The following is a 55,597-nucleotide window of genomic DNA, read 5'->3' as shown; positions in this document are numbered from 1 at the left end:
GTGGACAGCGCCGGGTCGGCCCAGGCGTTCACCAGGCCCAGCAGCGTCATGCCCAGGACCACCGGCAACCCGGCCACCGCGATCTTGGTCGCCCACCAGCGCGTGCGCCCGATCGACTGGGTCAGGCTGAACACGTGCGCGCCCTGCTCGATCTCCCGCGCGAACAGCGGTCCGCCTGCGAACGCGCCGAGCAGCACCGGCAGGGCGAGCAGCAGCAGTTGGAGGTAGCCCAGGTACATCCCGTACTTGTCCTCCACCGCCGTCTCGTCCAGCGACCTCGCGTCGAAGCCCGTGTAGACCATCACCGCCGCCAGCGCGGTGATGATCGCCAGGCTGATCAGGACCTGCAGCCGCTGCTGCCGCCACGCCACCCAGGTCATGCCGCCACCGCCCGCGCGGACCGCAGGTACGCCATCGCCAGCTCCTCCAGCGACGGCTCGTCGGCTTCCCAGCCGGGCACCGGACCGGTGCGGGCGATCACCGTCGCCTGCCGCTCGGTGGTGCGCGCCTCCACGACGCCGTCGGGCATCACCAGCTCGCGCGAGCCGATCAGCACGCGGTGCTGCGCCAGCAGGTCCTCCACGTCGCCCTGCAGGCGCACCCGTCCGCCCGCGAGCAGCAGCAGGTGGTCGCACACGCCGTCCAGGTCGGCGATCACGTGCGAGGACAGCACCACGGTCATGCCGCTGTCGGCGACCTCGGCCATCAGGGTCCGCATGACGTCCTCACGCGCCAGCGGGTCCAGGTCGGCCAGCGGTTCGTCGAGCAGGACGACCTCGGGTCGCCTGCCCAGCGCGATGGCCAGCGCCACGCGGGTGCGCTGGCCGCCGGAGAGCGTGCCCACCTTGGCCTGCGGCGGCACGTCCGCCTCGCGGACCAGCCGCCAGGCGTACTCGTCGTCCCACGACGGGTTGAGCACCGCGCCCGCGCGCAGCATCTCCGCCACGGTGAACCCGCGGTAGAGCGGCTTGTCCTGGGCCAGGAAGGCGAGCTTGCGGTGCGTCCCGTGGCGACCCGGCTCCTCCCCGAGCACCCGGATCGAGCCGGTGGTGGGCCGCAGCAGGCCGGTGGCCAGCCGCATGAGCGTGCTCTTGCCCGCCCCGTTGGGCCCGATCAGCGCCGAGATGCGACCGGTGGGCAGCTGGAACTCGCAGTCGCGCAGCCCCCAGCCGCGCCGGTAGCGCATCCCCAGCGCCGTCGCGTCGAGCGCGTAGGTGGTCATCCTTGTCCGTTCCCCTCAGTAGTGGGCGTCGAGCTCGGCTTTGAACAGGGCCTCGACGTACTCGCGGTCCAGCCCGTCCGCGCGTGCCCGGCGCACCCAGTCGGTCAGCTGCTCGCGCAGCTCCCCCGCGTCCGGTTGGGCCAGCGAGGCCGACACGAACGTGCCCATGCCCCGCTTGCCCTCCACCAGCCCCTCGCGCTCCAGCTCCCGATAGGCCTTGAGCACGGTGTTGGGGTTGATGGCGGTGGCGGCCACGACCTGCTTCGCGGTCGGCAACTGGTCGCCGGGCCGCAGCAGACCCAGCCGCAGCGCGTGCTTGGTCTGGTCGACCAGCTGCTGGTAGGTGGCCACACCGGAGCGCCGGTCGATCCGGAACTCGATCACCCATGACCCTTTCACTAGTTAACTAGTGAAAGCAGGATGCAGTACGGCCGCCGCGGTGTCAACCGCCGCCCCTCGGCGAGCGAAGCGCCGCACAGGGGCCACCCCTGCCGCACGACCGCCGAATTCCCGCCCGGAAACGCCCGTTGGCGATTTCACGACAAGGCGGCGAAACCGCGCCACCCCGCCCCTGCGGTTCCCGAGGTCCGCCAATACCGCCATCGACAGCCGTTCGCAATTCCTTGATCACGCGGACTCCCTACGCCGAACGGTCCAGCGCAATAAGCCACTCGTGGGGACCGCTCTTCGCTTTCTGCACTTTTACGGACCAGGTCGACACAATTCGTCACCACGAACAGAACCGTCGAGCGATATCCGATGCCCGCTGACCGCGCTACGGTCAGACGGCTTTCATTTCTCGCGATCGAGGGGATGAACTCCGTGAGACCACGCCGTGGTTCCGCACGCCTTTTTTCGCCGCTCATCGTCCTTTTCCTGGTCCTCGCCACCATCGTCGCGCCGGTCGGCACCGCGCAGGCGGCACCCGGCCTCGGTGCTCCGCACATCACCGAGGCGTACTCCCGCGACGAGGCCGCCGACGTGGTCTTCGTGGCCGCCAACCAGCACCGCGACCCGGCTGCGGAGTGGTCGATCACCATCACCGCGGCACCGGGCGGCCAGAGCGCCGTGGTGAAGAACCGGGAGAAGACCTCCGCCCGCGTCAAAGGACTGACCAACGGCACGAAGTACCGGTTCACCGCGGTGGAAACCCTCGGTCAGGCGTCCTCCCCCACGTCCCGCAGATCCGAGCCGGTGGTGCCCCGCACCGCCCGCAGACCCCTGCCGCCGACCATCGACTCGGTGTTCGGCCGGGAGGGAAGCCTGGTGGTGCACTGGAATCCCGGCGCCGACCGGGGTGCCCCCATCACCGGGTACACAGTGAGCGCCTCGCCGTCGGGCCGGAAGGTCACCGTCGACGGCGACACCCGCACCGCCACCCTGACCGGACTGCCCAACGGCAGGGCGCAGACCGTGTCGGTGGCCGCGACCAACAAGATTGGCACCGGCAAGGCCGCCACCTCCCCCGACGCGGTGCCCAAGCCGCCCTACGCGCCGAGCAGGCCCCGATCGGTGTCGGCGACCCCCTCGGCCGACGGAGTCCAGGGTTCGCTCGACGTCGCCTGGCAGCCGCCGAAGGACGATGGTGGCGCGGCGATCACCTCCTACACCGTCACCGCTTCGCCGGGCGACAAGTCGGTCTCCGTTCAGGGATCGGTGCACCAGACGAGGCTGACCGGGTTGAACCCCGAGGTGGTGCACACGGTGTCGGTGACCGCGGTCAACGGCACGGGCGACCGGCTCGCCGCAGCGGCCACCGCCAAGGCCAAGCCCGGTTACAAGATCAACGGCAAGACCGTCAAGCTGACCGCGAACAGCATGGACGCCATCAGCCGCGTCGCCCGCGACCGCGTGGTGTTCGAGCAGGCCACCCCGCAGGTGAAGAAGCTCGACCAGGGACAGATCATCGTTGCCGAGGCCAGACTGCCCAGACCCCGCAAGGGCTTGCTGCGCAAGATCACGGAGGTGCGCACTTCGGGCGAGAAGGTAGTGCTGATGACCACCGACGCCAGGCTCCAAGAGGCGATCGACACCTCGTCGCTACGGGTCGCCCCCAGGGCCGACTGGATGCGCGGCGGGCAGGTCCGCTCGCTGGTGCCGGAAGCTCGCGTCGAGGCCGAGCAGTCGCTCGGCGGGTTCGGCACGGACTTCACCTTCAAACCGCAGTCGCACTCCAGCGAGACCAAGGAGCAGTCCGAGGCCCACGTGGGCTTCGAGGCCTCGGTGACCGGTCACGTGGCGATCACGCCGGACTGGTCGATGGACCTGGACATGTCCTGGCTCAAGCTCAAGAGCGCCTCGCTCACCGCGCGCGCCACCGTCCAGGCGTCGATCACCGGCCAGCTCACCCCGCAGTTCTCCGGTTCGTACCAACCCGAGAAACCCCTGCTGGAGTACAAGTTTCCATGCTTCACGACCTGGATCGGCTGGTTCCCGCTGGTGACGTGCCCCGAGTTCACGCTCAACGGCACGCTCGGCGCCGAAGGATCACTGCAGTTCACCTTCAACGCCTCCTACGAACAGGTCGTCGGCGGCAGCCTCTCCTACAGCGGCGAGACCGGTGAGTGGACCCCGAAGACGCTCACCACGGCTCCGGCCACCACCTTCGACCCACACCTGGGGGCAAAGGCGCAGGTCAAGCTCGCACTACCGGTCGACCTGCAGATCCGGCTGTACAACGTCGCCGGTCCCGGCCTGCAGGTCACCCCGTCGCTGGCCTTCGACGCCGACTCCGACCGGACGCCCTGGGGCAAGGTCCTGCTCGGCGTCAACGTCGCGCTGACCTTCCGCGTGCCGCCGCTGGGGTTGGACCGCAGCACCAGCGTCTACACCGACGAGTGGCCGCTCTGGGAGTCCAGCGGCAAGATCACCACCCTGAGGGTCTCACCGACCACTCGCCGGGTGAGACCGGGCGAGAGCACGCAGTTCACCGCCGAGTCGGTCGGGTGCGACAACGCCCAGCCGATCACCTGGTCCCTCGCGGAGCCCGCGCTCGGCTCGATCACCCCCGACGGGCGCTACACCGCGCCTGCCTCCGGGTCCAGCCAGGACCGGGTGATCGCCACCCAGACCGCGTCGGCGACCTGCGACAGGAGCACCGGGGAGGCGTTCGTGCAGAGCGGCGTGGTGGCGCCCAGCGCGCCGCAGGGCCTGGCCGCCCGCTGGGAGGGGGAGAACCTCGTGCTGACCTGGTCGCCACCCGCCGACGACGGGCACGAGGCCGTCCTCTACGGCGTGGTCGCCTGCCGCTGGACCGACTTCGGCGACTCGTGCGCGTTCTACGGGGAGACCCCCCACACTTCCGCCACCATCGGACCCGATCCCAACACCGCGGGCCAACTGGTCCGGGCCACCGTGCTGGCGCGCAACAGCGCGGGCAACGGCCCGCCTGCGGCGTACGTCGACTTGCACTGACCAGGTGCACCGAGCAGCCCCGGTCGACGTGGACGCGGCATCGACCGGGGCAGGCGGGTGACCGGATCAGGTCGCGAACGCGGTCCCGATCCGGTCACCCGGCCGCGACCTGCGCCAGACCACCACGAGGAACAGCACTCCCATGATCATCGGGATGACGCTCATGGACCAGCTCAGCGCCATCGGCGGGCCGGGTTGCTCCAGCACGCTGAGCCGGGGCAGGACCCCCTCGCCCCGACCGAGCGGTCCGTCCACCGAGAACCGGAGCGTCCACGGGCCGGGGTCGTCGAGCGCGTAGACGTCCAGACCCCACACCTCCCGCTTGCGCGGGTGCCGCGAGAGCGGTTCGGTCTCCCCCGAGCTCGGGTCGGCGTCGGGCATCAGCTCGACCGTCCCGCTCCGGTCGGCGATGCCGCCCTCCGGCATGAACGTGAAGTCCAGCGAGTGCAACCCGCGCAGCGGCCACTCGCTGAACCCGACCGTCACCGGGTAAGGGCCGACCTGCACCTGCTCGGTGTGGACGATCTCGACCGGTTCGTAGGCGAGCGCGGGCGTCGCGGTGGCCAGCGGCAGGGCGAGTGCCGCCGCGGCGGCGAGGGCCGCGGCGCGCAGCCATGAGGTGCGCATGATCAGTGTCCTCCGGTGGTGGCGGGGCTGGGGGCGGTCGCGGCGGGAGCGGCCTCAAGGGTGCGGAGCATGACCGCGAAGCGGACGCCGAGGTGCCCGGCCAGCGCCCCGAGACCCACGCCCAACAGCGCGGTCAACGCGGTCTTGCCCAGCTCCTGCAGCGGTTCCTGGCCCACGACGGCGAGCTGGACCGGCATCGTCACGGCGACGACCAGCCCCACGGCCGCGCCCGCCAGCGGGGCGACGCGAGCGGGTGACCAGCCGCGGGAACGGCCCGCGGCGAGCAGGGCGGTCAGTCCCGCCGTCATCGGCAGCAGTGCCATGGGCAGCATCGCGGGCACGTCCGGCGAGGGCTCCCGGAACTCCCGCAGCGGCAGGCCCACCGAGTTCGCGTACTCCGCCGTCGCCCACGGGGAGAACCACCACAGCAGCGCCTGGACACCCACCGCGATCAGGCCGATCGCCACGACGTCGCGCCCGGTCCGCAGGAAGTAGGCCGCGGTGACCAGCGCCAGCGCCGTGCAGAACGCGATACCCGCGTGGAAGGCGTTCACCGCTCCTTCGAACTGCTTCAGCGCCAGGAGCGGGACGAGCACGAAGAAGACGAACATCAGGACGGCGAGCTGGAAGCCGCGCCGCCCCCACGCGGTCCGCCCGGCCGCCGCGCAGGTGATCACCGCGCCCATCATGGTGAAGGTGATCGACAGCAGCAGGGCCACGTGCGGCGGGGAGGCGATGGTCACGTCGAACCCGTAGGTCGTGTGCCAGATCTGGTCCCACAGCCCGGCGGTCAGGAACACCGCCACCGCGACGCCGGTCACCAGGTAACCGAGGGGGGCGGAGAAGGTCTTGCCGAGGACGTCGACGGCCTGCCCGCCCGCCGTGAGGGCCACGGAGCGGCCCGCCTTGGCGGCCGCCGTGGTGCGCAGGACCATCACCAGGCTGGTGATGCCCGCGATCGCGCTGCCCGCGTAGATGAACAGGTGGGGCAGCGTGAAGAAGGTGTCGGGCCCGACGTCCCCGTGCCACTGGATGTCCCAGCTCATCCCGACCAGCGACAGCATCGTGCCGATCAGGATCGTGGTGCTCGCCGCGATACCGGCGCGATCCGCGCGGGTAGCGGCTTGCGCCGTCGTGTTCCGCCCTGGTGAGAGCCGATCCATGTCTTCTCGTTCTCCTGCTTCTCGGTGTGGTGCGCCGGTCATCCGCTGACCAGCAGGGGGAACACGACCCGGTCATCGCCGTCCGGGCCGCTCAAGCGCACGGTGAACTCGTACTGGCCGCCCATGGGCAGCGACACCGCTTCGGCGCGGTAGGCGCCGGGTGAGGTCGCGGAGGGCCGCACCGTCGACAGCACGTGCCCCATCTGGGGCATCAGCACCTCCAGCTCGATCTCGTCCGGTGTGGACGGTCGGCCGTCGGCGCCGGTCACGGTCAGGTCGACGGCGGTGGTGCCTGCCCGCGCGGCGGCCACGGTCAGGTTCACCGCGTGGCGCGCGCCGCCCGCCCGCAGCGTCGCGGGGCCGCCGCCCGCCGCCCCGGCGAGCACGACGGCGAGCGCACAGGCCGCCACCAGGCACAGCAGTCCGACCAAGCCGAGCACGAATCTCCGGTCGTGCTTGCGGTTGGTGACGAATGGGGCCCTCATCGGCCTTCCTCTCGCTCGGCGTCCTCGCGGCCGGTGATGGTCAGCTCCACCGGGACGGTCAGCACCGAGTAGTGCCGCTCGGCCTGGAGCCACACCAGGTACCGGCCCGGTAGGGAGAAGTGGTGGGTGAAAGTGGTGTCGGGGCCGTAGGCGGCGACCGTCTCGTCCGGCTGGCCGCCGGGCCCGGTCGGGACCATGTGGTGCACGTGCCCCCAGACCGGCGCGTCCTGCGCGGCCCGCCCGACGTCCTGCCCGCCGCGCAGCGGGCCCACCACGATCATGTGGCCGACCATGCCCAGCCACGGCTGCAGGTCGTTCCCGGTGCCGAAGCGCGCGTGCACGGTGGTGGCCCCAGCGGTGTCCAGGCCCTCGGTCCGCACCACCACGTCGGTGCCACCGATCCGCCGCGGCCCGTCGCCCGCCACCGGGGCAGGCGCGGTGGTGCCCGTGCCCAGGTCGAACCCGGTGGCGGAGCGGAGCAGTTGCACGCCGCCGCCGCGCCGGGCGATCTCCGCGGACACCGCGTAGTGGCCCTGTTCGGTGGAGTCCACCAGCACGCGGTAGGTGCCGGGGCCGGTGCGAGCCGGGTGCAGGTGCCGCAGGCCGCCCGAGGGCGTGACGACGACCAGGTGGACCAGTGCGCTGTCGTGCACGAGCAGGTCGTCGGCGGGTGCCCCGCTGGAGCCGTCGGTGACGGTGAGGGCCAGGTCGGCGCCGGTGGGCACCGGTCGCGCGGCCACCACCAGGGTGGCGGGCGGGCGGGAGAAGTCCTGCGGGGCCAGCGCTCCGCCCGCGTAGGGGTCGCGGACGTTGTCGACCGTCGCGTCCAGTTCCACGCCCGGCCTCGGCGGCGGGGGCGCCAGGCCGGTGAGCAGCGCGCCGACCACGCCCACGGCGATGGCCGCGACGACGCCTGCGGCCGGGATCAGCGGCACCCAGGCGCGGCGGGAGAGCACGGCCGTCGCGATGGCCAGCACCAGCAGCACGCCCGCGGCGAGGAACCCGTTCTGGGACAGCGACTGGACCGGCGAGACGACGGGGGCGGGCACCACGAACGGGATGCGCCCGGTGTGCTCGCCGTCGTCCAGGACCAGTTCCCACGGTCCCACGACGTCGACGGCCAGGTCCGCGTCGTAGGAGCCGGGCTCGGCGCCGAGGTCCAGTCGGGTTTCGCTGGGGCTGCCCGCGGCGTCGTCGCCGGAGCGCACCCCGGTGGGCGCCGCGGACAGCCGGATGCCGCCCGCGGGGGTGCCCGCGTGGGTGATCACGTTGACCCGCAGCGGACCGGGCACCACCTCGACCGCGCGGACCACCACGGTCAGCTCCCGCGTGCCGAGGGTCTGCGCGACGTGGACGTCCTGACCCGCCGGACCGCCGTCGGCCCAGGCGGGCGCGGCTCCCGACAGCAGCGCGACGACGACGCACAGCACCGCGCTGAAGCGGGCGAGTGGGGTGTGTCGTTGGTTTCTCATCACCGACGAAACTAGGGATCGCCCACCCCTCGGGGCGTCACGTGCGCGGGGGTTTGCGGTCCCCCTGGCGGGTGATCGACAACCCCGACCCGCGCCGGTGCGCGGTCAGGGTCGCGCGGGTCGGCGGCCCTCCCCCACCGCCCGCACGACCCCGTTGGTGTGGGCGAACACCGCCGCGTGCGCGCGGTCGCGCAAGCCCAGCTTGGCCAGCACCCGCGACACGTGGGTGCGCACGGTCTCCTCGCCGAGGTGCAGGTGGGCGGCGATCTCGGCGTTGGTGCGGGCGTCGGCGAGCAGCAGCAGCACCTGGTGCTCCCGCACGGTCAGCCGGTCCAGCTCCGGCGGCGGCTCCGGCGCGCGGACGCTGGTGGCGATGCGGGGCGCCAGGCGGCGGGCCACGGAGGGGTCGATGGCGGTGTCGCCGCGACCCGCGACCCGGATCGCCGAGACCATCTCCTCGGGCGGGATGCTCTTGAGCAGGAAGCCGTTGACCCCGGCGCGCAGCGCCCGGTGCAGGCTCTCGTCGCTGTCGTAGGTGGTCAGCACGAGCACCGCCGTGGTGTTGCCCGGCGCGGCCACGATGGCCTCGGCGGCGGTCAGCCCGTCGGTGTTGGGCATCCGCACGTCCAGCACCGCCACGTCCGGGCGCAGCCGGGCGACCGCCTCGACCGCGGCGCGGCCGTCGGTGACCTCGGCGACGCAGGTCAGGTCGGGCTGGGTGTCCACGATCGCCCGCACGCCCGAGCGGAACAGCGCGTGGTCGTCGGCGAGCAGCACGGTCAGCACATCGTCTCCTTGGCGAAGCGGGCGCGGACGCGCCAGTGCGCGCCTCCCGCGACGGGGCCGATCTCGACGTCGCCCTCGAACAGGGCGACGCGCTGGCGGATGCCGTCCAGGCCGCGGCCGGGCGAGGACGAGCGGGGCCGGGCGGGGGCGGTGGGCAGCGGATTGGTCACGGTCAGGGTGATCCCGTCGTCGCCTCGGTCGAGCCGCACGGTCACCGGGCCGGGCCCGCCGTGGCGCAGCGCGTTGGTCAGCGCTTCCTGCGCGATCCGGTACAGGGCCAGGTCCAGCGAGTCCGGCAGCGCGGTCGGCCCGGTCCCGGTGGCGGTGAAGGTGACCGCCAGCCCCGCGCGCCGCACGCCCGCGAGCAGCTCCTCCAGGTTGTCCAGACCGGGTTGGCGCTGCGCGGCCGCGTCCTCCCTGCCGTGCAGCACGTCGAGCAGCCGCCGCAGGTCGACCATCGCCGCCCGGCTGCCGATCTCCACGGCGTGCAGCGCCCGGCCCACCGCGCTGTCCTCGGCATCCGGTGCGGCGATGCGCGCCGCGCCCGCGTGCACCGCGATGGCGCTGACGTGGTGGGAGATCACGTCGTGCAGGTCGCGGGCGATGGCGCTGCGCTCCTCGGCCACGGCCTGCGCGACGGCCATCCGCTCGTCGTGCTCGCGGCGCTCGGCGAGCCGCTCCAGCGCCGCGAGCTGGCCGCGCCGGGTGGTGGTGTGCCGTCCCACCACCCACGGCAGCACGCCGTTGCCCAGGACGGTGAAGACCAGGGCGGCTCGGCCGTGCGCGCCGTCCGGCGCCAGCAGGGCGTTGGCGGCGACCGCGGTGCCGAGCACGACGAGCGTGCCCAGCGCGGGGGTGAGCGGCAGCCACGCCCCCGCCAGGTAGCCCGCGATCAGCACGCCGGTGCCCGACAGCTCGCGGGTGCTGTCGTCGGCGAGCAGCAGCGGGGCCGCGATCAGCACCACCGCGTGCAGCGCCGCCACGCCGCCGGAGAAGCGCGGCGGAGCGGCCAGGCAGGCGTCGACCGCCGCCACCAGGACGAGCACCGCCCACTCCCTGGGGGACAGCGCGAACTGCGGGCCGCTGAGCAGGAACTCGCCCACGTCTGCGACCAGGCAGATCACCGCGGCCAACCAGGACCGCCGCGCCAGCCTGCCCCTCAGCTCCCGCGCTTCCTGCGCGCTCACGGCGCGGACGCGGTCCGGGGATGGGCGACGCCCTCGGGCACCGCCGTCCCCTCAGCCGCGGACCGCCGTCCGCCGGTGGGCAAGGTGTCGAGCGTCGCCATCGCACTCCTCCGCAGACCAGAACCCGGCGGATGCTATAGCGAAGCTTTCAAAAATAGCAACGGTGGTGCTGTGCGCTCCGGCGGCTCACCCCGCCTCCGAGAAGTGCCGGACCACCCCGCCCGCCGCAGCGGGGCACTTCGGGCGCACGCGCAGCTCGACCACGGCGACCGCCAAGGCCAGGACCACCGAGGCCGCGGCGGCGCCGATCGCGATCGACGCGGCCACCGGGTACTGCCGGTCGTGGGCGGACAGGACCGCGTAGAACACACCGGGCAGGGCCGCGGTGCCCACCGCGGCCCCGATGCGCTGGCCGGTCTGCAACGCCCCGCCCGCCGCGCCTGCCACGGCCACTGGCACGTGCCGCAGGGTCAGCGTGGTGTTCGGTGAGATCACCCAGCCCCCGCCCACGCCCGCCACCAGCAGCGCGGGCGCGATGGCCCAGCCCGCGGCGGAGCCGGGGACCAGCCGCAGCACCACGGCGGTGGCGGCCAGCCCCACGACCACCAGGCTCAGGCCGGTGACGGTCAGCTTGCGGCCCCAGCGCTCGACCAGCCGCCCGCCCAGCAGCGCCGTCACCGCCGAGCCCGCCGCGAACGGGGTCACCGCCAGCCCCGACTGCAGCGGGGTGTAGCCCAGGCCGACCTGGAAGTACAGCGCGAAGACCAGCCAGATGCCGCTGAACCCGATGAAGTAGACCATGCCCAGCGCCGCTCCCGCGCCGTAGCCGGGTGTGCTGGTGAACAGGCGGATGTCCAGCAGCGGACCGCGGTCGCGCGCGGCCAGCCCGCGCTCCCAGCGGACGAACACCGCCAGCAGCACCGCGCCCGCGGCGAACAGCCACCACAGCGCGCGCAGGCCGCCGGACTCGGCCAGCACCAGCGGCAGCATCACCGCCAGCACGCCGGCGCCCAGCAGCGCCACGCCGACCGGGTCCAGCTCGCCGCGCGGCCCGGTGCGCCCGCGCGGCAGCAGCCGGGCCGCCAGCACCAGGGCGGCCAACCCGATCGGGACGTTGACGTAGAAGATCCACCGCCAGCCCTCGTCCTCCCCCGCCACGGCCAGGATCAGCCCGCCGACCACTGGTCCGATCGCGGTGGAGACAGCCACCGTGGCGCCGAAGAACCCGAACGCCCGGCCGCGCTCGGGGCCGCGGAACAGCTGCTGGATCAGCGCCGAGTTCTGCGGGGCCAGCGCGCCCGCGCACACGCCCTGCGCGAGTCTGGCCGCGACCAGCACCCCGGTCGTGGGCGCCAGCCCGGCCAGCGCGCTGAACAGCACGAAGCCGCCGAGCGCGGCCAGGAACACGGTGCGCCTGCCCAGCGCGTCGCCCAGCCGCCCGGCGGGCACCAGCGCCAGGCCGAAGGTCAGCGCGTAGCCCGAGACGACCCACTGCACGCCCGCCGGGCCGGTGCCGAGGCCGTGCTGGATGGAGGGCAGCGCGACGGAGACGATGCTGATGTCGAGCAGACTCATGAAGCCCGCCACGAGCGTCACCGCCAGCGCCTTCCACCGGCGCGGATCGGGCTGGTAGGAGTCGGTCATGCCCACTGTCTACCCACCGCTGGGCGGTCTCGCAGGGTGAGCGATCAAGGTGCCCACGAGTCGGGGTGCGACGCGGACCGCCGAAGGTGGAGGGCGATGTCGGCGTAGGGCACCAGGGCGGTGCCCTACGCCGACATCACGGGGATGGCGGCCCGACCACCGCAGGTGACCATGTCGAGGTTCGGCGCGTCGAGGTGCCGCTCCAGGTTCACCGCCGGGACGATGAACGGGTCGAGCGCGGCCGGGGTGAGGTCGCGTCGAACACGACGCGGATGTCCGCGAAGTCCGGCATGGCGATCAGTCCCGCCACGCCGTCGGCGGTGGTGTCGACGATGCCGTCACCTGCGGTCGGACGGCCCGGAGAAGTTCCTGCACGGTCCGGGCGACGGCGTGCGGCGCGGGTTGCCCAACCCGCTGGGCCCGCTGTCGGTGCGGTAGTTCGGACTGGGGACCGAGGGCTTCTTCGAGGTGGTCGCGGACGGGCGCGGCACCGTGCGCCGCGAGCGGGCCGTTACGAAGATCATCCCGTTCTCGCCGCACAACTCGGACGAGGTGCTGGACGTCCTCGGGCTCAACGTCAAGGCACCGGCTCAGCCCGGTCGATCCGGCGGCGCACCGGGCCGTGACCCGCACCTCCCATAAGTCAACAGCTGTTGACCAGACTGCGGCGAACCGCCCGCGACTAAGTCAACAGACGCTGACTTAGTCTGCCCCCATGTCCACGAACCGACGCCGCTCCGCATCCGCCACCAGGGCCGCCATCCTCGACGCGGCCCGCGTGCGCTTCGCCGCCGAAGGGCTCGACCGGGTCACCGTCCGCGACATCGCGGGCGACGTCGGGGTCGACCCGGCCATGGTGATCCGCTACTTCGGCTCGAAGGAGGGCCTGTTCGCCGAGGCCGCGCGGTTCGACCTGGAACTGCCCGACCTCAGCGACGTGCCGCCGGAGGAGTTCATGGACGTGCTCATGCCGCACTTCTTCAGCGTGTGGGAGAACAACGCGGGCTTCCTGGCCTTGCTGCGCGCGGCGACCACCGACAAGAAGTCCGCGGCGAAGATGCTGGACCTGTTCACCGAGCAGGTCGCCCCGGCGCTGGCCGCCGCCGCGGTAGACCGCGCGCCCGAGCGGGCCGCCCTGCTCGGCTCGCAGATGCTGGGCCTGGTGCTGTCGCGGTACGTGCTGGGAGTGCCCCCGCTGGTGGAGATGGACCGCGAGCGCCTGCGCGACTGGATCGCCCCGGTGCTGCGGCACTACCTCACGGCGGAACCGCCGAGCGCCTGAGTCAACAGCCGTTGACTTGCCCTCCGCCCCGGTCTACCGTCGCGGTCAACAGGCGTTGACTTACTCGGTGGCACGAGGAGGAGCGGTGATCGACACCCGACCTGTCCTGATCGTCGGCGCGGGTCCGACCGGCCTGACCGCCGCGGTGGAGCTGTCCCGGATGGGCGTCCCGGTCCGCGTGGTGGACCGGGCGCCAGGTCCGGCGACCACGTCCAGGGCGCTGGCCGTGCACGCCCGCACCCTGGAGCTGCTGGCGCCGCGCGGCGTCGGCGACGAACTGCTCGCCCTGGGCAACCGGGTGCGCGCGACCACCCTGCACGGGCGCGGCGGGCGGCTGGCGTCGATGCGGCTGGACATGGTCCCCAGCCACTACAACTACATCCTGATGGTGCCCCAGTCCGAGACCGAGCGACTGCTGCGCGAGCGGCTGGCCCACCAAGGCGGGCACGTCGAGCAGGGCGTGGAGATGGTCGACCTGGCCCAGCCGCCCGACGGCGGGGTGCACGCGGTGCTGCGCCACCCCGACGGGCGCGAGGAGGCGGTCGAGGCCGCCTTCCTGATCAGCGCCGAGGGCGCGCACAGCACCGCCAGGCGCATCCTGAACCTGCCCTTCGCGGGCCGCGCGCTGGCGCAGGGCTTCGCGCTGGCCGACCTGCGCGTGGACGCCGACCTGCCGGAGGACGAGCTGTCCATCTTCCTGGCCCCCGACGGCTTCGCGGCCGCGTTCCCGATGGGCGGCCACCGCTTCCGCCTCATGGCCGCCGACCCGGCGGACCGCGACAAGGACGCCCCGCCGCCCTCGCTGGCCGAGGTGCAGGCGATCTACGACCACGTCAGCCCCGTGCCCGCCACGTTGCGCGATCTGAACTGGAGCTCCCACTTCCGCGTGAACAGCCGCCACCTGTCCACGCTGCGCGTGGGCCGGGTGTTCCTCGGCGGCGACGCCGCGCACGTGCACAGCCCGGCGGGTGGGCAGGGCATGAACGCGGGCATCCAGGACATGGTCAACCTGTGCTGGAAGCTGGCGGCGGTGCTGCACGGCCGGGCGACCCCGGCGCTGCTGGACACCTACCAGGCCGAACGCCTGCCCGTCATCGCCGCCCTGGTGCGCGCCACCGAGAGGACCACGCAGGCGTCCACCTCGCGCAGCCCGCTGCTGTACCAGGTCCTCGCCCACCTGCTGCCACTGACGCTGGGCCGGGAAGCGGTGCAGCGCAAGGCCACCCGCACGCTCAGCCAGCTCGCCGTGCACCACCGCCGCGGCCCGCTGGCCAGCGACAGCCGCCTCGGCCCGCTGCGGGCGGGTGACCGCGTGCCCGACCTGATGCTGGAAGGCGGGTCACGCCTGTACGAAGTGCTGGACCTGAACGGGCCCACCCTGTTCGCGGTGGCGCCGCACGGGACGGCACCGGTGTGGTGGGAGGCGCTGCGGCGGTGGCAGGGGGCGGTCACGGAGCGCCGGTTCTTCGTCCACGCCGACCAGCTCGACGCCGACAAGGAGGTGGCGGACGCGCTGCGCGACCGGGGCGGGCTGCTGCTGGTGCGCCCCGACGGCCACCTCGCCGCGGCCGCCCCCATCACCGACCCGACCGCGATCGCCGAGTGGCTCACCCGCTGGTTCACCCCGCGCCCGCCCTCCACCACCACAGCTGTGGTACCGGCGACCTCGGGCGTCGCGTCCGGCGAACCGGACGCCTGACCGGGGCGCAGCCGACGCGATCCGACCAACCCCGGCTACCGGAAGGGCGCCGCGACCAGGTCGAGCAAGGTCCGGCGATGCGCGGCGAGCCTGCCCGTGCGGTTCACGGTCACCGCGCCGACCAGCTCCCCGCCTCGGTGGTGCAGGACCTCCGCGCGCCTGCCGCGCGGGTCGAGCTCCAGCACCTGTTGCCCGTCGGCCAGGTGGGGCAGGCCCACCGAGCGGATGCGCAGGTCGTACTGGTCGGACCAGAACGACGGCACCCGCGGTTCGAGCGGGCCGGGGCCGTGCAGCAGGGTGGCCGCCGCGGTGCGGGCCTGCTCCGCCGCGCTCGTCCAGTGCCCCTGGTTGACCAGTGCGCCCCCGGCCAGCGGCTCGGGGACGCGGCAGACGTCGCCCGCGGCGACCACGTCCGGCAGGAACCGACCACGGGTGGTGCGCACGCGCCCGAACCGGTCGCAGGCGACACCGCCCACGACGTCCAGCCCCGATCCGCGCAACCAGCCGGTGTTGGGGACCGCGCCCAGTGCCAGCACCACCGCTGCGCCGGTCACGCGGTCGCCGTCGGAGAGCACCGCGCGGACCCCTCCACCCGCACCGGCGAGTTCCACCACGGTCGTCGACAGGCGCAGGTCCACGCCGTGCTCCCGGTGCGCCTGCGCCACGAATCCGCCCACGACCGACCCGAGCGCCCGCTCCAGCGGTTGCGCGGCGGGATCGACCAGGGTCACCGCGACGCCCGCGCTCCGGGCGACGGCGGCGACCTCGCTGCCGAGGAAGCCCGCACCCACCACGACGAGCCTCCGACCGCCTTCGCGGGCGGCGCGCAGCGCCGAACGCAGGGCCAAGGCGTCGTCGAGCCCTCGGACGGTGAGGACGCCCCGGTCCGGGGCGGTGCCGGGGCCGGTCCACCCGCGCGCGGCGGCGCCGGTGGCGATCACCAGACCGTCGTAGGGCAGGGTCGTCCCGTCCGCGGTCTCGACAACGCGCCCGCGCGGGTCCAAGCGCGCCGCCGGGCAGCCGAGGCGCCAATCGACGTCGAGGTCGGCGGCCACCGGGAAGGCCACCCCGCCGGCCGGAACGGCTCCCGCCAGCAGCGCCTTGGACAGCGGCGGGCGGTCGTAGGGCATGTGCGGCTCGTCCCCCACCACGACGAGCGTCCCGCCGAACCCCAGCTCGCGCAGGGACTCGGCGGCCCGCAGGCCCGCCAGCGAAGCGCCGACCACGACGACGCGCCTCGGCGGCGTCCTCATCCCGCCTCTCCCACCAGGGCGATCGCGCGCACCGGGCACGCCCCGGCGGCCCGGACGACGTCCTCACGGAGCCCTGCGGCCGGTTCGGCCTCGTAACGCAAGCGGTCGTCATCGTCGAACGAGAAGACCTCGGGGGCGGCGAAAACACACTGCCCGTGGCTCTCGCACACGTCCATGTCCACGTGGATGCGCACGTCGAACACCACTCCTTCACAACGGGTGGGACGGTCAGGGGTTGAAGCGGGAGTACGCGGGGGCGCTCCAGCGCAGCGGACTGAGCGCGGGCACCTCCACCACCCCGGCGATGTCGAACCGGACGACGCGCTGGGCTCCCCGGTGGCGGGCGGCGCCGCGCGCGGACCAGTCGACCGCGGCGGTTCCGGTCAGGTGCAACGAGGTCCCGGTCTCCCAGTCGGGGAAGAGCAGCCCCGCGTCCGGGCGCAGTTCGAGGTTGCCGAGGGTGAGGAACATGGCGTTGCCCGTGTAGTCGGGCCACTCCAACCGGTCCTCGGACAGCACGTGGACGAAGCCGGGGTTCCCGCCCCGGTGCGAGGTGTCGACCTTGCCCTCGTCCGAGGCGGTGGTGACGAAGAACGTGTCCGCGGTGGTGACGCGGTGCCGCTGCTCGTCGCTGAGCACCGACGCGGACCTGCCCGCACCGGGCACCACGTCGGCCCTCGGCGTGGGTTCCCGCTTCTGGATGTACTTGGGGCAGTTGGCGAAGACCTGCTCGACCTCGACGACCAGGCCGCCGTCGCGCGGGCGGGCCACGCCGTTGATCCGCATCCGCCGCCGGGTGCCGGGTTCGACGGCGATCACGCCGACCTCGACCCGCCGCGACAGCGCCTCGGCCAGCGGATCGGCCTCGGCGGGCGCTGCCGCGACGGTGAGCGTGCGACTGTCGGGCGCTTGGAGGAACCCCGGTTCGCCGGTGAGCATCGTCGTCCACAGCCGACCGCCGCCGTCGTCGGCGCCCAGGAAGACGACGTGCTGACCGGCCAGGAACCCGGCGGCGACCTCGGGGATCGTCGAGCGGATGCCGTTGAGCCCGAACGCGGCCTGGTCGAGCAGACCGGCGCGCGCTTGGACCGCTCGCTCCCCGCGGTGGTAGGAGGGGTGGCGTTGGCTGGTCATGGCTTAGAAGAAGCCGCAGGTGGGAGCACCGGCCGTCGGCGCGGCGGAGCCGCCCGCGCCCGAGGGCGCGTAGATCTCCAGGCGGATGCCGTCGGGATCGGTGAAGAAGATGCCGCCGGAGTCCGCGCCCTCGCCGTGCGGCACCACGCCGTCGTAGGCGAAGGTCGTCGACAGCTCGCGCAGGACCGCCTCGGCGGCGCGGACCTCGTCGACCGACTCCACCTGGAAGGACAGGTGGTGCAGACCCGGCAGAGCCGTCGGGAAAGCGCCGTCGCTCTGCTGCCACAGCGTCAACAGCAACTGCCCGTCCCGCCCCAGGAAGACGAACCGCCGACCCGGCCCGGCGCCGTCGCTGAGCACTTCGAAGCCGAAAACCCGCTGGTAAAAGTCCCGCGAGCGGTCGACATCGGTGACGTTCAACCCGATGTGCCCGGTCTTCAGGCCGGTGAGTGCCATGCCGTTCCTCCCTGATCATCTTTAACCGTTGATCGAACGGTAGCCGGTTAGAAGGAGGGGCGTCAACCCGGCAAAGCTGGGTACAACGGTTAGAAGTAGGTTGGTCCGCGCACCGGCTGCCCAGGAGGTCCCATGACCGCAGACCCCAGGCCACTGATCGGCGAGCCGCTCGCCCTGGACCTGCTCAACACGCGCTGGATCGCGGGCAGCGCCCACGACCTGCTGGAAACTGCGGACGGACTGCGGACCTGGCTGCGCAGCGCCGGCCTGGCCGAGCGCTGCCGCGCCGACGAGGCGACGCTCGCCGCGGTCCTGCGCACCCGCGACGCCCTCGCCGCCGCGATCGACCCGCCGCACAGCACCGCGGCGCTGGACGAGGTGCTCGGCCACGGGCGGATCCGCCTGCGGGTGGAGGACCGCCGCCCGGTGGAGGAGGTCGAGGTGGACGACCCGGCGTGGCTGCCGGGGTGGCTGGCCGCCCGCGATTACGTCGACCTGCTGCGGCGAGCGGCCGACCGCGTCAGGGCCTGCGCCAACCCGGCCTGCGTGCTGCACTTCTTCGACGTGTCGAAGAACGGCAGCCGCCGGTGGTGCTCCATGGCGGGGTGCGGCAACCGGGCGAAGGCGAACCGCCACTACGCCCGGCACCGCGACGACCCGACCCGCTGACCGGACCGGGCGACGACGAGGAGGGCCCGACGCGCGCGTGCGCGTCGGGCCCCGTTGACGGCGGGAATCCCCTTGCCCGCCCTCGTCGTCCGGGATCAGCGCGTGGTTGTGCGGTGTTCGGCGTGCACGGTCACCTGTGAGGTGTCCTGGGCTGCGTTGTGCCTCGGGGAGTCGAACCCCTCGCGCTGCCCTCCGCGCGCCGGAGAAAGTGGCCGGATGAACCGCCGGACCGCGGTGTGCGCTCGCTTCCCGGACGACTACCCGCGCCCGCCGTCCCTCGCTCAGTCCAGCAGGTCCACCTGCCAGTTCGCCTGCTGGATGTCGGTGTCGACCTCGCGGATGTCCCGCGCCAGCCGGTCGGCGTCCGCGCGCAGCCGCGCCACCGGCAGCGCGGAGACGTACAGCAGTTCCGAGCGGAGCTGGCGGGCCATGCCCGGCTGGTTGCGGCCCGTGGCGGCGTCCGCGGCGGCGGTGAGCAGGCCGTGGCGCAGGCGCAGCGCGTCACGGCGGGCCAGCGCGTCGCTGATGGTGCCGTCGCGCAGCGGCGTCGCGGCGTTGGTGCGGTTGATCCGGCGGATCAGCGACTCCAGTTCGTCGGACGCCTCCAGCGCCTGCGCCAGCAGGGCCTCGGCGTCCTCGGCGGGCGTCTCGCCCTCCTGGTAGCGCGCGTTGCCCGCCACTCGCGCGCGCAACTGCTCGACCCGTCGCGCGACGTCGGCGCGCAGCGCGAGCGCCTCACCCAGCTTCATCCGCACCTCTCCCGTGGCAGTGGGCGGAAGTATGCCACGCCGTCGACCAGGCCCTTCGGGATTCAGGTATCAGTGCGGTATCAGTGCCCCGTACCCGCTTCGGGGTGGGTGTGCACGGTGACCGCCACCAACCGGGGCACCGCGCGCACCATGTTCCGCTCCACGTCGTGCGCGATGCGGTGGGCGCGCTCCACGTCCAACCGCCCGTCGACCGCGATGACCAGCTCCGCGCGCAGGCTGTGCCCGATCCAGCGCATCCGCAGCTCCTCGGCTCGCGCCACGCCGTCCACCGCCGCGGCCGCCCGCTCGGCCAGCTCCACGGTGGCCGGGTCCACCGCGTCCATCAGCCTGCCGAGCACCTCGGTCGCCGCGTCACGCAGCACGACCAGGATCGCCACCGTCATGCCGAGCCCCACCAGCGGATCGGCGACCGGGAAGCCCAGCGCGACGCCCGCCGCACCCAGCACCACCGCCAGCGAGGTGAAGCCGTCGGCGCGGGCGTGCAGACCGTCGGCCACCAGCGCCGCCGAGCCGATCCTGCGGCCCACCGACACCCGGTAGCGGGCGACCAGCTCGTTGCCCGCGAAGCCGATGGCGCCCGCCAGCGCCAGCACCCCCAGGTGGCGCACCGGTTCGGGGTCCAGCAGCCGCTGCACCGACTGGTAGCCGGTGAGCGCGGCCGAGGCGGCGATGAGCAGCACCACGACCACGCCCGCCAAATCCTCCGCGCGGCCGAGGCCGTAGGTGAACCGGCGGGTGGCGGCCCGCCTGCCCAGCACGAAGGCGATGCCCAGCGGCACGGCGGTCAGCGCGTCGGCGGCGTTGTGCACGGTGTCGCCCAGCAATGCCACCGAACCGGTGACCAGCACCAGGACGGCCTGGGCCAGCGCGGTGAGCAGCAGCGCGACGAACGACACCACCAGCGCCCTGATGCCCTGGCGACTGGTCTCCAGAGCCGGGTCGAGCCGGTCGGCGGTGGTGTGGCGGTGCGGCACGCCCCACCACGACCGCCCGTGCCCGTGTCCGTGCCCGTGTCCGTGCTCTCCGGTCACCGCTCCGCCTCCCGCTCGACTCCGCAACCTCTATATCTGCGCATACTCGCAGATACGCAGTCAACTAGGCTCACCCCGTGCACACTTCGCTGGCGAACTTCGACATGCCCGACGAGGAGCGCGTCAACCTCGCCGCCGAGTCCTTCCGCCTGCTGGCCGACCCGACCAGGATCAAGGTGCTCTGGGCGCTGCTGCAGGGCGAGTCCTCGGTGGCGTGCCTGGCGGAACTGGCGGGCGCGACACCCACCTCGGTCAGCCAGCACCTGGCCAAGCTGCGCCTCGCCGGTCTGGTGAAAGGCCGCCGTGAGGGCACCTTCGTGTACTACTCGGCGGCCAACGACCACGTGCGCGGCCTGCTGGCGCAGGCGCTGTTCCACGCCGACCACGTCGACCGCGGCATGGACTGAGCTTCACCGGTCCGGTCCTGTACGCACCGTGCGCAGCAGGTCACGATGAGCTTCGGGAACTCATCGAGACGGGGGATCATCGATGCACCCGTACGTGCTCGACCCGACCGGCCGGGACATCCACCGCGAGGCCGCCGAGCTGCGCGCCCGCGGTCCGGCGACCCCGGTGGAGCTGCCCGGCGGCGTGCGCGCCTGGGCGATCACCAGCGCCGAGCTGATCAGGCGTCTGCTGGCCGACCCGCGCGTGTCCAAGGACGCGGCCCGGCACTGGCCCCCGTGGTCCGCTGGTGAGATCCCCGAGGACTGGCCGCTGCACCTGTGGGTCTCGGCGCGCAACATGTTCACCGCTTACGGCGAGGAGCACCGCAGGCTGCGCTCGCTGGTGGCCAAGGCCTTCACCGCGCGCCGCACCGCCGCCCTGCGCCCGAGGGTGGAGCGGATCACCGCCGACCTGCTCGACGCGCTGGCCGCCGGACCGGACCGGGTGGACCTGCGAGAGCGCTTCGCCCACCCGCTGCCCATCGAGGTGATCTGCGGCCTGTTCGGCATCCCCGACGCGGCGCGCTCCGGCCTGCGTCAGGCGGTCGACCTCATCTTCGCCACCACCACCTCGCCCGCCGAGGCGCTGGCCAACCACCAGGCCGTCTACGCCATCATCGGCGACCTGGTCGCGGACAAGCGCCGCTCGCCCGGCGACGACCTGACCAGCGACCTGGTCGCGGTGCGCGACGACGACGGCTCCCGGCTCACCGAGGCCGAACTGGTCGACACGCTGCTGCTGCTGGTCTCCGCGGGCCACGAGACCACGGTGAACCTGCTCGACCACGCCATCACCGCGCTGCTGACCCACCCCGACCAGCTGCTCGGCGTCCGCTCGGGCGCGGTGTCGTGGTCGGACGTCATCGAGGAGACGCTGCGCTGGCAGGCCCCGGTGGCGAACCTGCCGCTGCGCTACGCGGTGGAGGACCTGGTGCTCGACGGCGTGGTGATCCGCCGGGGCGAGGCGATCCTGACCGGTTACGCCGCCGCCGGGCGCGATCCGGCGGTGCACGGCGACAGCGCCGACCGGTTCGCCCCCGGCCGCGCCGACAAGAGCCACCTGGCGTTCGGCTACGGCGCGCACCACTGCCTGGGCGCGCCGCTGGCCCGGCTGGAGGCCGGGGTGGCGCTGCCCGCGCTGGTCGACCGCTTCCCCGACCTGGCGCTGGCCGTGCGGCCCGACGAGCTGCGGCCCGTGCCCTCGTTCATCTCCAACGGCCACGCCGCGCTGCCGGTGTCGCTGCGCGGCGTTTGACAGCACCAAAGTGTAAGTGTGTACTCACACACATGCCCGACATCCCCCGGTCCACCGCCGAAGCGCGTCGCGCGACGGTGCTCCACCGCGCCGTGCCCGTCTTCGCCCGACACGGCTACCACGCCACGCCGGTCACCGCGGTGGCCGAGGCCGCCGGGATCTCGCAGGCTTACGTGTTCCGCTTGTTCAAGGGCAAGCTGGAGCTGTTCGTCGCGGCGCTGGACCACTGCTACGAGCTGATCTGCCGAACACTGCGCACCAGCGCGGAGACCGCGCCCGGTGCCGGCCCGGACGAGGTCCTGGAGGCGCTGGGGAACGCCTACGCCGACCTGATCGCCGACCGCGACCTGCTCATGCTCCAGATCCACGCGCAGAGCGCCTCGGACATCCCCGAGGTGTGCGAGGCCATCCGGCGCGGTTACGCCGCCGTGGTGGAGACGGCGCGGGAGCTGTCGGGCGGTACCGACGAACAGGTGCAGCGGTTCATCGCACTGGGCCAGCTGTGCCACCTCATCGTCGCCGCCGACCTCGACGGCGTGGACGCGGCCTGGGCACGCACGCTGACCCGCGGGATGCGCCACCCCACCTCCCGCGAGTCGAACTCCCAGAACCCCTGAGTTCAACGCCCGGGTGGCACGCCGTCCACCCCGCATCGGACATACGCCACCTCGGGTAGTGGTTACCGGCCCCTGGGAGCGGGTCGGGTAGTACTTGCAGGCGGGCGTGGCGATGGACGGGACGGTACCGTCCATGAGTTAGGGTGGCACCATGACCCGTCGCGCACCGTCCGGGGCGGCCGTGCTGCAGCCCGGCATCACCGCTGCCATCACCGATGCCGTCCTGGCCGAGCTGGTGGAGCGGGGTTACGCGCGGCTGTCCATGGAAGGGGTGGCCAAGCGCGCCGGGGCGGGCAAGAGCGCCCTGTACCGGCGGTGGCGCACCAAGCAGGAGATGGTGCTGGCGGTGCTCGCCGAGATCAGCGTGCCGAGGGTCGAAGTGGTCGACACCGGCACGCTGCGCGGCGACCTGCACGCCCTGGTGACCTCCGTCGCCGCCTGGCTGACCGAACCGCCGTTCTCCCGGATCATCCCCGACCTGGTGGCCGAGATCACCCGCGCGCCCGACCTGGCCGAGGCCATCGCGGCCTCCATCGGCGCGCCCCGGCGGGCGCTGGCCAGGAAGGTGCTGGAGCGGGCCGTGGCGCGCGGCGAACTGGCCCCCGACACCGACCTGGAGATGGCCCAGGACCTGCCCGCCGCGCTGGTCTACTGGCGGATGGTGGTGCGGCGGGCACCGGTCGAGCCGGACTACCTCGACCGGGTCACCGACACCGTGCTGCGCGCGCTGGGGGCCGCGTCCGGCTGAAGCGGCCCGATCGCGCCACCGGGGCGGCCGCGGTCCCCCACCGTCACTGCCGGTCGTGCGGCAGGCGCGCGGAACTGGCGAACGAGCTGGCGTCGTCGGCCGTCTGACCGCGTCGCGCCGCCTCGGCCAGCGCCTCGTCGTCCAGGTCGGGGTCGGGCGCGGGAACGGTGTCCGGTTCCACGTCCGACGCGACGTCGGCCAGGTCCTGGTTGACCGGGTCCTCCTCGTCTGCGGTCTGCGCGGCCGTCTCCGGCTGCTCCTCGGCCAACCGCTCGTCCAGCGGGCGCGGGGTGCGCTGCTCGTAGGGGGTGGTGCCGTACTGGTCGGCGCCGACCCACCGCTCCGGCGGGTCCATGCCCGCCTCCAGGGGGTCGAGCCTGAGCCGGTCCTCGTCCAGGTCCTCCGCGCTGTTCAGCGCGGCGGGATCGGTTTCCACCGCATCGGGCGAACCGGTGTCGTGCGGCGGGGTGTAGGAACCGAACTCCTGTTCTTCGCTTGAGGTCATGGACGCCGTGTACCCACGATCATGCCGAAGACACCACTCCAGTCGGGAACACCACACGACCCGGTGTCCTCGCCGAGGGCGGTCGGTGCGCTCCGTGCCCTTTTCGTCAGCTCCGCGGGTGCGCGGGCGCCCCCCTGCCCTCGCGGGAGCCCCGGTAGGCCGCCAGCCTGAGCCTGACCAGCACGCCCGGCGCCGGACGCAGCTCGGGGTGGTGGTTGACCATCGGGTCGAACCACTCCACCCGCTCGGGCTCGCCGCGCACCTCCAGCTCCGCCACCGCCCGCCAGCGGCCGAAGGGCTCCGCCACGGTCAGGGTGAACATGACTGGGTGACGTTCGGCCGCCGCGCGGAACGCCTCGGTCGAACTGGGCAGCCGCTCGCCGCCCGCCGGGAACGCCCCGATCCACCGCAGGCCGCCATCGACCCGGTACGGCAGCACCGTGCTGTAGGGCCGGGCTCGCCAGTTCCGCCGCGGCAGCGGCAGCGCGCGCAGCACGGGCAGCGATCCCGAGCTGTCGAACAGCAGGTCCAGCGGCCCACCGGGCCTGCCGCCGGGCACGCGCACCGCCAAGCCGAGCACGTCGGGCCACGTGCCGGGCGTGCCCGCCCCCTTGGACACGCGCACCAGCACGTCCCGCTCGGGTTCGCCACCCGACAGCAGCCGGGCCACCGGATCCCGCCCGGTGGCCCGCAGCACGCCGCGCAGCGCCACTCCCGGCGAGTGCACCGCCCGCGCGTGCCGCCACCTCGCCAGTACTCGGAAGACCGTGTCGATCACGAGCACTCCTCCCTTTCCGGGTCGTCCCCGGATACCCCGCCCGCACGGGTGTAGGCCCCGTTTGCCCGTGGCCCGGTCGGGTAGCCGACCGCCATGAGCACCAACGAGCTACCGATTCCGGACTACGACCAGATCCCGCTGGGCGACTTGCGGCACCGCGTGCGGTCGCTCTCCGAGCAGGAGCTGCGGGGCGTGCTGGAGCACGAGCGCGAGCACGGCAACCGCGCGCCGGTGCTGCAGGTGCTGACCGCGCGGCTGGAGGAGCTGGAGGGCGGCGCCGAGCCGTCCGGCGGCGACCCGCGCAACGCGCCGGAGGTCGCGGGCGCCTCGGGCGTTCCGCCGGTCTCGCCCGAGCACTCGCCGGAGGACAACACGCCGCTGCGGCACGGGGTCTACGGGCAGACCCCCGCACGAGGGCGGAACTGAGCCATGGCCGAGCCGAGAGGACGCCCGGTCGAGCTCGACGGCAACACCGCAAGCGCCATGGCGGACGACCCGGACTTCGCCGGTGAGCACACCCGGCCGACGGTGGCCGACGACCAGGAGCGCCCCTCCGACGAAGCCGAACCGGCGGGTCGGGGTGGCGACGGTGGGATGGACCCCGTCTGACGTCCGGCCTCCGCGCCGCACCGCCGCGGCGCGGAGGCCGGACTCGGGAGCCGCTGGGCGCGTCAGGGCTGGAAGACCGATCGGACGCAGTCGTCCTCCTTGTCCTTGAACAGCTGGTAGCCGCGAGGGGCCTCGGCCAGCGGCATCACGTGCGTGGCCAGGTGCCCGGTGGACAGCTCGCCCTTGGCGATGCGGTCGAGCAGCATCGGGATGTAGCGCTGGCCGTGCTGCTGCGCCCCGCGCACCGTCAGCCCCTTGTTGAGCACCGCACCCAGCGGGAACTTGTCGACGAACCCGCTGAACACGCCCAGCACGAACACCGAGCCGCCCTTGCGGCAGTTGTAGATGGCCTCGCGCACCGCGATCGGCCTGTCGGTTTCCAGCTTGAGCTTGCTCTTGACCTGGTCGTAGACGTACTGCGGGCCGTCGCTGTGCGCCTCGCAGCCCACCGCCTCGATGCACACGTCCGGACCACGCCCGCCGGTGGCCTCGCGCAGCGCCGCGCCGACGTCGACCCGCTGATAGTTCAGCGTCTCCACGCCGAAGGTCCGCTCGGCCTGCCGCAGCCGGTAGTCGAAGCGGTCGATCACCAGCACCCGCTCCGCGCCCAGCAGCTGCGCCGCCCGCGCGGCCATCTGCCCGACCGCGCCGCAGCCCCACACCGCCACGGTGTCGCCGGGCTGAACCCCGCCCAGATCCGCCCCCATCCACCCGGTGGGCACCGAGTCGGAGGCGAACAGGGCGCTCAGGTCGTCCACGCCCTCGGGGATCGGGATGGCGGTGTGGTCGGCGAAGGGCACCCGCACGTACTCCGCGTGGCTGCCCCGGAACCCGCCCATGGCGTGGGAGTAGCCGAAGATGCCGCCGGGGTCGGCGCCCCACAGCGCCTGCGTGATGCCGGGGTTGGTGTTGGTGTTGTCGCACAGCGACCACAGGTCGTGCTTGCAGTAGTAGCACTCGCCGCAGCCGATGAAAGACGCCACCACCACCCGGTCGCCGACCTTGTGCCGGGTCACGCCCGGCCCGACCTCGACCACCTCGCCCATGAACTCGTGGCCGATCACGTCACCGGCCTGCATGAACGGGATGTGGCCGGTGAGCAGGTGCAGGTCGGAGCCGCAGGCGGTGCTCAGCCCGACCTTGAGGACGACGTCCTTGTCGTCGAGGACCTTCGGGTCGGGCACGTCCTGCACCCGGACGTCGTTGATCCCCTCCCAGCACAGCGCCTTCACAGCCGCCCCTCCCCCTTCGACTTGCCGATGACCAGCTGGAGCACCTTGCCCGCCGGGCCGGGGTGGGTGGTGCCGGTGGTGTCCGGCTGGACCACCAGGCCGGTCTCCAGCAGCGACTTGGCCTGCCGCAGCGCGATCCGCAACTCCTCGCGGGAGACCTCCTCGCCGATCGGGCGGGCCAGCAGTTCGGTGCCCTTGTCGCCGGGAGCGGGGCGGAAGCGGACCTCGATCCGGTCGCGCAGCCGCTCCAGCGGCTCGGGCAGCGACGCCGCGCCGGTCACCTGGTCCAGCGGCCGGTAGGCGGTCACCGCCAACCAGTGCTCCTCCCGGCCCTTCTTGTGCCCGTCCGCGGTGTGGCTGGTCAACCTGCGCGCCAGCGCGACCGCCGCGCCGACCCCGGCCACGACCGCGGCCCTGCTCGCTGTCCTCATGTCCCGCCCTCTCGACATCGCCGAAGCCTGCGGGTACCCCCGCAGGCTTCGGCGACGCCTGTCCGGCCGAAATCGCCCCCATCGGTCGAGCCGGACGAGTCCCGCTCACCGTGCGGCTCGAACGCTCCTCCGGTGAGGGGATCGGCGCTGAGAACGAGATGCTCCTCCACCACGTCACCACGGGTATCGGAACGCCTCGTGCGCGCCTCCGACGACGTATCAAGCCCGTTAGCATCGCGGCAGCGAGGAACGCGGAGAGGACGGATGATGATCACGGGCGTGCTGATAGCCGAGAGCCTCCGCACCGGCACGACGCTGGACCACACCCGCCTCGTCGTCCAGGAGATCAAGCGCGTCGCCGTGCGGAACCCCACCGCGGACCAGCCCCCGGTCTGGACCCTGCTCAGCTTCGAGGCTCCCGACGCGGACGCGGACGCGTTGGCCCGCGCTTTCTCCGACGCGCTGGACCAACCCGGCTGGTACGCCGACTTCCGCACACCCGACGAGACCTTCGTGGTCTTCCCCGGCCGGATCTTCCGCTACTCGCGGGGTGACCGGACTGGACGGACCGAAGCCCAGGCGCACGGCCGGAGCATCGGCATCCCCGATGAACAACTCGACTGGCCCGTGTAGCCGGTCCCTCCACCCCGGTGACCGAACGCGCACCGAGGTGGACTTCCGCCGCCCCCCCGGATACCAGTCGTCGCGCGGCGTCCGGGGCGGCGGCACCGACGGCGACCTCGCCGTTCACGGCACCAGCGGTAGCATGATCACCTGTGATGATCGAGGAGGCGATGGACCTCAACCTCGCCGAGCACGCCGCTCACCTGCACCGGGGTTCGCCGATCGCCGCCGTCACCGCTACCGGTGACCTGCTGGTCGCCGACAGCGGGCTGGACGACGACACGTTCAACATCATCGCCGCCGCCCGCTTCACGCCGGAGAACGCGATCCAGCGCATCGAGCAGGTGGTCCGGGACGTCCGGGCCACCGGCAGGCCCTTCTCCTGGTGGGTCGGCCCCGCCGCCACACCCGCGAACCTCGGCGACCTGCTCGCCTCGGCGGGGCTGCCCGCGTCGGACTCCGAGACCGGGATGTGGCGCGACCTGGCCGACCTGCCCGCGATCCCACCGGCGGGCCGCCTCGACATCCGCCCGGTGACCACGCCGGAGGACCTGGCCGACTTCGCCGCCGTGCTCGCCGCCAACTGGGATCCGCCCGCCGCCACCGTGCGCCGCTTCTACGGCGACGCCGCCTCCCGAGCCCTCGCCTCCCCCGCGCGCTACTTGGTCGGCCGCGTGGACGGCCGCCCGGTGTGCACGGCCGAGGCGTTCCTCCACGCAGGCGTCGCGGGCATCTACAACATCTCCACCCTGGTCACCGACCGTCGGCGCGGCTACGGCGGTGCGATCACCCTGGCCGTGCTGCACGCCGCCCGCGCCGCGGGCGCCACCACCGCCGTCCTCCAGGCCTCGGCCGACGGGGAACCCGTCTACCGCCGCCTCGGCTTCACCGCCCGCGGCCGGTTCACCGAGCACGCCCTCCCCCTCGCCACCGACTGACCGCTGTTCAAGGGCGAAGAGGACGACTGCGTCCGCGTGGTCTTCCAGCCCTGACCCGCGTTCGGCGCTTCATACCGGCCGGGCGACTGGTTAGGGTCCTTGGTCGTGGACGACGCCTTACCCGGCAACGGCGTGATCGGCGGGGTCTCCGGTGCGGTGGTCCAGGCGCACTCGATCACCGGAGGCGTGCAGGTGCACCAGGCCCTGCCCCCGGTGGTGGTCCCGCGCCAGTTGCCGCTGGTGAAAACCGGCTTCGTGGGTCGCGCGACGTACTTGGCCGCGCTGGACCGCATGGTCGCGGATGGCCGTGCCGTCGGCGTCACGGTGATCGACGGCATGGCCGGGGTCGGCAAGTCGTCGCTGGCGGTGCGCTGGGCGCACGGCAAGGCCGAGCACTTCCCCGACGGACTCCTGTACGCAGACCTGCGCGGGTTCGGCGCGGCGGACGCCCCGGTCCACCCCGGTGAGGCGATCCGGGGGTTCCTGGACGCGCTGGGGATGCCCGGCATCGCCTGGCCCGTGGAGTTCGACAGGCAGGTGGCCCTGTACCGGAGCCTGATGGCAGGGCGGCGGGTGCTGATCGTGCTGGACAACGCGCGCGACAGCGAGCAGGTGGAACCCCTGCTGCCGGGCAGCCCGACGTGCCGGGTCGTGATCACCAGCCGTTACCGGCTGGACAACCTGGTCGCCAGGTACGGGGTCCGCACGGTGACGCTGACCCTGCTCCCCGAGGAGGAGTCGCACGAGCTGCTGGCGGTGGCGCTGGGCCGCGAGCGCGTCGCCGCGGAACCGGGGGCGGTGCGGGAGCTCGTCCGCCAGTGTGGCCACCTGCCGCTCGCGCTGTCCCTGGTGGCCGCCCGCCTGGACGGCGAACCGCACCTGCCGCTGGGCGCGCTCACCGCGGAGCTGCGCGACCAGCGCGACCGCCTCGACGCCCTGGCCAGCGGCGAGCCGGGGTTCGCGGTGAAAGCGGTGTTCTCGTGGTCCTACGACGCGCTCAGCGCGCCCGCCGCGTCGTTGTTCCGCCTGATGAGCCTGCACCCCGGCCCGGACCTGCCCCTGGCCGCGCTGGCGTCGCTGGCGGGCACCGGCGTCGACCGCGTGCGCGGCCTGGTGCGGGAGCTGGCGCGCGCGCACCTGGTGGAACCGGACAAGCCCGACCGGTACCGGGTGCACGACCTGCTGCGCATCTACGCCCGCGAGCGGTGCGACGCCGGGGATACCGCGGCGGTCCGCGAGGCCGCCGCCCACCGGCTGCTCGACCACTACGCGCACACCGCCGCGGTCGCGGACAGCCACATGGGTTCGCCGTGGGAACCGCTCGCCATCACGCCACCGCCTGCGGGTGTGACCGTCCACGACATCGGCACCCAGGAGCAGGCGCTGGCCTGGTTCGCCGACGAGCACGCCGCGCTGCTCGCCGTGGTCGCGCAGAGCGCCGCCGCGGGCGCCGACCGGCACACCTTCCGCCTGACCCGCGCCATGGCCACCTACCTCGACCGGCGCGGGCACTGGCGCGACTTCGCCGACACCGCGCACCGGGCGCTCGACGCGGCCCGGCGATGGGGGGATCCCGCCGCCCTCGCGATGGCGCACCGCCTCCTGGCGCGGGCGTCGATCCGGCTGAAGCGGTTCGCTCCGGCGGGCGAGCACCTGGCGCGGGCCCTGGATCTGTTCGAGCAGCTCGACGACGACTACGGACGCACCCACACCCGTTACGCGCTGGGCTACCTCGGGGTCCTCGTCCGCGACCGCGCGCAGGCGCTCGACCACACCCGCGCGGCGCTGGAGCTGGCGGAGCGGGGCGGCTACCGCAACTGGCAGGCCAAGTCGTTGAACAACATCGGCTGGTGCCACCTGGAGTTCGACGAGCACCGGGAGGCGCTGCCGCACTGCCTGGCGGCGCTGCGCCTGTTCGAGGCACTGGGCACCGATCCGGACGGCCACGCCCACGTCCTGGAGTGCCTGGGCCGCGCCCGCTCGGGGGTGGGCGAGCCGGAGCGGGCGCTGGAGCACTACCGGCAGGCGTTGGCGCTGTGCAAGCGGCGGGGCAACCACTTCACCCAGGCCAGCACGCTCCGCTTCATGGCCGCCGCCCACCAGGCACTGGGGCGGACCGACGCGGCCCGCGCCACCCTGCACAGCGCGCTGACCATGCTTCGACTCCTGGGTTCCCCGGAGGTCGCGGCGGTGCGGGAGCAGTTGTCCGCGCTCCCCGCCGCGGCGGTCCGTCAGCCGTCGCTGGGCGTGCCCTGTCCCCCGTGCGGGATCAACTGCTCCTCCGACGGCGTGGGGGTCCGGTGCAGCAGGCCGTCGTGCTGCCTGCCGTACTGACCGGTGTGCGACAGCGGCGGCGAGTAGGCGTGGATGGTCACCGTCGGCCCGGCGCCGGGCTCGCGGCGCATCCGGTGGATGTAGGTGTTGTCGAACTGGAAGCTCTCCCCCTCGGGCACGGCCTGGCCGGTCGGCTTCTCGCCCAGCCGCAACTGCTCGTGCCGGATCGCGCCGCGGGCCACGTGCACCGCGCCGCAGGAGCGGTCGTGGTCGTGGTAGCCGGTGTCGTGGTCGTCCTCCATCCACGAGATCGCCCACACCCCGATGTGCTCGTTGGTGAACACGTCGGTGTAGGTGCGCTCCTCGCGGCTGTACTCCAGGCACTCCTCCCACAACGAGGGCTGCTCGGCCACGGCCTTGGCGATGGCAGCCAGCTCCTGGGGCTGCAGGGTCCCCGTCGGCGGGTCGAAGGGCAGGTCGGTCATCGGCGAACACCTCCGGTGGTGGAACGGGCGAGCAGGGCGCCCGCGAGCAGCAGGACCACGCCCAGCACCAGGAACCCGATGTCGTAGGCCAGTTGCGACGGTCCGTGGCGAACGTGGTGGATGCCGAGGACGAGGTGGTCGACCACGCCCTCGACGAGGTTGAACACGCCCCAGCCCGCCAGCACCCCACCCCACAGGACTCGGGCGGGCAGCGGCGTGGAGCGGTTGAGCAGCGCGGTCCCGGCGAGCACCAGGACCAGGCACAGCAGGTGGAACCACCCGTCCCCGCGCATGTTCAGGTGCAGGTTCTCCGGGGTGTCGGGCGGGTACCAGCCGGACAGCATGTGGTGCCAGCCCAGCAGCTGGTGGGCCACGATGCCGTCGATGAACCCCCCGATGCCCAGCCCGAGGACCAGCGCGCCGCGGTTCACCGCTACTCCGCCACGTGCTTCTTGGCGGCGGCGTAGGCCAGGTGCAGGTAGTCCGAGCCCGCCACGGCGGTCAGCGCGGTGATCACCAGGCGGGTGGCCCTCGGGGCCAGCACCAGGCCGGCGGTCAGGCCGCCCGCCATCCAGACGCCGGTGCAGAACGGGCAGGTCACCAGCTCCCCCACCGCGTGCTGGACGCCGTTGTCGGCGCGCACCGACTCGTTGAGCTCCGCCTCGCCCGCGGGCTCCTCGTAGCGGGTGAACGGGGCGCGCAGCGCGCTGGCGATCGAGCTCTTGGTCAGCAACCTGCTGGCCTTGTGGGTGGCCACCGCCAGCAGGGCGGTGTCCGCCAGCGAGAAGCGCTCGGGCAGCCGGGCGCCGCGGCGCCTGCCCACCGCCGCGGCCAGCCCGACCAACCCGGCGTAGGTCCCCATGGAGGCGAGGTAGCCCGCCAGTGGGCGGTCGTCCTCCCCGGAATAAGCGGCGCGAACTCGGTAGAAACTGCTGACGAGCGACATGGGCGAGGAGTTACCCCTTCGTCGTGCCCCAAACGCCCGCGGGTCAGGCGGGCTCGGGCAGGGTGTAGGTCTGGCCTCGGCCGACGTACTGGACGGCCGCGGCGGGCCTGCGGCGTTCGACCTCGGCGGTGAAGTCCGACAGCGGGGACTTCATCAGGCCGTAGTCGTCGTAGTGGATCGGCACGACGTGCCGCGGGCGCACCAGCTCCACCAGCTCCACGCCCTGCTTGCCGTCCATGGTCAGCAGGACGCCCAGCACCTTGGTGCCGCCCAGGTGCACCAGGGCGACGTCGATGGTCGGGTAGCGCTCGCGGATCTGGCGCAGGTCCTCGTGCACCAGCGTGTCGCCGCTCTGGTAGATCCGCAGCGGCGTGGCCTCGGGCGAGGCCCGGTACTCCAGCAGCGAGCCCATGACCGGCGGCAGCACCTTGAGCAGCAGCGGGTGCCGCGCGTGCCTGCCGGGCAGCGCGGTCACCGTCAGCGTGGCCGCGCCCTTGGTGAGGGTGAACCGCTCCCACGTCGCCAGCCCCACCGGCTCCCGGAAGCCGCGCCTGCCCAGCCGCCGGGCGGCGTGCCCGGTGGTGGCGATGGGCAGGTGGCGGTCCAGCTCCCGGCTGGCGACCCGGTCGAAGTGGTCGCCGTGCAGGTGGGAGAGCACCACGGCGTCCAGCGGGGGCAGTTCGTCCACGCCGATGGCCGGGTCGCGCAGCCTGCGCGAGACCAGGCCCTGGCCGAAGTAGCTCCACTGGCCGCGGCGGATGAAGTTGGGGTCGGTGAGCAGGGTGAACGGTCCCAGCCGCAACACCGTGGTGGCGTTGCCGACGAACAGCAGCGAGTTGGTCACCCCTTCGCCACCACCCGCACGCTGTTCAGCCCGGAGTCGGCCGGGTCGGGGATCTCCATGCCCGCCGCCAGGCCGCTGCGCACGTACTCCAGCACCTCGCGGGTGATCACCTCGCCGGGCAGCACGGCGGGCGCGCCGGGCGGGTAGGGGGTGATCATCTCGGCGGAGATCCGGCCGACCGCCCGGTCCGCGTCGACCTGCTCGACCTCGGCGAAGAAGGCGTCCCTGGGCAGCATGGCGGTCTCCAGCTGCAGCTCCCGAGGTGAGGGCAGGTCCACCGGCTTGGGGGTGGGCATCGTCTCGGCGGCCCGCGTCAGCGCCCGCAGCGAGTCGACCAAGACCGTCGCGGTGCGCTCGTCGTCGGCGTGGGTGAAGTGCGCGACGACGCGCCGGTGGTCGGACAGGCCCAGGGTGACGCGCTGGTGCTCGCGCAGCCAGTCCGCCGCCTGGTAGCCGCTGATGCCCAGTCCGGACACGTCGACCACGATCTTGAGCGGGTCCATGGACGCGGCCAGGTCCGGGCCGACGAACTCGCGCTCGCCCATGACCTCCAGCCCCGGCAGGGCGTGCACCGCCGCGCGGGTGGACTCCGCCAGTGCCAGCGCCGCGCCGAGCAGCCGCTCGCCGTGCTGGACCATCTGCCTGCGCCAGCCGTCCAGGGTGGCGTAGACCAGGGAGGTCGCGCTGGTGGTGCCGAGCAGGTCCTCGCGGGCCTTGAGCACGTTCGGGTCGATGCGATCGCCCTGCAGGTGGAACACCGAGCTCTGCTCCACCGCCGCGCCGGACTTGTGCACGCTGGTCACGCACAGGTCGGCGCCGGTGTTCATGGCCCACGGCGGCAGGCCGGGGTGGAAGGGCAGGTGCGCGCCCCACGCCTCGTCCACGATCAGCGGCTTGCCGAACTCGTGGCACACGTCGGCCACGGCCTGGATGTCACCGCACGTGCCGTAGTCGGTGGGGGTGACCAGCAGCATCCCCTTGGCGTCGGGCTCGGCCTCGAAGGCCCGGCGCACCTCGTCCGCGTCCGGCGGGTGGGTCAGGTGCCGCTGCTCGTCCCAGTGCGGTGACACCCAGACCGGCGAGACGCCGCTGAGGATCAACCCGGAGATGACCGATTTGTGCGCGTGCCGCACGACCAGCAGCTTCTCGTGCGGCCCGGCGACCGAGAGCATGGCGCTCTTGACCGACAGGGAGCTGCCGCAGGTGGAGAAGAACGCGTGCTCGGCGTTGACCGCGTCGGCCATCAGCTCCTGCGCCTGCTCGATGACGCCGCCCCTCATCAGGCGGTCGTCCAGGCCGTTGAGGGAGATGACGTCCGAGGCGAACACCGCCTCGCCCACGACCTCCAGCACCCGCGGGTCCACTCCCCGGCCCTGCCGGTGCCCCGGCGGGTTGAACGGCACGTAGCCGTGCTCGCGGAAGGACTGCAACGCTTCCAGAACAGGTGCCCGGTTGTGGTCCATGCCCTCGGAGTAGCCCGATCGGCCGGTGTTGAACCCGCCACCTGTCGGCGGGACCCACCTCCCCCGGTCAGCCCAGGGAGCACTCCGCGAAGCTCTCCAGCTCGCCGGGTCGCTGGTCGGAGACCCGGCCGATGGCGATCTCGATGCGGTCCAGCGCGGCGGCCCGCTTGCTCTCCAGCGGCCCGAGGATGGCGTTGTCGACGAAGTTCGGCCCGCCCTGGCCGCGCGTGCTGACCAGCCGCTCGTTGGCCTCCTCCACCTGCCGGTCCAGGTTGGCCAGCTCGCGCTCGACCTCGGCGCGCGCGGCCTGCGGCACCGCCGGGAGCGCGCCCGTCGGGTCCGGGCACGCGATCCGGGCGGCCACGTCGTCCTGCTCCTGCTCGGGCGCGGCGGTCGTGCTGGTCGTCTCCCTGGCGGTGGTGGTCGTGGTCGGCGCGGGCTGCTCCCCCTCGCCCAGCAGGGCGCAGGTCGCGAACTGCTCCAGCCCTTCGGGTCTGTCCGCTTCCCTGCCGATCGCGATGGCGATGCGCTCCAGCGTCGCGGCGCGCTTGTCGCGCAGCGGCCCGAGGATCGCGTTCTGCGCGAAGTTCGGGCCGCCCTGGCCCGCCGTGGAGACCAGGCGCTCGTTGGCCTCCGCGACCTGCTGGTCCAATGCGGACAGCTCGCGCTCGACCTGGATGCGCGCGCCCGCCGGGATGGCGGGCAGCTCGTCGACCGGGTTCGGGCACACCACGCCTGCCGCCACCGGCTCGGCGCCGGTGGCCAGCGCCGCCACCGCCATCGCCGAGGTCAGCGCCGCGGCGCCGACCAGGCCGACCACCAGCAAGCGGTTGCCGCGTCGGGGCATCTCATGCGCACGTGTCATGCGGAGGGGTACGAGCCGCTCGTGACGCGGGTTCAGGCCAGGCGGCCAAGACAGGGGTCCGGAAAACCCCTGTCCCACCGGGTGATCGTCGTTAGGGTCGTCTGTCGTGCGTTCCACTCGATTAGGTCCGGATTTCACCCGCCTGTGGTTGGCCAAGGCGGTGTCCAACGTGGGCGACGGGATGGCGTTGGCCGCCGGGCCGCTGCTGCTGGCCTCGCTGACCGACGACCCGCTGCTGGTCGGTGGCGCGGTGTTCGTCCAGCAGCTGCCGTGGTTGCTGTTCTCGTTGGTCAGCGGTGTGTTCGTGGACCGGCTGGACCGGCGCAAGCTGGTCGTGGTGGTCGACCTCGCCCGCGCCGCGGTGGTCGCCGCGCTCGCGCTGGCCGTGGCCACCGGTCACGCCTCGGTGGCCGTGGTCTACGCCTGCCTGTTCCTGCTGGGCACCGGGGAGACGTTGGCGGACAACGCTTCCGGCGCGATGCTGCCCTCGCTGGTCGGCCCGGCGGAGCTGCCGCGCGCCAACGCCCGCCTGATGGCGGTGAACCTGCTGGGCAACCAGCTGTCCGGTCCCCCGCTGGGCGGTGCGCTGTTCGTGCTCGCCGCCGCGCTGCCGTTCGGCCTCGACGCGGCGAGCTTCGCGCTGTCCGCGCTGCTGGTCGCCGCGGTGCGGGGCGTGCCCGCCCGCGCGCCCGCCCCGCGCCGGTCGGTGCGGTCCGAGATCGGTGACGCCCTGCGCTGGCTGTGGCGGCACCGGGTGCTGCGGGTGATCGCGCTGTGCCTGTGCCTGATGAACGTGGCACTGACCGGCGTGCTGGCCGTCCTGGTGCTGTACGCGCGGGAGCGGCTGGGGCTCGGTGAGGCCGGGTACGGGCTGCTGCTCAGCGCTTCCGCGGTGGGTGGCGTGGTGGGCACGCTCATCGCGGCCAGGGTCATCGCCCGCTTCGGCCCCTCGGTGGTGCTGCGGGCGGGTCTGGTGGTGGAGACCAGCACCCACCTGTCGCTGGCACTGGCGCGCTCACCGTGGGTCGCGGGCGCGACCATGGGCCTGTTCGGCGTGCACGCGGTGGTGTGGAACGTGGTCACCCACTCGGTGCGGCAGCGCGAGGTCCCCGACGAGCTGCGCGGACGCGTGGGCAGCGCCTACTTCCTGCTGGTCATCGGTGGTTCGGCGATCGGGGCGCTGCTCGGCGGGGCGCTGGCGGCGTGGTTCGGCATCACCGCGCCCACCTGGGTCGCCTTCACGGTGATGGTCGTGCTGACGGCCACCGCGTGGCGCCACTTCGCCGCGGCCGACCAGCCCACCTCAGACCAGCCCGCCACCGGCCAGCCCACCTCCGCCTGACCACCTCCGCCTGACCGGTGCCGCCTGACCGGTGCCGCGCGGTCGCGCCGGTCCGGCGGGCGCGCTCGGTCGCGATGCCGGAGATCACCCGGTCGGTGCGACGCCCATCCTCCAGGCCAGGCCGCGCAGCTCCCGCCCAGCCGCGTCACGCCGGGCACGCCGCAGCAGGTCGGCGACAGCCTCGCGCACGAACACGTCGTTGCGAACGCGTTGCGGGGCGATGGACTCGGCGGTCACCAGCGCTCGGATGCCCTGGTCCACGGTGGCGCGCTCGGTGAGCAGCGCCCGCCCCAGGTCGGTCCAGTAGACCGCGCGCCGGGCCTTGGCGGGCAGTTCATCGGGGTCGACCAGGCGGGCCAGCTCGGCGACCTTCGCGCCTTGTCCCAGCTCGGTCGCCAACGACACCCGCCACACACCCAGGTTGGGGCGGCCGAAGTGGAGGAACGCGAAGTTCTCGCGCTGCTCCGGCAGGCGCTCCACCAGGGCGGCGGCCTCGTCCAGATGCGTGCGGACGGTATCGGCGTCGCGCATCGAGGCGGCGGCCAAGGCCGCGTTCAAGTGCAGCATTCCGCGCGCCTGGAGCGCGTTGGCCCCGTCGGAGCCGATCAGCCGGTCCGCACCGCGCACGGAGGCGGCGAGCTGGTGGGCACGGCTCTGCGCCCCGGCGACGTTGCCGCGCAACCACACCGCGAACGCCAGCCACTCCGGGGAATCCAGCTCCTCCGCGCACTGCTGCGCCAAGCGCGCGGCGACCAGGGGCAGGCCGCGCACCCCCAGGTTCTTCGTCAGCACGGCCGCGGCGTGGTAGGCGTGCAGCAGGCCCACCAGCACCGCGCGGCGGTGGGCGGGGTGGTGGACGTAGGCGGTGTGGAGGTCGAGCAGCAGACCCGGTACCACACGCCCCTGCGCCGCGTAGTCGGCTTCCGGGCGCAGCACCGCGTTGAGGTGGATCACCCGGTCGCGCAGCTGCGGCCACGGTGCGGGTTCCCCACCGGGGTCCACGCCCAGGTCGACCGTCGACAGGACGGTTTCGACCTCGCGGATCGCGGCGTGGGCCTCGGCATCGGCGGCGTCGGTCGGTGCGAACGGGGAGCCGCTCAGCTCGGTGGGTGCGACTTGGAGTGCGTCGGCCAGCGCCTCCAGCGTCGACCGCTTGGTCACCGGGCGCAGACCGCGCTCGATCATGGACAGGTAAGCCGGGGTGATCCCGGCCAGCTCGGCGGCGGCGGTCAGGGAGAGCCGCCGCCAGGAACGCACTTCGCGGAGCCGGCGGCCGATGTGGCTGTCGTCGGTCATGCGCACCCACCTCCCAGTGCCGCTTGCGAGAGTAGCCAGGTCGGATCGGGCGCATCGTCCGGGTGACAGGGTGCCCAGCGCGCCGCGGGAGGGCTGGCCCGCTCGTGGGACGACCTGGTCACCTGGCGTCGCACGTTCGCCCCGGATCGCGCCGCGCCACCCGCCCGACCGGGCAAGACCGGGCCGCTCACCGGGCCGGGTGGCGTGGCAGCGGGTCCGGGCCGCAGCGCACCGGGGCCGCTCGGCGGCGGCGCAGCACCTCGCGATAGGCGTGGTGGGCGCACCACATGACGGCGAACAGAGCCACGGCACCCAGGAACGCGAGGATGACGACCATGTCGGGCGACGCTAGGAGCGTCCGGCCGATGGGGCTTAACTGCTTGTTAACGGCCCCGCCGGTTCACCCGGTCGGTGCGACGGCCATCCTCCGGGCCACGGCGCGCGGCTCCCGCGTGAAGCACTCCCGCGTTGCGCCGAAGATCGTCCCGGGTCACCGTGGTGGCGACGGATCGTGATCGAGACACCTGGGGGCAGGCGTGATCCCACTGTCGCGGTTGGGGCTGGGCGGCGGGCCGCTGGGCAACCTGTACGCGGAGGTCTCCGAGGAGGACGCGCTCGGCGCGGTCGAGGCGGCGTGGGCGGCGGGCGTGCGCTACTTCGACACCTCGCCGCACTACGGCCTCGGCCTGTCCGAGCGCAGGCTCGGCGCGGCGCTGACCGGGCGTCCGAGGTCGGAGTTCGTGCTGTCGACCAAGGTCGGGCGGGTGCTGGAACCCGCGTCCGGCACCGGGGTGGACACCGGGTTCGCCGTGCCGTCGACCCACCGCCGGGTGTGGGACTTCAGCGCCGACGGCGTGCGCCGCTCGCTGGAGTCGTCGCTGGAGCGGTTGGGCGTGGACCGGGTCGACGTGCTGTACCTGCACGACGTGGACTTGGTCGAGGACCCCGTGGAACGGGAGCGGGCCTTCGCCGAGGGGTGGCCCGCGCTGGTGGAGCTGCGGGCGCGGGGCGTGGTGCGGGCGGTCGGGGTGGGCGTGAACGACTGGCGGGTGGCCGAGCGGTTCGTCCGGGAGGCCGATCCCGACGTGGTGATGCTCGCCGGGCGCTACACGCTGCTGGAGCAGGGCGCGCTGGCGTCGTTCCTGCCCGCGTGCGCCGAGCGCGGGGTGGCCGTGGTCGCGGCCGGGGTGTTCAACTCCGGCGTGCTGGCGCGGCAGGTGGTGCCCGACGACGCGAAGTACCACTACGCGGACGCGCCGCCCGACGTGCTCGCCCGCGCCCGCGCCATCGCCGAGGTGTGCCGTCGGCACGGGGCGACGCTGCCGCAGGCCGCCATCCGGTTCCCGCTCGGGCATCCCGCCGTGGTCGGCGTCGTCGTGGGCGCCCGGTCCGCGGAGGAAGTGGCGCAGAACGCGGCGGCCCTCGCCGCGCACCTGCCCGCCGCGCTGTGGGCCGACCTGCGCGACGCCGGACTGCTCGACGCCGCCGCGCCGGTGCCGTGACCGCTTCCGGGCGCGGCCCGCGGAACCCCGTACCGCGTCGACCCGTCGCGGCGGCGGCCCGGTTGCGTTCCGTCGGTCCCGGCGGTCGCGTGGAGTGGTTGTGCCAACCGGAGCCTGGACCCAACTGACCCGCGTTGTGCGGCCTGCGCTTCCTCCCTACGTTTCGGAAGCCCGAACCCGCGGCGAGGAGCGCGTCCCATGCGGCGAAGATGGCGGGCGATCGTGGCGGGCGCGCCGGCTTTGGTCATCACCGGCGCCACCCAGGCGGTCGGTGCCGCGAACGCCGACGACGAGTGCACGGGCATGACGTGGACGGTCAGGGACAACCACTGGGGCGGCGATCCGGTGCTGGTCGGCGCGGACGTCTCCACGGACGCTTATCGGCGCGGGCTACCGGATGGGCGAGCACCACGACGGCAACGGCGGCTGGGGCTGGTGGGCGGCGGGGGACGTCGGCCGGTTCTGGGTAGCCATCGACGACCAACCGGCCACCCCCTGGAACTGACCGGTCACGGGTCGAACCTCGCGCGGTCGGCGGGGTTCGACCCACACCGGGCCCGTCGGCGCGGTGGTGGTGCGGTGGTGGTGCGCTCAGCCCTCGACCGGCCAGCGCACCGGCAGCGACACCACCCCGCGGATCACGCCGAAGGTCCTGGTCGGGGTGAACCCCGGCGGCACGGTGAAACCGGGGATCGCGTCCAGCAGCTCGTCGAAGACCACCCGCAGCTGCGTCCTGGCCAGGTGCATCCCCAGGCAGCGGTGCGCCCCGGCACCCCAGCCCAGGTGCGGCACACGCCCCCGGTCCAGGCGGAACCGGTCGCCGTCGGGGAAGCGGGTGGTGTCGCGGTTGGCGCTGCCCCACAGCAGCAGCAGCCGCTCGCCCGCGGTGAGCCGGACACCGCCGACCTCGGTGTCCTCCCGCGTGGTCCGGCCGGTGGCGGCGACGGCGGACTCGTGCCGCACGCTCTCCTCCACCAGCGCGGGGATCAGCGACCGGTCGGCGGTCACCCGCTGCCGCAGCCGCGCGTCGGTGGCCAGGGTCAGCGCGGTGTTGGCGATGGTGTCGGTGGTGGTCAGGTGGCCCGCGGCGACCATCAGGAACGCGTGCTTGAGCAGTTCCGCGTCGCTGGCGCGGCGGCCGTCGACCTCGGTGTTGACCACGGCGGTCAGCACGTCCCGCGCGGGTGCGCCGCGCCGCGCGGCGATCTGCTCGGCCAGGAAGGCGGCGAACCGCTCCCCCGCCCGCCGCGCCTGTTCTGCTGAGGTCGCGCCGAAGGTCGCCCGCGCCAGGTCGCCGAACTCCTCGCGGCGGTCCCGCTCGACGCCCAGCAACGCGGCGGTGACCAGCAGCGGCACCCGGTTGGCGAACTCCGCCACCAGGTCGGCGGAGCCGCGCGGGCGCAACGGCGCCAGCACGCCGCGGGTCACCTCGCGGATGTAGGGCTCGTGAGCGGCGGCGGCCTGCGGGGTGAAGAACGGCTGCATCGCCCGCCGCCACACCGTGTGCTGCGGCCGGTCGGTCTCGAACAGCGGCGCGTTCACCCGTTCGACGCCGGGCAGCACCATGGTGGCCCCGAGCCCCTCGACGGCCGAGCTGAACCGGTCGTCGTCCTTGGCCACCTCGTCGATCTCGGCCCAGCCGGTGAGCACGTGGAAACCGCCGTGCCGCTCGCTGCGCGCCACCGGGCGCTGCTCGCGCAGCGCGGCGGTCAACTGGTGGATCCGCCCGGCCACCGCCGGGTCGAAGTGGTCGAACTCGCGGACCTCTTCGACGACGTCCTCGATCACACAGCCCCCGAACACCGTTCACCTTCAGTGACGAACGAGGACTCTAATGCGTCAACCCATCATCCAACGATAGGACATTTGGGTTAGATCTCGATCACCCGGCGCACCAGCGCCCCGTCGAAGGCGCGGGAGCCGGACTGCACCGGCATCGCGTCGGACGGGCGCGGGCCGACGATCGCGGCGGCTTCGGCGGGCAGCCCCGCCCAGTGGTCGACCACCTCGACCTCCAGCACCGCGTCCGCCTCGGCTTCGCAGGTCAGCTCCGCGCCACCGCCCGCGCCGTAGAGCTCCAGCACCAGGGCGCCCCCGGTCGGCTCCAGCCGCTTGCCCGCTACCAGGCAGGCGCCCAGCCCTTCCCGCGGCAGCGCCACCTGCGTGCGCCACGCCTGCGCGTGCGGGACGACCCGGAACCGGACCGAGCGCACATCACCCGCGGTGCCGTCGGCCAGCACCTCCACCGACGGCGGCGGCAGCGGCAGCACCGGCGCGGGAGCCCGCAGCACCGGGTCGGCCAGCAGCGCGTAGCGGTCCGACAGGTCCACCCGCTCCGGCCGCTCCCCCAGCACGCGGGCGGTCCAGGCGTCCACCTCCGGGTCGCTGGACAGCCAGTTCGCCTGCCCCGTCGCGGTGTCGTGGAGGTAGACCAACGAGTCCGGCCGCTGCTCGTCGGGCCCGAACTCGGCGGTCCGCACGCCGACACCGAGCAGGGCGACGGCCAGCACCGCACAGGCCGCCGCGAGCGGCCCGGTCCGCGGCAACGCGCCCAGCAGCGGCACCAGCAGCACCCCGCCCAGCAGCGCGACCGCCACCCCGGCGGCCACCAGGGGCATCCCCAGCGCGATCAGCAGGGTGCCCACCAGCGGCGGGAACAGCACGGCGGCCACCAGCGGCGGCGCGGCGGACAGTCCCCGGTCCGGCCGCTCGCGGATCGCCCACCACAGCGCGGGCAGGCCCGCCAACAACGTCCACTGGAACAGGAAACCGGCACCGGGCGCGAGGACCGCGGCGACCACCAGCAGCGCGCAGGTGAACAGCAGCACCCCGCCGAGCAGCTCGGCGCGGGAGCACCGCCGCAGCAGCCGGACCGCCGCGACCAGCACGGCCAGCGCCAGCAGCGAGAACCCGGCGACGTACCAGCCCCGGTCGTGTGGTTCGGACAGCGCCAGGAACGCCAGCCCCGGCCTCAGCAGGGTGATCACCCACCACGCGCCCCACGACAGCAGCGCCGCCACGACCGGTGTGCCCAGCGCGACGCCGAAGACCAGCAGGACCGCGCCGACCCGCACCTGCCCGCGTCGCGCGGCGTGCGCCAGCAGCGCCACCAGGCCCACCGCCGTCAGCGCGGCCAGCACCACCGCCGACCACACCGGGTAGTGCACCAGCACGCGGGCGAACAGGTCGAAGTAGACCGCGTCGGCGCCACCCGCCTCCCGCAGGTCGCGGTCGCCGAGGACGCGCACGAGTCCCACCATCGTGTCGCCGTGGTGCTGGAGGCTGCCGCGGTCCAGCCGCTCCAGGTCGTCGTGCTCGGAGTGGTAGTCGTGCACGTGCTCCAGGAAGGCGCTGTTGAGGCCGCGCGCGCCCGCGTCGCGGAACACGGTGAAGTCGGTGTTGTTGGGCATCACCCGGTAGATCTCGTGGGCCAGCGAGTTGCCCGCCGGCCGTGCGCTCGCCTCGCCGAACGCCGAGACCAGCGGCCCGTTGTCCGCGCCGGTCTGGAACATCCACACCGGGCCGCCGCTGCCGCGCGCCTCCCAGTTGAGCACCGCGCCGTAGTCGTCGACTCCGTGCCGCGCGACGAACTCCCGCGCGCCGAGCAGCCCCATCTCCTCGCCGTCGGTGAACAGGAAGACCACGTCGTTGCGCACGCCCCCGGAGGAGGTGAGCACCCGGATGGTCTCCAGCATCGCCGCGACCGCCGCGCCGTCGTCGGCCGCGCCCGGCCCGGTGGCCACCGAGTCGTAGTGCGACACCAGCAGCAGCGCCTTCCCGCCGCTGACCGCCGGGTCGTCGCCGCGCACGCGCGCCACCACGTTGTGGGTGGTGGCGACCCGGAACACGTGCCGCCACCGCGAGACCACCTCACCGGTCTCGACTGTCACCTCCGCGCCGTGGTCGCGGGCGGTGTCGGCGACGAACCGCCGCACCCGCTCGTTGTCCGCCGTCCCGATCGGGTGCGGCCGGACCGCGATCTCGCGCAGGTGGGCCTCCGCGCGCCCGGCGGAGAACCGTTCGGCGGGCGCGTCCGCGCCCACCGGGGCGGGTGGGCGGAACGCCAGCACGGCCAGCACGCCGACCGCAGCGATCCCCGCCAGCAATACCGCCACCAGCCAGGAGGAATTCGCGCGGACCGCCCCGTCGCCCATCCACCGACACTAACCCCGAACCGCACCGGCAAGTACTACCCGACCCGTTCACAACGGCAGGTGACTACTACCCGGCGTCACGAACGCTCGATTCGTGGTGTCCCAACGCTCGGTTCGGGGTGCGTGGACGCTCGGTTCGGGATGTGGGAGGGGATCAGCGGCCGTTGGTGCCCTGCTGGCGCAATCGCACGGGCTGGTCCGCGTCCACGGCCGTGTCGGCCGCCTGCTGCTGAGGTGCCCCAGGTGCCGTGATCCCGGAGTCGGGCGGCGGCGCGGCGGGTTCGGAGGGGGCCACCACCCAGGACGCGCCGATCGCGCCCAGCAGCGCGGTCGCCGACGCCAGCAGCGCCCGCTTCGACAGCCGGGGCTGCGGCACCTCCGCGTCCTCCTCGTCCCGCAGCAGGACGGGGAACACCTGGTCCAAGCAGCTGCCGCCGGTGCGCAGCACCCGTGCGCACTCCGCCGCGCCCGGCCGGCGCCTCGCCGAGAGCGAGGTCATCGACGCCAGCAGGCGCGCCAAGTCCTCGGGCAGGTCGTCGGGGATGGCGGGCGGGCGGCGCAGGCGGGCCACCGCGGCCTCCACCTCGTCGCCGTCGTACTCCCGCCGCCCGGTCAGGCACTCCAGCAGCACCAGGCCGAAGGCGTAGACGTCGGCGGGCGGCCCCGCCTCCTCGCCGCGCACCTGCTCGGGCGCCAGGTAGGACGGAGTGCCCACCACGCGGTCGAGGCCGGTCGGTCCGCCCGCGCCCGCCGCGCGGGCCGAGCCGAAATCGGCCAGGTAGGCCCGGCCCTCCTCGTCGAGCAGGACGTTGGACGGCTTGACGTCGCGGTGCACCACGTCGTTGGCGTGCACGTGGGCCAGCGCGTCGGCCACCTGGGCACCGAGCCTGCGCACCTCCTCCAGCGCCATCGGCCCCTCGGCGATCCGCTCCCGCAGCGTGCGCCCCTCGACCAGCTGGAGCACCACGAACGGCGTCCGGTCGCTGGTGCCCGCGTCGTAGACGGACACCAGACCGTGGTGGCACAGCCCGGCGAGGGTGCGCACCTCGTTGTCGAACCGCAGGCTCGCGGTGGGGTCGGCACCGCGCCGGAACACCTTCACGGCCACGTGCCTGCGCAGCAGCGTGTCCCAGGCGCGGTGCACGTCGGCCGCGCCGCCCCTGGCCAGGACGTCGACCAGCCGGTAGCGAGCAGCCACCAGGCTGTCGGTCGCGGAGACGGACGGGGACACGGTCGCACCTCTCGATCGCGGACTGGACGCCCTCGGGTGCCCGGCGATCGGCGACGGCAAACGGGCCGCATCACCGCGGCGCTCCCACGTCCTCCCGGCAGCAGGTGAGCCGGATTCGTCCTCGGCGGACGACGCAGGACCGCGCGATCCACTGTGGACGGCGCAGGTCCGGCCGGTGGACCTATGATCGCGTGGTGGTCACCATCGCCGACGTCGCCCGCGCGGCGGGAGTCTCGCCGAGCACCGTTTCCTACGTGCTGTCGGGCAAGCGCTCGATCTCCGAGGGGACGCGGCGGCGGGTGGAGCGCAGCATCCGCGAGCTGGGCTACCACCCCAACGCGGGCGCTCGGGCGCTGGCCAGCAGCCGGACCAACGTGCTCGCCCTGGTGGCGCCGCTGCGGGCGGACGTCAACGTGCCCGTGGTGATGCAGTTCGTCGGCGGTGTGGTGACCAGGGCCAGGGCGCACGACCACGACGTGCTGCTGCTGACCGAGGACGAAGGGCCCGACGGGCTGCGCCGGGTGGCCGGGTCGGCGCTGGCCGACGCGGTCATCGTGATGGACGTCGAGGCCGCCGAGCCGCGGTTGCCGGTGCTGCGGTCGCTGCCGCTGCCCGCCGTGCTGATCGGGGTGCCCGACGAGCCGCACGGGCTGGCCTGCGTGGACCTGGACTTCACCGCGGCGGGCGCGGCCTGCGTCGGGCACCTGGCCGAACTGGGGCACCGCGCCATCGCGCTGGTGGGGCCTTCCCCTGCGGTCTACGCGCGGGGGACCAGCTACGCGGGGCGGTTCCTGCGCGGGTTCCGGGCGGCGGTGGCGCAGCGCGCGGTGCGGGCGGCCGAGCGGCCCTGCCCGCCCTCCTACGACGGGTTGCGGGCGTGCCTGGACGACGTGCTGGGGCAGGGCGTCACGGCGCTGGTGGTGCACAACGAGGCCGTGCTGGGGCCGCTGCTGCCCGAACTGGCGCGACGGGGTCTGCGGGTGCCCGAGGACATCTCGGTGCTGGCGGTCTGCCCGGCGGACATGGCCGAGTTCCAGGCGGTGCCGCTCAGCTCGGTCGACATCCCGTCGGCCGAGCTGGGCGGTTTGGCCGTGGAGCTGGCCATGAGCGCCGCCCCTCCCGCCCGCGTGCGCCTGCTCCCGCCCCGGCTCACCTCGCGCGCCAGCACCACCCCGCCCCGCACGGCCACACCACTTCCGTCCTCTTAGGACGCTGTCTCGTCACCGCGCCGCAGCAGCATGACCAGTGCGACCGCGGCGACCAAGGCGACCGCACCCGTGAACAGCACGCCCGCCCACACCAGGCCCCGTGCTTGCGCCGCCACGCCCACGCCGATGACGGGGAGCGAGATCGCGCCGTAGAGCACCAGGAAGAAGCTCGAAGTGACCTCACCGCGCCGTTCCTCCGGCGCGGCGGTGCTCACCGCGTCCAGACCGGCGCGGAAGCTCATGCCCTGGCCGACTCCCGCCACCACCGCGCCCGCCAGCAGCAGGAACAGCGACACCGCCGCGATGCTCAGCCCGATGAGGACGACGCCGACGAGCAGCGCACTCGTCCCGACCAGGGCTGCCGAGCGCTCGGCCAGCCGTGCCGACGCCACCTGCCCGGCCGCCGAGGTGCCCAGCAGCGCGAGCACGACGAGCCCGCCGGAGACGTGGTCGGTGATCCCCAGGACCTGGCTCAGGAAAGCCGGGGAGACCGAGGTGAACAGGCCCAGCACCGCGAAGCCCGCCACGCCGCCGGTGGCCGCGCGGACGAAGGCCGGACGCGCGGCGGGAGGCACGCCCATCCGCTGCGGACGCCAGCGCACGGGTCCCGCCGCCCGTGGTCGCGGCTCGGCGACAGCCCGCAGCGCCACCGCCGCGCAGAGCACGAGCAGGAGGTGGACCAGGTAGGGGACGACCAGCGGTGCGGGGGCGAACTCGGCGAGGACACCGGCGACGACCGGGCCGAGGCCGACGCCGAGCATGTTCACCGACGCCGCGGCCAGGCTGTAGTGCCGCTTCCGTCCCGGTGGGGCCAGGTCGACCAGCATCGCCGTGGCCGTGCCGGTGAACACGCCCGCGGACAGGCCGGAGAGCAAGCGGCCCGCGAAGAGCGCGGGCAGGCTGTGCGGGATCAGGAACACGGCGCTGCTGGCCGCCGCCAGCGCGAGACCGGGCAGCAGGATCGCGCGCCTGCCCAACTGGTCGGACAACGGCCCGAACAGCACCAGCGCCGCGGCGACGCCGACCGCGTACGTGCTGAAGACGAGGGTGACCACCACGCCGTCGAACCCGAGTTCCCGGCTGTAGAGCGCGTAGAGCGGGGTGGGCAGGCTGACGCCGATCATGGTCACGCCGAACGCGGCGGAGACGGCGACGGCGGCCCTGGTGCCGCGCAGCCCGCGCGCGGCCGGAGCGGGACGGGCCGTGGGCGCCTCGGCTCCCATCACGACGACGCCCCGACCCCGGCACCGGCCCTGCCCACGGAGGGCCTCACCGCGGAGCGCATCGCGGCGCGGTGGACGCGGTCGCGCGATCGGGCGGCCTGTTCCGCGATGGTGTCCGCACCGCGGAGCACGCCGTCGGCCTTGACGGTGCGCCCGGCGACGAGCACCAGGGAGACGTTGCCCGCGTGCCCGGACGTGACGATCGCCGCCGGGATGTCGGTCGCGGGCAGCAGGTTGGGGTCGGTGAGCCGGATCATGATCAGGTCGGCTTCCTTGCCGGGGGTGAGGCTGCCGGTCCGGTCGTCGATCCCGCAGGCGCGGGCGCCCTCGATGGTGGCGAAGGCGAGCAGGTCCCGCGCGTCGAACGTGGTGATCGCGGCGTCCGCCCGGTCCAGCGGACCTCCTGCTCCGGCGCGCACCAGCTGCTGGTAGGCCAGTGCCGCGCGCATCACGCCGAACATGTCCCCGGCGACGGCGGACTCCACGTCCACGCTCAGGCTCGGCCGCACGCCCGCCGCCAGCAACCGGTTGGTCGCGGGTTGGCCGAGACCGGGCATGAAGACCTCCAGCGCGGCCGCGACCGATGCGCTCGCGCCGTGCTCGGCGATGCGGCGCAGCTCGTCGTCGGTGGAGGTGCAGCAGTGGATGAAGGTCATGTCCGGTCCGAGCAGGCCCGCCTCGTCGAGCTGCCGGATCGCCTGCTGCCGGGCGCCCCACTCCCCCAGCCCGACGTGCATGCTGATCCGCAGGCCCAGTTCGCGGGCCAGCGCGATGTCCTGGCGGGCGACGTCCATGGTGGCCAGCTCGGGCCCGCGCAGCATCGCGTTCAGGGTGACCCGCGCCGAGTCGTCCGGCAGCAGGGACTCCCGGACCCGCCGGATGTCCGGCGGGTGGAGCCTGCCGCTGCCGAACTGCCAGGACTCGGCCTCGGTGGAGGGCCAGCCGTGGTCGAACACGCAGCGGATGCCCGAGTCCCAGTGCGCCTGGACGGCGGCGTCCGCGTGGTCCGGGCTGTTCATGATGTGGGACTCGTCGCGGATCGTGGTGATCCCGGCGTCGAGGGCCATGAGATCGGCGGCCGTGTTGCCGATCCGGACGTCCTCGGGTTCGAGGTGCGGTCCCAGCCGGATCTGGACGTGCTCGCGGTACTCCGGGTAGGTCCACGCGGGCCCCAGGCCGCGCAACGCCCCCTGCCAGGCGTGCCGGTGGGTGTCGATGAAGCCGGGCAGGACGGCGTGGCCGGTCCCGTCGACCACCTGGGCGCCGTCGCCGTCGACGGACTCGCCGACGGCCGCGATCCGCCCGTCCGCGACGAGGACGTCGCCGACGAAGTCGCCGAGCCGGTCGTCCTGGGTCAGGACGTGCGCCCCCTTGATCAGAATCCGCTCCTGGTTCGAGCTGTCCACGTGGTGCGACCTTTCTTCGACAGTGCTGATCCGCTGCTCACCGACCCGTGAGGTGTTCCAGCAGCGTGGGACGGGTCGGTTGCCAACCGAGCTGCCTGGCGGCCGTGCCCGACGCCCGCTGGTCCAGCAGCAGCGCCTCGCCGAGCAGGCCCAGGCGCTCGACGGTGCCCGCGAGACCTTCGGGCTCGACGCGCCCGTCCAAGCCCGCGGCGCGGCTCGCCGCGACGGTGATCTCCCGGACCGTCGGGTTCACCCCGCTCGCGCCGATGAGGTAGGTGCCCGCCCGTGCCTTTTCCAGCGCCAGGACGTAGAGCGCGGCCAGGTCGTCCACGTGCACCGTGGCCCAGTGCTGCTCGCCGCTGCCGAGCACCGTCAACGCCTGGCTGCCCACGCCTCGCCGCGGTCCCCCGGTGATCACCCGCAGCAGACCCCCACCGCGGCCGTAGACGAGGGCGGGCGAGATGACCGCCGTGCGGACCCCCGTCGCGGCGAGGACCCGCCGGGTCACCTCGGGGCGCCACGCCGTGATCCGCGGCGCGCGGAACGGGCTGACCTCGGTCAGCTCACCACCGCTGCCGTGGTCCCAGATGCCCGCCGTGGAGACCAACGGCTTCCCCGTTCCCCCGAGCCCCGCCAGCACCGCGGTGACGAAGGTGTCCTCGGCCTCCGCGCTGGTCGCGTCGCCCGGCGAGGCGAGGTGGACGACTCCGTCGGCACCCGCTGCCAGTTCGCGGACCCGTGCGGCGTCGGTGATGTCACCGATGACGGGCGACGCGCCGCGTTCCCGCACCGCGCCCGCGCGATCCGGGTCGCGGACCAGACCCAGGACTTCGTGTCCACCGGCCACGAGGGCTTCGAGCACCGCCGAGCCGACGTACCCCGTGGCCCCGGTGAGCAGCACGCGCATCGTTCCTCCTCCTGTGATCGGACGAGTCCAGGATGATCGCGACCACTCATCGAGTCCAACGAAGAAAACCGATATGGTCATCGCGTGCTGCGATAGATTGCGGTGGTGCACCAGCGCAGCCTCGAAGCCTTCCTCGTCCTCGCCCGCGAGCTGAACTTCAGCCGCGCGGCGCACATGCTGCACATCACCCAGTCGACTCTCTCGGCGTCGATCAAGAAGCTGGAAGCCGAGTTGAGGACTCCCCTGTTCGCCCGCTCGACGCGATCGGTCTCCCTCACCGACGCCGGGGCGGCCTTCCTGCCCGCCGCTCGCGCGGCGGTCGAGGCCCTGGAGGCCGCGCGCGCCGTCGTCGACCCGTCGGGTGAGCTGCGGGGGCACCTGACCGTGGGCATGTTGAACGGGCTCACGCTGGTCGACGTCCCGGCGCTGACCGGTGACTTCCACCGCAGGCACCCGCGGGTGCGCCTGCGCCTGGAGACCTCGCAGCGAGGAGCGGCCGGACTCGTCGAGGACGTCAAGCGGAGCCGGGTGGACGTGGCCTTCGTCAGCACCGACGCCGCCGACCCCCAGCTGCGGGTGGTGCCGATCAGGAAGTACCACCTGCGCCTGGCCGTGGCCCCGGACCACCCGCTGGCCGCCCGCCGCGCGGTGACCCTCGCCGAGATCGCGGACGAGCCGTTCGTCGACATGCCGCTGGGCTTCGGCCACCGCACGGTCGTCGACCGCGCTTTCGCGCAGCACTCGCGAATCCGGGACGTGCTGGTCGAGACCACCGACCTGACGACCATCCCGGACTACGTGGCCCACGGGCTCGGCGTGGCCCTGCTCCCGCTCGAACTCGCGACCAGCGGCTCCCGACCGCTGGCCACGCTCACGATCTCGGACGCGGACATCTCGTGGACCCTGGCCATCGTCATGTCAGCGACGCGCCCGCCCTCGCACCTGGTCACGGCGTTCCTGGACCTGGTGCAGCGGCACATCCGGCCGGAACGCCCCTTCTAGCACCGCCTGCTCCCCCGCACCTGACCTCGCGCGCCCGCGCCGCCGACCTTGCCTTGACGCCGACGTCAGGACCTAGCGTGGCGGCGGTGAAGTTCGCGATCAACTACAGCACGCCCCACTTCGGCGTGGACCCCGACGGGATCGTGGCCTACGCGCAGCACGCGGAGGACTGCGGTTTCGAGGCGTTGTACGTGCCCGAGCACATCGCACTGCACCGCGGCGCGAAGATCGGGCCCGTGGATCTGCCGCCGTCGCTGCCCTACGGCGATCCGCTGGACTGCCTGGCCTTCGTCGCCGCCGCCACGCGGCGCATCCTGCTCGGGACCGCCGTGCTGCTGCTGCCCTACCACCACCCGGTGGTGCTGGCCAAGCGCCTGGCGACCGTCGACGTGCTGTCCAAGGGGCGCATGCGGCTGCTGACCGTGGGGGTGGGCGCGCTGCCCGGCGAGGCGCGGGCCGCGGGGGTCGACTTCAGCACCCGCGGTCGCCGGGCCGACGAAGCGATCGACGTGCTGCGGCTGCTGTGGGCCGGTGGCGAGGACGGTGCCGACTTCCACGGGGAGTTCTTCGACTTCGACGGCCTGTTCAGCTTCCCGCGGCCCCACGGGGGCGCGTCCCTGCCGATCCACGTCGGCGGTTCGAGCCGGGCCGCCGCGCGCCGGGCGGGGCGACGCGGCGACGGCTACTTCCCCGGCGGGGTGCTCACCCCGCAGCAGCGCCGCGACCAGCTCGACCTGGCCAGGGCGACCGCCGTCGAGGCGGGCCGCGACGCCGAGCGGCTGGAGTGCACCCGGTGGGGTTCCATCGACATGTCCGCCGAGGACGTCGAACGGCTCGCCGAGCAGGGCGCGACGCGGGTCGTCGTGACCCCCACCGCCGCCGACCCCGCCCGGCGGCGCGACGAGATGTCCGCGTTCGCCGAGCGGTTCGCCCTGTCCCGGTGACCTCCGGACCGGACCGCTCCCGGCGCGGCTGAGCCGGGAGCGGTCCGGTCCGCTCGACCGCCGGTCAGCCGCCCGTGCGGTGGTTGCCCAGGGTCACCAGGCGCACCGGTCCCGGCCCGCCCGGCAGCTCCTCCTCCGCGATGACCGCGAACGTCAGGGTGTTGCGCTCCCGCAGCACGCCGTTGGGCAGCACGAACTCGCGCTGCGGTCCCAGCCGGTGCAGGTACTGCCCCGCGCTCCAACCGTTGACGAAGACCAGCACCCGGTAGTCGCGCTCGCCGGTGTCGTCGAAGCGCAGCCCGAGCGAGACGTCGTGCCCGCGCGGCAGGTCCAGCTCGAAGTGGGTCCGGTACCAGGACACCCCAGCGGGCAGCGCGTCCGGTGACCGCTGCCAGCGCCCGCCGCCGGGCAGGTGCCAGCCCGACAGCTCGCCGTGCAGGCCGCCGATGTTCAGCGCGCCGCGCTCGCCGTCCATGCCGCGCGAACCGCGGATCCGCCACGCGATGGGCGCCTCCGAGCCCTCGACGACCACCCCGAACAGGCCCCTGGGCTGCTTGAAGCGGGTGTCGTCGGCGGTCCAGTCGTCGTTGTGGCCCATGTTCTCGACCAGCACGGCCAGCGTGGCGCGCTGACCGGGGGCCAGCAGGCCGGGCGGCACGGCGAACTCGCCGCGGCCGGGGTCGGGGTTGACCGGCTCGCTGTCGGCCTGCGTGCCGCCCGCGGCCGAGCCGAGGTAGCGGCCGTTGAGCCAGACCAGGTAGACGCCGCGCCTGCCGGTGATGGCGTTGACCACCACCTTCCGCTCGGCGCCGTTGGCGGTGAACTCGCCCCGGTACCAGACGTTGCCGTGGTGGTGGCCGTACTCGTCGGCGTAGAGCACCGGCAGGGTCCTGGGCTTGATCGGGCTGGCCGTGGTGGTCTTGTCGGCGGTGGTCCAGCCCTGGTCGCCGTGGGCGGGCGGCTCCGCCCGGTACTCCCAGCCCGACAGCTCCGGCAGGCGCACCTGTTCGGGGCCGGGCAGCGAGCCGAGCAGGGAACCGCTGGCGGTGCGGCGCACCGGCACCGACCGCCCGCCGACGCTCAGGTGGCGCGCCGGGGAGAACACCTCGACCTCGCCCGCGCGGTCGGTGTCGGCGCGCAGCGCCAGCCGGTCCCCCGCGACGTGGGCCGAGCGGACCAGCGCGGTGCCGCGGACCAGGACCGGGCCCGCGGGGGCGTCCAGCCGCCAGAACCGCGCGGCGGTCTCGTCGGTGCCCAGCAGCAGGAGCAGCGGCGGCCGTCCGCCGCCGGAGACCAGGACGCGGGCCAGCCCGGAGTGGGTGTAGTCCAGGCGCAGGTCGCCGCCGTCGTAGGAGCTGCGCACCGAGCCCTCCAGCACCCGCACGGTCGGCCGCGAGGGGTAGCGCAGCACGGTCGAGCCCGGCTCGCCGTCACGGCCGTAGAGCACGGCCACGTCGCGGCCCGCGATCGGCAGGTGGGTCAGGATCTCGGAGTTGGACCACACCAGCCGTTGGCCGCCCATGTCGTAGCCGGCGACCAGGATCTTGGCGTCGCGCCCGTTGACCCGCACGGGGACCTGGTGGTCGCCGTCCGGGGTGGACCAGGCCAGCGTGGTGGACACGTCGGCCGAGGTGCGGCGGTCGGCGTGCCGCACCAGGACGAACTGCGTGCCGGTGTCGGGGTTGGCCCGCGCCCTGGTGGCCACCGCGGGGTCGGCGGGGGTCGGCGCGGGCGACTCGTCGGTCTTGGTCAGCGGGGCGACCGAGCCGACGAAGTAGCCCTGGCGCTTGAACTCGTCGTACTTGGTGGTCAGGGTGCGCGCCTCGGTGATCGCGGAGCCGTAGTCGTAGGAGGTGTAGACGTCGTTGGGCTGGGCGAGCCACCCCCAGTTCGTGCCGCCGTAGGTCATGTAGTAGCCGAACATCGTGGCGCCGCTCTCGATGATGTTCGACTTGTAGAACACCTTCATGTAGCCCGGGCCGGTCAGCTCGCGGCACTTGTCGTAGCCCGCGTCGTTCAGGTCGATCGCGCCCGCCTGGTACTCGGCGGCGTAGACCGGCGCGTCGTCGCGCAGCCTGCGCGTCACGCCGTCGCCCCACCCGCCCCAGGTGTCGGGGTCGTGGCAGTTGAACGTCTGCGGGTAGTCGTCCACGCCGGGGATCTGCACCGCGCCCCGGCCGGAGGACCAGTTGGCCAGGCTGCCGCCGCAGCAGTTGTTGTGCACGATGGGCACGTCGATGCCCGCGGAGCGGGCCTGCGCCTGGAGGTCCTCCATGTAGGCCGGGTCGACGTTGACCGCGTACTCGTTCTCCACGTTGTAGGCGATCACCGAGCCGCCCCGGCTGACCTGGTGGCGGGCGATGATGGGGTTGATGCGCGACAGCCACTCGCGGTAGGCGGCGGTGTAGCCGGGGTCGCTGGACCGCGCCCGGCCCTCGACGGTCTTGAGCCAGGCGGGCATCCCGCCGCCGGTGGTCTCGGCGTTGATGTACGGGCCGGGCCGGGCGACCACGTGCAGGCCCAGCTCGTCGGTCATCCGCAGCAGCCGGTCCACGTCGCGCACGCCGGTGAAGTCGTAGACGCCGGGCGCGGGCGAGTGGAAGCCCCAGTGGAAGTACAGCGACACGCCGGTGAACCCGGCGGCCCTGATCTTCTCCAGCACGTCGCGCCACAGCCGGGGGCTGGGCAGGCGGAAGTAGTGGAACTCCCCCGACCACAGCAGCACCCGCTCGCCGTCGACGGTCAGGGAGTAGCGGTCGTAGGACACCTCGTGCCGCTCCGCCCCGCCTCCGGGCACCGCGGCGACGGGAGCCGTCGCGGTGAGCGAGCCGAGCAGGGCCAGCAGGACTGCTAACAGCCTCATCGGACTCCTCGCACGGTCGTGGCGCCGCCGGCGGCGCTGATGAGCACCCCGTCGGGGTGCGGGCTCGCCGAACCGCCGTCCACGGCGTCCACCGACCGCGCGCCGACCAGCAGCAGCCGCCACCGCGACGGCGCGGCGTCGACCCGGACCCCGATCCGGTCGTCCTGCTTGCCGATGACGAACGTCGTGCCGCCCACCGCCGTGACGTGCTCGCCGTCGGCTAGGTGGTAGGCGCGCAGGGTGACGCCCTCGGCGTAGTCGTAGTCCGGGCGGTCGTCCACGGCGCCGACGGGCAGAATCGTGTCGGGGCGCACCAGCAGCGGCAGGGTCAGGAAGTCGTGGCGGTCGCGCACCCATCGCGGCCCCCGCACTTCCTCACCGGTGAGGAGGTTCGTCCACGTGCCCTCGGGCACGTAGTAGGACACCTCGCCCTCGGCGGAGAACACCGGCGCCACCAGCAGGTCGTCACCGAGCATGTACTGGCGCTCCAGGTGCGCGCACGCCGGATCGTCGGGGAACTCCAGCACCATGGCGCGCATGACGGGCACGCCCTCGGCGCACGCCTGCCGCGCCGCCTGGTGGAGGTAGGGCATGAGGCGGGCCTTGAGCTTGGCGAAGCGCCGCAGCACCTCCACGGCTTCCTCGTCGAACAGCCACGGCACCCGGTAGGAGGAGCTGCCGTGCAGCCTGCTGTGCGAGGACAGCAGGCCGAACGCGGTCCAGCGCTTGAACAGCGCCGGGTCCGGTGTGCCCTCGAAACCACCGATGTCGTGGCTCCAGTAGCCGAAGCCGGACATGCCCAGCGACAGCCCGCCGCGCAGACTCTCAGCCATGGACTCGTAGGTCGACTCGCAGTCGCCGCCCCAGTGCACCGGGAACCGCTGCGAGCCCGCCGTGGCCGACCGCGCGAACACCACCGCGCCACCGTCCCCGCGGCGCTTGCGCAGCACCTCGAATACCGTCCGGTTGTACAGGTAGGTGTAGTAGTTGTGCATCCGCTCCGGGTCGGAGCCGTCGTGGTAGACGACGTCGGTCGGGACGCGCTCGCCGAAATCGGTCTTGAAGCAGTCGACCCCCTGCTCCAGCAGCACGTCCAATTTGGACGCGTACCAGTCGCGCGCGGCCGGGTTGGTGAAGTCCACCAACGCCATGCCGGGCTGCCACA

At 73.5% G+C, this 55,597-nt stretch carries 55 protein-coding genes (2 of these 55 only partly in view); 18 read left to right on the top strand and 37 right to left on the bottom strand.

The window, feature by feature from the left end; all coding sequences use genetic code 11:
• The 3 genes in view from JOF41_RS11800 to JOF41_RS11790 are tightly spaced (at most 15 nt apart) and all read right to left on the bottom strand, a layout consistent with a single transcriptional unit that may run on beyond the window.
• Positions 1-380, bottom strand: partial view of an ABC-2 membrane transporter-related protein gene (locus JOF41_RS11800; protein ID WP_189223724.1) — the beginning only. Its footprint begins 487 nt before the window's first position; only the first 380 of its 867 coding nucleotides appear in the window; the start codon lies at positions 378-380; its stop codon lies off the left edge, out of view.
• Positions 377-1,222, bottom strand: coding sequence for an ABC transporter ATP-binding protein (locus JOF41_RS11795; protein ID WP_189223725.1), 846 nt, complete (start codon positions 1,220-1,222; stop codon positions 377-379). The genes JOF41_RS11800 and JOF41_RS11795 overlap by 4 nt, the downstream gene beginning before the upstream one ends.
• 15 nt (positions 1,223-1,237) lie before the next feature.
• The gene (locus tag JOF41_RS11790) at positions 1,238-1,606 is read right to left on the bottom strand and encodes a GntR family transcriptional regulator (protein ID WP_189223726.1); all 369 of its coding nucleotides are present in this window, start codon (positions 1,604-1,606) and stop codon (positions 1,238-1,240) included.
• 438 nt (positions 1,607-2,044) lie between these two features.
• Here JOF41_RS11790 and JOF41_RS11785 point away from each other — a divergent pair, with 438 nt between their 5' ends.
• The gene (locus JOF41_RS11785; RefSeq protein WP_209618571.1) at positions 2,045-4,636 is read left to right on the top strand and encodes a fibronectin type III domain-containing protein; all 2,592 of its coding nucleotides are present in this window, start codon (positions 2,045-2,047) and stop codon (positions 4,634-4,636) included.
• A 66-nt stretch (positions 4,637-4,702) separates the two neighbouring features.
• Here the strand turns inward: JOF41_RS11785 and JOF41_RS11780 are convergent, their stop codons facing one another.
• The 8 genes from JOF41_RS11780 to JOF41_RS11745 form a co-directional block, all read right to left on the bottom strand.
• Positions 4,703-5,263: a hypothetical protein gene (locus JOF41_RS11780; protein ID WP_244989568.1), complete on the bottom strand. Its 561-nt coding sequence runs from the start codon at positions 5,261-5,263 to the stop codon at positions 4,703-4,705.
• A 2-nt stretch (positions 5,264-5,265) separates the two neighbouring features.
• A complete protein-coding gene (locus JOF41_RS11775) occupies positions 5,266-6,426 on the bottom strand; it encodes a hypothetical protein (protein WP_209618569.1) in 1,161 nt (386 codons plus the stop codon).
• 38 nt (positions 6,427-6,464) lie between these two features.
• Positions 6,465-6,911 (bottom strand): FixH family protein, encoded by a 447-nt coding sequence (locus JOF41_RS11770; protein WP_209618566.1) that lies wholly within the window; start codon positions 6,909-6,911, stop codon positions 6,465-6,467.
• Positions 6,908-8,383, bottom strand: coding sequence for a DUF8832 domain-containing protein (locus JOF41_RS11765; protein ID WP_209618563.1), 1,476 nt, complete (start codon positions 8,381-8,383; stop codon positions 6,908-6,910). Before JOF41_RS11765 ends, JOF41_RS11770 begins: the two co-directional genes overlap by 4 nt.
• A 105-nt stretch (positions 8,384-8,488) precedes the next feature.
• The gene (locus JOF41_RS11760) at positions 8,489-9,169 is read right to left on the bottom strand and encodes a response regulator (RefSeq protein WP_209618560.1); all 681 of its coding nucleotides are present in this window, start codon (positions 9,167-9,169) and stop codon (positions 8,489-8,491) included.
• The gene (locus tag JOF41_RS11755; protein ID WP_209618557.1) at positions 9,163-10,356 is read right to left on the bottom strand and encodes a sensor histidine kinase; all 1,194 of its coding nucleotides are present in this window, start codon (positions 10,354-10,356) and stop codon (positions 9,163-9,165) included. Before JOF41_RS11755 ends, JOF41_RS11760 begins: the two co-directional genes overlap by 7 nt.
• 186 nt (positions 10,357-10,542) lie before the next feature.
• Complete coding sequence (locus JOF41_RS11750) at positions 10,543-12,000, bottom strand: MFS transporter (protein WP_209618555.1); 1,458 nt, start codon at positions 11,998-12,000, stop codon at positions 10,543-10,545.
• A gap of 338 nt (positions 12,001-12,338) precedes the next feature.
• Entirely contained in the window at positions 12,339-12,524 is a 186-nt protein-coding gene (locus JOF41_RS11745) for a hypothetical protein (protein ID WP_209618552.1), read from the bottom strand.
• A 191-nt stretch (positions 12,525-12,715) separates the two neighbouring features.
• Between JOF41_RS11745 and JOF41_RS11740 the strand changes: the two genes are divergently transcribed.
• Both JOF41_RS11740 and JOF41_RS11735 read left to right on the top strand, forming a co-directional pair.
• Positions 12,716-13,282, top strand: a complete 567-nt coding sequence (locus tag JOF41_RS11740; protein ID WP_209618549.1) for a TetR/AcrR family transcriptional regulator — start codon at positions 12,716-12,718, stop codon at positions 13,280-13,282.
• An 85-nt stretch (positions 13,283-13,367) separates the two neighbouring features.
• Positions 13,368-14,981 (top strand): FAD-dependent monooxygenase, encoded by a 1,614-nt coding sequence (locus JOF41_RS11735; protein WP_209618546.1) that lies wholly within the window; start codon positions 13,368-13,370, stop codon positions 14,979-14,981.
• 35 nt (positions 14,982-15,016) lie between these two features.
• Here JOF41_RS11735 and JOF41_RS11730 read toward each other — a convergent pair whose 3' ends face one another.
• The 4 genes from JOF41_RS11730 to JOF41_RS11715 are packed head-to-tail and all read right to left on the bottom strand — an operon-like array spanning position 15,017 to position 17,824.
• Positions 15,017-16,234 (bottom strand): NAD(P)/FAD-dependent oxidoreductase, encoded by a 1,218-nt coding sequence (locus JOF41_RS11730; RefSeq protein ID WP_189223737.1) that lies wholly within the window; start codon positions 16,232-16,234, stop codon positions 15,017-15,019.
• Positions 16,231-16,437, bottom strand: coding sequence for a ferredoxin (locus tag JOF41_RS11725; protein ID WP_307867380.1), 207 nt, complete (start codon positions 16,435-16,437; stop codon positions 16,231-16,233). The genes JOF41_RS11730 and JOF41_RS11725 overlap by 4 nt, the downstream gene beginning before the upstream one ends.
• Before the next feature lie 25 nt (positions 16,438-16,462).
• Complete coding sequence (locus JOF41_RS11720) at positions 16,463-17,368, bottom strand: pyridoxamine 5'-phosphate oxidase family protein (RefSeq protein ID WP_209618543.1); 906 nt, start codon at positions 17,366-17,368, stop codon at positions 16,463-16,465.
• Between the two features lie 3 nt (positions 17,369-17,371).
• Positions 17,372-17,824: a VOC family protein gene (locus tag JOF41_RS11715; protein WP_189223739.1), complete on the bottom strand. Its 453-nt coding sequence runs from the start codon at positions 17,822-17,824 to the stop codon at positions 17,372-17,374.
• A 132-nt stretch (positions 17,825-17,956) separates the two neighbouring features.
• On the opposite strand from JOF41_RS11715, the gene JOF41_RS11710 reads away from it, so the two are divergent.
• On the top strand, positions 17,957-18,493 hold the full coding sequence (locus JOF41_RS11710) for a CGNR zinc finger domain-containing protein (RefSeq protein ID WP_209618540.1): 537 nt from the start codon (positions 17,957-17,959) through the stop codon (positions 18,491-18,493).
• A 281-nt stretch (positions 18,494-18,774) separates the two neighbouring features.
• On the opposite strand, the gene JOF41_RS11705 is transcribed toward JOF41_RS11710, so the two are convergent.
• Both JOF41_RS11705 and JOF41_RS11700 read right to left on the bottom strand, forming a co-directional pair.
• Positions 18,775-19,242 (bottom strand): DIP1984 family protein, encoded by a 468-nt coding sequence (locus tag JOF41_RS11705; protein WP_189223741.1) that lies wholly within the window; start codon positions 19,240-19,242, stop codon positions 18,775-18,777.
• 80 nt (positions 19,243-19,322) lie between these two features.
• Positions 19,323-20,294 (bottom strand): cation diffusion facilitator family transporter, encoded by a 972-nt coding sequence (locus tag JOF41_RS11700; RefSeq protein ID WP_209618537.1) that lies wholly within the window; start codon positions 20,292-20,294, stop codon positions 19,323-19,325.
• A gap of 77 nt (positions 20,295-20,371) precedes the next feature.
• Here JOF41_RS11700 and JOF41_RS11695 point away from each other — a divergent pair, with 77 nt between their 5' ends.
• From JOF41_RS11695 to JOF41_RS11680, 4 genes are all read left to right on the top strand, one after another.
• Positions 20,372-20,701, top strand: coding sequence for an ArsR/SmtB family transcription factor (locus JOF41_RS11695; protein WP_189223743.1), 330 nt, complete (start codon positions 20,372-20,374; stop codon positions 20,699-20,701).
• 82 nt (positions 20,702-20,783) lie between these two features.
• A complete protein-coding gene (locus JOF41_RS11690; protein WP_189223744.1) occupies positions 20,784-21,995 on the top strand; it encodes a cytochrome P450 family protein in 1,212 nt (403 codons plus the stop codon).
• A gap of 32 nt (positions 21,996-22,027) precedes the next feature.
• A complete protein-coding gene (locus tag JOF41_RS11685) occupies positions 22,028-22,612 on the top strand; it encodes a TetR/AcrR family transcriptional regulator (RefSeq protein WP_189223745.1) in 585 nt (194 codons plus the stop codon).
• Positions 22,613-22,763: 151 nt separating this feature from the next.
• Positions 22,764-23,360, top strand: a complete 597-nt coding sequence (locus JOF41_RS11680) for a TetR/AcrR family transcriptional regulator (RefSeq protein WP_189223746.1) — start codon at positions 22,764-22,766, stop codon at positions 23,358-23,360.
• A 43-nt stretch (positions 23,361-23,403) separates the two neighbouring features.
• On the opposite strand, the gene JOF41_RS11675 is transcribed toward JOF41_RS11680, so the two are convergent.
• Together JOF41_RS11675 and JOF41_RS11670 are read right to left on the bottom strand one after the other, a co-directional pair.
• Positions 23,404-23,865, bottom strand: coding sequence for a hypothetical protein (locus JOF41_RS11675; RefSeq protein WP_209618534.1), 462 nt, complete (start codon positions 23,863-23,865; stop codon positions 23,404-23,406).
• Positions 23,866-23,971: 106 nt separating this feature from the next.
• Positions 23,972-24,643: a hypothetical protein gene (locus JOF41_RS11670; protein ID WP_209618531.1), complete on the bottom strand. Its 672-nt coding sequence runs from the start codon at positions 24,641-24,643 to the stop codon at positions 23,972-23,974.
• 93 nt (positions 24,644-24,736) lie between these two features.
• Between JOF41_RS11670 and JOF41_RS11665 the strand changes: the two genes are divergently transcribed.
• Positions 24,737-25,069, top strand: coding sequence for a DUF8129 domain-containing protein (locus JOF41_RS11665; RefSeq protein ID WP_189223748.1), 333 nt, complete (start codon positions 24,737-24,739; stop codon positions 25,067-25,069).
• Positions 25,070-25,072: 3 nt separating this feature from the next.
• Positions 25,073-25,252 (top strand): hypothetical protein, encoded by a 180-nt coding sequence (locus tag JOF41_RS11660; RefSeq protein ID WP_189223939.1) that lies wholly within the window; start codon positions 25,073-25,075, stop codon positions 25,250-25,252.
• 62 nt (positions 25,253-25,314) lie between these two features.
• Here the strand turns inward: JOF41_RS11660 and JOF41_RS38235 are convergent, their stop codons facing one another.
• Both JOF41_RS38235 and JOF41_RS11650 read right to left on the bottom strand, forming a co-directional pair.
• The gene (locus JOF41_RS38235) at positions 25,315-26,484 is read right to left on the bottom strand and encodes a zinc-dependent alcohol dehydrogenase (RefSeq protein ID WP_209618528.1); all 1,170 of its coding nucleotides are present in this window, start codon (positions 26,482-26,484) and stop codon (positions 25,315-25,317) included.
• Positions 26,481-26,915, bottom strand: coding sequence for a hypothetical protein (locus JOF41_RS11650; RefSeq protein ID WP_189223750.1), 435 nt, complete (start codon positions 26,913-26,915; stop codon positions 26,481-26,483). Before JOF41_RS11650 ends, JOF41_RS38235 begins: the two co-directional genes overlap by 4 nt.
• A gap of 267 nt (positions 26,916-27,182) precedes the next feature.
• Between JOF41_RS11650 and JOF41_RS11645 the strand changes: the two genes are divergently transcribed.
• The 3 genes from JOF41_RS11645 (at position 27,183) to JOF41_RS11635 (ending at position 30,811) form a co-directional block, all read left to right on the top strand.
• Positions 27,183-27,548, top strand: a complete 366-nt coding sequence (locus tag JOF41_RS11645) for a hypothetical protein (protein ID WP_189223751.1) — start codon at positions 27,183-27,185, stop codon at positions 27,546-27,548.
• A 146-nt stretch (positions 27,549-27,694) separates the two neighbouring features.
• Positions 27,695-28,477: a GNAT family N-acetyltransferase gene (locus JOF41_RS11640; RefSeq protein WP_209618525.1), complete on the top strand. Its 783-nt coding sequence runs from the start codon at positions 27,695-27,697 to the stop codon at positions 28,475-28,477.
• Between the two features lie 105 nt (positions 28,478-28,582).
• Positions 28,583-30,811: an ATP-binding protein gene (locus JOF41_RS11635; RefSeq protein ID WP_209618522.1), complete on the top strand. Its 2,229-nt coding sequence runs from the start codon at positions 28,583-28,585 to the stop codon at positions 30,809-30,811.
• On the opposite strand, the gene JOF41_RS11630 is transcribed toward JOF41_RS11635, so the two are convergent.
• From JOF41_RS11630 to JOF41_RS11605, 6 genes are all read right to left on the bottom strand, one after another.
• Positions 30,709-31,236, bottom strand: a complete 528-nt coding sequence (locus JOF41_RS11630; RefSeq protein ID WP_209618519.1) for a cupin domain-containing protein — start codon at positions 31,234-31,236, stop codon at positions 30,709-30,711. The genes JOF41_RS11635 and JOF41_RS11630 overlap by 103 nt on opposite strands.
• Complete coding sequence (locus JOF41_RS11625) at positions 31,233-31,667, bottom strand: DUF2243 domain-containing protein (RefSeq protein WP_209618517.1); 435 nt, start codon at positions 31,665-31,667, stop codon at positions 31,233-31,235. The genes JOF41_RS11630 and JOF41_RS11625 overlap by 4 nt, the downstream gene beginning before the upstream one ends.
• Positions 31,668-31,669: 2 nt before the next feature.
• The gene (locus tag JOF41_RS11620; protein ID WP_229795653.1) at positions 31,670-32,098 is read right to left on the bottom strand and encodes a DUF1360 domain-containing protein; all 429 of its coding nucleotides are present in this window, start codon (positions 32,096-32,098) and stop codon (positions 31,670-31,672) included.
• 127 nt (positions 32,099-32,225) lie between these two features.
• Positions 32,226-33,026 carry an MBL fold metallo-hydrolase gene (locus tag JOF41_RS11615; RefSeq protein WP_189223756.1) on the bottom strand — a complete coding sequence of 267 codons (801 nt, stop codon included), beginning with the start codon at positions 33,024-33,026 and terminating at the stop codon, positions 32,226-32,228.
• A complete protein-coding gene (locus JOF41_RS11610; protein WP_189223757.1) occupies positions 33,023-34,489 on the bottom strand; it encodes an aminotransferase class I/II-fold pyridoxal phosphate-dependent enzyme in 1,467 nt (488 codons plus the stop codon). Before JOF41_RS11610 ends, JOF41_RS11615 begins: the two co-directional genes overlap by 4 nt.
• A 67-nt stretch (positions 34,490-34,556) precedes the next feature.
• Positions 34,557-35,354, bottom strand: a complete 798-nt coding sequence (locus JOF41_RS11605) for a hypothetical protein (RefSeq protein ID WP_209618514.1) — start codon at positions 35,352-35,354, stop codon at positions 34,557-34,559.
• Positions 35,355-35,460: 106 nt separating this feature from the next.
• Between JOF41_RS11605 and JOF41_RS11600 the strand changes: the two genes are divergently transcribed.
• The gene (locus JOF41_RS11600; protein ID WP_209618511.1) at positions 35,461-36,696 is read left to right on the top strand and encodes an MFS transporter; all 1,236 of its coding nucleotides are present in this window, start codon (positions 35,461-35,463) and stop codon (positions 36,694-36,696) included.
• Positions 36,697-36,780: 84 nt separating this feature from the next.
• Here JOF41_RS11600 and JOF41_RS11595 read toward each other — a convergent pair whose 3' ends face one another.
• Together JOF41_RS11595 and JOF41_RS11590 are read right to left on the bottom strand one after the other, a co-directional pair.
• Positions 36,781-37,992: a helix-turn-helix domain-containing protein gene (locus tag JOF41_RS11595; RefSeq protein WP_209618508.1), complete on the bottom strand. Its 1,212-nt coding sequence runs from the start codon at positions 37,990-37,992 to the stop codon at positions 36,781-36,783.
• Positions 37,993-38,179: 187 nt separating this feature from the next.
• The gene (locus JOF41_RS11590) at positions 38,180-38,329 is read right to left on the bottom strand and encodes a hypothetical protein (RefSeq protein ID WP_189223761.1); all 150 of its coding nucleotides are present in this window, start codon (positions 38,327-38,329) and stop codon (positions 38,180-38,182) included.
• Positions 38,330-38,528: 199 nt separating this feature from the next.
• Between JOF41_RS11590 and JOF41_RS11585 the strand changes: the two genes are divergently transcribed.
• Complete coding sequence (locus JOF41_RS11585) at positions 38,529-39,494, top strand: aldo/keto reductase (protein WP_209618505.1); 966 nt, start codon at positions 38,529-38,531, stop codon at positions 39,492-39,494.
• Positions 39,495-40,085: 591 nt separating this feature from the next.
• Here JOF41_RS11585 and JOF41_RS11580 read toward each other — a convergent pair.
• The 3 genes from JOF41_RS11580 to JOF41_RS11570 all read right to left on the bottom strand — a co-directional run bounded on the left by JOF41_RS11580 (position 40,086) and on the right by JOF41_RS11570 (position 44,879).
• A complete protein-coding gene (locus JOF41_RS11580) occupies positions 40,086-41,297 on the bottom strand; it encodes a cytochrome P450 (protein WP_307867379.1) in 1,212 nt (403 codons plus the stop codon).
• Positions 41,298-41,365: 68 nt separating this feature from the next.
• On the bottom strand, positions 41,366-43,648 hold the full coding sequence (locus tag JOF41_RS11575; protein ID WP_209618502.1) for a M20/M25/M40 family metallo-hydrolase: 2,283 nt from the start codon (positions 43,646-43,648) through the stop codon (positions 41,366-41,368).
• A gap of 154 nt (positions 43,649-43,802) precedes the next feature.
• Positions 43,803-44,879 carry a serine/threonine-protein kinase gene (locus JOF41_RS11570; protein ID WP_209618499.1) on the bottom strand — a complete coding sequence of 359 codons (1,077 nt, stop codon included), beginning with the start codon at positions 44,877-44,879 and terminating at the stop codon, positions 43,803-43,805.
• A gap of 194 nt (positions 44,880-45,073) precedes the next feature.
• On the opposite strand from JOF41_RS11570, the gene JOF41_RS11565 reads away from it, so the two are divergent.
• Entirely contained in the window at positions 45,074-46,087 is a 1,014-nt protein-coding gene (locus JOF41_RS11565) for a LacI family DNA-binding transcriptional regulator (RefSeq protein WP_209618495.1), read from the top strand.
• Here JOF41_RS11565 and JOF41_RS11560 read toward each other — a convergent pair.
• From JOF41_RS11560 to JOF41_RS11550, 3 genes are read right to left on the bottom strand one after another with little or no spacing between them, the layout of a single operon-like run.
• The gene (locus tag JOF41_RS11560) at positions 46,084-47,310 is read right to left on the bottom strand and encodes an MFS transporter (RefSeq protein ID WP_209618492.1); all 1,227 of its coding nucleotides are present in this window, start codon (positions 47,308-47,310) and stop codon (positions 46,084-46,086) included. The genes JOF41_RS11565 and JOF41_RS11560 overlap by 4 nt on opposite strands.
• Positions 47,310-48,716: an amidohydrolase family protein gene (locus JOF41_RS11555; protein WP_209618490.1), complete on the bottom strand. Its 1,407-nt coding sequence runs from the start codon at positions 48,714-48,716 to the stop codon at positions 47,310-47,312. Before JOF41_RS11555 ends, JOF41_RS11560 begins: the two co-directional genes overlap by 1 nt.
• Before the next feature lie 37 nt (positions 48,717-48,753).
• Complete coding sequence (locus tag JOF41_RS11550) at positions 48,754-49,623, bottom strand: NAD-dependent epimerase/dehydratase family protein (RefSeq protein WP_244989565.1); 870 nt, start codon at positions 49,621-49,623, stop codon at positions 48,754-48,756.
• Between the two features lie 105 nt (positions 49,624-49,728).
• Here JOF41_RS11550 and JOF41_RS11545 point away from each other — a divergent pair, with 105 nt between their 5' ends.
• Positions 49,729-50,625 carry a LysR family transcriptional regulator gene (locus JOF41_RS11545; RefSeq protein WP_189223768.1) on the top strand — a complete coding sequence of 299 codons (897 nt, stop codon included), beginning with the start codon at positions 49,729-49,731 and terminating at the stop codon, positions 50,623-50,625.
• An 86-nt stretch (positions 50,626-50,711) separates the two neighbouring features.
• The gene (locus tag JOF41_RS11540; protein ID WP_209618484.1) at positions 50,712-51,569 is read left to right on the top strand and encodes a TIGR03619 family F420-dependent LLM class oxidoreductase; all 858 of its coding nucleotides are present in this window, start codon (positions 50,712-50,714) and stop codon (positions 51,567-51,569) included.
• A gap of 64 nt (positions 51,570-51,633) precedes the next feature.
• Here the strand turns inward: JOF41_RS11540 and JOF41_RS11535 are convergent, their stop codons facing one another.
• Entirely contained in the window at positions 51,634-54,432 is a 2,799-nt protein-coding gene (locus JOF41_RS11535) for a beta-galactosidase (RefSeq protein ID WP_209618482.1), read from the bottom strand.
• A protein-coding gene (gene yicI / locus JOF41_RS11530) for an alpha-xylosidase (protein ID WP_209618479.1) crosses the window boundary here: on the bottom strand, positions 54,429-55,597 show its 3' portion. 1,129 nt of this gene lie beyond the right edge of the window; 1,169 of the gene's 2,298 nt are visible here — the last part of the coding sequence; the start codon falls outside the window, past its right edge; its stop codon occupies positions 54,429-54,431. Before yicI ends, JOF41_RS11535 begins: the two co-directional genes overlap by 4 nt.

The organism is Saccharothrix coeruleofusca (assembly GCF_017876325.1).
GTDB classification, from domain to species: Bacteria; Actinomycetota; Actinomycetes; order Mycobacteriales; family Pseudonocardiaceae; genus Actinosynnema; species Actinosynnema coeruleofuscum.
The sequence above is the reverse complement of the archived record's forward strand: the minus strand, read 5'-3'. Positions and strand labels throughout refer to the sequence as shown.

What these genes read in the sequence shown, in the direction of transcription:
- JOF41_RS11740 (WP_209618549.1), top strand. Translation starts at nt 12,716, where the DNA reads ATGTCCACGAACCGACGCCGCTCCGCATCCGCCACCAGGGCCGCCATC.
- JOF41_RS11765 (WP_209618563.1), bottom strand. Translation starts at nt 8,383, where the DNA reads ATGAGAAACCAACGACACACCCCACTCGCCCGCTTCAGCGCGGTGCTG.
- JOF41_RS11640 (WP_209618525.1), top strand. Translation starts at nt 27,695, where the DNA reads ATGATCGAGGAGGCGATGGACCTCAACCTCGCCGAGCACGCCGCTCAC.
- JOF41_RS11685 (WP_189223745.1), top strand. Translation starts at nt 22,028, where the DNA reads ATGCCCGACATCCCCCGGTCCACCGCCGAAGCGCGTCGCGCGACGGTG.
- JOF41_RS11680 (WP_189223746.1), top strand. Translation starts at nt 22,764, where the DNA reads ATGACCCGTCGCGCACCGTCCGGGGCGGCCGTGCTGCAGCCCGGCATC.
- JOF41_RS11720 (WP_209618543.1), bottom strand. Translation starts at nt 17,368, where the DNA reads ATGACCAGCCAACGCCACCCCTCCTACCACCGCGGGGAGCGAGCGGTC.
- JOF41_RS11590 (WP_189223761.1), bottom strand. Translation starts at nt 38,329, where the DNA reads ATGGTCGTCATCCTCGCGTTCCTGGGTGCCGTGGCTCTGTTCGCCGTC.
- JOF41_RS11550 (WP_244989565.1), bottom strand. Translation starts at nt 49,623, where the DNA reads ATGCGCGTGCTGCTCACCGGGGCCACGGGGTACGTCGGCTCGGCGGTG.
- JOF41_RS11690 (WP_189223744.1), top strand. Translation starts at nt 20,784, where the DNA reads ATGCACCCGTACGTGCTCGACCCGACCGGCCGGGACATCCACCGCGAG.
- JOF41_RS11750 (WP_209618555.1), bottom strand. Translation starts at nt 12,000, where the DNA reads ATGACCGACTCCTACCAGCCCGATCCGCGCCGGTGGAAGGCGCTGGCG.
- JOF41_RS11535 (WP_209618482.1), bottom strand. Translation starts at nt 54,432, where the DNA reads ATGAGGCTGTTAGCAGTCCTGCTGGCCCTGCTCGGCTCGCTCACCGCG.
- JOF41_RS11675 (WP_209618534.1), bottom strand. Translation starts at nt 23,865, where the DNA reads ATGACCTCAAGCGAAGAACAGGAGTTCGGTTCCTACACCCCGCCGCAC.
- JOF41_RS11730 (WP_189223737.1), bottom strand. Translation starts at nt 16,234, where the DNA reads ATGAGGACGCCGCCGAGGCGCGTCGTCGTGGTCGGCGCTTCGCTGGCG.
- JOF41_RS11560 (WP_209618492.1), bottom strand. Translation starts at nt 47,310, where the DNA reads ATGGGAGCCGAGGCGCCCACGGCCCGTCCCGCTCCGGCCGCGCGCGGG.
- JOF41_RS11665 (WP_189223748.1), top strand. Translation starts at nt 24,737, where the DNA reads ATGAGCACCAACGAGCTACCGATTCCGGACTACGACCAGATCCCGCTG.
- JOF41_RS11645 (WP_189223751.1), top strand. Translation starts at nt 27,183, where the DNA reads ATGATCACGGGCGTGCTGATAGCCGAGAGCCTCCGCACCGGCACGACG.
- JOF41_RS11575 (WP_209618502.1), bottom strand. Translation starts at nt 43,648, where the DNA reads ATGGGCGACGGGGCGGTCCGCGCGAATTCCTCCTGGCTGGTGGCGGTA.
- JOF41_RS11705 (WP_189223741.1), bottom strand. Translation starts at nt 19,242, where the DNA reads ATGAAGCTGGGTGAGGCGCTCGCGCTGCGCGCCGACGTCGCGCGACGG.
- JOF41_RS11650 (WP_189223750.1), bottom strand. Translation starts at nt 26,915, where the DNA reads ATGAGGACAGCGAGCAGGGCCGCGGTCGTGGCCGGGGTCGGCGCGGCG.
- JOF41_RS11620 (WP_229795653.1), bottom strand. Translation starts at nt 32,098, where the DNA reads ATGGGGACCTACGCCGGGTTGGTCGGGCTGGCCGCGGCGGTGGGCAGG.
- JOF41_RS11775 (WP_209618569.1), bottom strand. Translation starts at nt 6,426, where the DNA reads ATGGATCGGCTCTCACCAGGGCGGAACACGACGGCGCAAGCCGCTACC.
- JOF41_RS11595 (WP_209618508.1), bottom strand. Translation starts at nt 37,992, where the DNA reads ATGACCGACGACAGCCACATCGGCCGCCGGCTCCGCGAAGTGCGTTCC.
- JOF41_RS11770 (WP_209618566.1), bottom strand. Translation starts at nt 6,911, where the DNA reads ATGAGGGCCCCATTCGTCACCAACCGCAAGCACGACCGGAGATTCGTG.
- JOF41_RS11710 (WP_209618540.1), top strand. Translation starts at nt 17,957, where the DNA reads ATGACCGCAGACCCCAGGCCACTGATCGGCGAGCCGCTCGCCCTGGAC.
- JOF41_RS11660 (WP_189223939.1), top strand. Translation starts at nt 25,073, where the DNA reads ATGGCCGAGCCGAGAGGACGCCCGGTCGAGCTCGACGGCAACACCGCA.
- JOF41_RS11780 (WP_244989568.1), bottom strand. Translation starts at nt 5,263, where the DNA reads ATGCGCACCTCATGGCTGCGCGCCGCGGCCCTCGCCGCCGCGGCGGCA.
- JOF41_RS11610 (WP_189223757.1), bottom strand. Translation starts at nt 34,489, where the DNA reads ATGGACCACAACCGGGCACCTGTTCTGGAAGCGTTGCAGTCCTTCCGC.
- JOF41_RS11605 (WP_209618514.1), bottom strand. Translation starts at nt 35,354, where the DNA reads ATGACACGTGCGCATGAGATGCCCCGACGCGGCAACCGCTTGCTGGTG.
- JOF41_RS11715 (WP_189223739.1), bottom strand. Translation starts at nt 17,824, where the DNA reads ATGGCACTCACCGGCCTGAAGACCGGGCACATCGGGTTGAACGTCACC.
- JOF41_RS11795 (WP_189223725.1), bottom strand. Translation starts at nt 1,222, where the DNA reads ATGACCACCTACGCGCTCGACGCGACGGCGCTGGGGATGCGCTACCGG.
- JOF41_RS11745 (WP_209618552.1), bottom strand. Translation starts at nt 12,524, where the DNA reads ATGATCTTCGTAACGGCCCGCTCGCGGCGCACGGTGCCGCGCCCGTCC.
- JOF41_RS11630 (WP_209618519.1), bottom strand. Translation starts at nt 31,236, where the DNA reads ATGACCGACCTGCCCTTCGACCCGCCGACGGGGACCCTGCAGCCCCAG.